Origin of the sequence: Spirosoma sp. KUDC1026 (assembly GCF_013375035.1) — a bacterium.
GTDB lineage: Bacteria > Bacteroidota > Bacteroidia > Cytophagales > Spirosomataceae > Spirosoma.
Genome location: NZ_CP056032.1, coordinates 3464386 through 3522056, shown reverse-complemented (window position 1 = coordinate 3522056; position 57671 = coordinate 3464386). Strand labels below are relative to the sequence as shown.

51 protein-coding genes and 1 tRNA gene (2 of these 52 only partly in view) are annotated in these 57671 nt (G+C 51.2%); 19 read left to right on the top strand and 33 right to left on the bottom strand.

The genetic code is table 11. The features are described 5' to 3' along the window. The 3 genes in view from HU175_RS14740 to HU175_RS14730 are tightly spaced (at most 33 nt apart) and all read left to right on the top strand, a layout consistent with a single transcriptional unit that may run on beyond the window. On the top strand, positions 1–790 hold the 3' portion of the coding sequence (locus HU175_RS14740) for a chemotaxis protein CheB (RefSeq protein ID WP_176567321.1). 320 nt of this gene lie to the left of the window's left edge; only the last 790 of its 1110 coding nucleotides appear in the window; its start codon lies beyond the left edge, outside the window; its stop codon occupies positions 788–790. Continuing rightward, positions 783–5234, top strand: coding sequence for a CheR family methyltransferase (locus HU175_RS14735; protein WP_176567320.1), 4452 nt, complete (start codon positions 783–785; stop codon positions 5232–5234). Before HU175_RS14740 ends, HU175_RS14735 begins: the two co-directional genes overlap by 8 nt. Before the next feature lie 33 nt (positions 5235–5267). Continuing rightward, positions 5268–5987, top strand: coding sequence for a hypothetical protein (locus HU175_RS14730; protein WP_176567319.1), 720 nt, complete (start codon positions 5268–5270; stop codon positions 5985–5987). An 18-nt stretch (positions 5988–6005) separates the two neighbouring features. Here HU175_RS14730 and HU175_RS14725 read toward each other — a convergent pair whose 3' ends face one another. The 7 genes from HU175_RS14725 to HU175_RS14695 form a co-directional block, all read right to left on the bottom strand. After that, positions 6006–6479 (bottom strand): response regulator, encoded by a 474-nt coding sequence (locus HU175_RS14725; RefSeq protein WP_176567318.1) that lies wholly within the window; start codon positions 6477–6479, stop codon positions 6006–6008. A gap of 78 nt (positions 6480–6557) precedes the next feature. After that, positions 6558–6896: a hypothetical protein gene (locus HU175_RS14720; RefSeq protein WP_176567317.1), complete on the bottom strand. Its 339-nt coding sequence runs from the start codon at positions 6894–6896 to the stop codon at positions 6558–6560. 65 nt (positions 6897–6961) lie between these two features. Beyond that, positions 6962–7105, bottom strand: a complete 144-nt coding sequence (locus HU175_RS14715) for a hypothetical protein (protein WP_176567316.1) — start codon at positions 7103–7105, stop codon at positions 6962–6964. Then, positions 7089–8105: a fatty acid desaturase gene (locus tag HU175_RS14710; protein ID WP_176567315.1), complete on the bottom strand. Its 1017-nt coding sequence runs from the start codon at positions 8103–8105 to the stop codon at positions 7089–7091. The genes HU175_RS14715 and HU175_RS14710 overlap by 17 nt, the downstream gene beginning before the upstream one ends. A gap of 159 nt (positions 8106–8264) precedes the next feature. Continuing rightward, a complete protein-coding gene (locus tag HU175_RS14705) occupies positions 8265–9326 on the bottom strand; it encodes a response regulator (RefSeq protein WP_176567314.1) in 1062 nt (353 codons plus the stop codon). Next, positions 9323–10225 carry a sensor histidine kinase gene (locus HU175_RS14700; RefSeq protein WP_176567313.1) on the bottom strand — a complete coding sequence of 301 codons (903 nt, stop codon included), beginning with the start codon at positions 10223–10225 and terminating at the stop codon, positions 9323–9325. The genes HU175_RS14705 and HU175_RS14700 overlap by 4 nt, the downstream gene beginning before the upstream one ends. 227 nt (positions 10226–10452) lie before the next feature. Continuing rightward, positions 10453–10974: a hypothetical protein gene (locus tag HU175_RS14695; RefSeq protein WP_176567312.1), complete on the bottom strand. Its 522-nt coding sequence runs from the start codon at positions 10972–10974 to the stop codon at positions 10453–10455. Between the two features lie 338 nt (positions 10975–11312). Here HU175_RS14695 and HU175_RS14690 point away from each other — a divergent pair, with 338 nt between their 5' ends. The 6 genes from HU175_RS14690 (at position 11313) to HU175_RS14665 (ending at position 18559) form a co-directional block, all read left to right on the top strand. After that, complete coding sequence (locus HU175_RS14690) at positions 11313–11558, top strand: hypothetical protein (RefSeq protein WP_176567311.1); 246 nt, start codon at positions 11313–11315, stop codon at positions 11556–11558. 417 nt (positions 11559–11975) lie between these two features. Then, positions 11976–12926, top strand: a complete 951-nt coding sequence (locus HU175_RS14685) for a YihY/virulence factor BrkB family protein (protein ID WP_176567310.1) — start codon at positions 11976–11978, stop codon at positions 12924–12926. Positions 12927–13025: 99 nt separating this feature from the next. Further along, complete coding sequence (locus HU175_RS14680) at positions 13026–13568, top strand: hypothetical protein (protein ID WP_176567309.1); 543 nt, start codon at positions 13026–13028, stop codon at positions 13566–13568. 315 nt (positions 13569–13883) lie between these two features. Continuing rightward, complete coding sequence (locus tag HU175_RS14675; protein ID WP_176567308.1) at positions 13884–16088, top strand: TonB-dependent receptor family protein; 2205 nt, start codon at positions 13884–13886, stop codon at positions 16086–16088. Positions 16089–16109: 21 nt separating this feature from the next. After that, positions 16110–16991, top strand: coding sequence for a hypothetical protein (locus tag HU175_RS14670; protein ID WP_176567307.1), 882 nt, complete (start codon positions 16110–16112; stop codon positions 16989–16991). A gap of 20 nt (positions 16992–17011) precedes the next feature. Next, complete coding sequence (locus HU175_RS14665; RefSeq protein WP_176567306.1) at positions 17012–18559, top strand: phosphatase PAP2 family protein; 1548 nt, start codon at positions 17012–17014, stop codon at positions 18557–18559. A 126-nt stretch (positions 18560–18685) separates the two neighbouring features. On the opposite strand, the gene HU175_RS14660 is transcribed toward HU175_RS14665, so the two are convergent. Continuing rightward, entirely contained in the window at positions 18686–19246 is a 561-nt protein-coding gene (locus HU175_RS14660; protein WP_176567305.1) for an RNA polymerase sigma factor, read from the bottom strand. Between the two features lie 417 nt (positions 19247–19663). After that, complete coding sequence (locus HU175_RS14655; protein ID WP_176567304.1) at positions 19664–23611, bottom strand: two-component regulator propeller domain-containing protein; 3948 nt, start codon at positions 23609–23611, stop codon at positions 19664–19666. 433 nt (positions 23612–24044) lie between these two features. Here HU175_RS14655 and HU175_RS14650 point away from each other — a divergent pair, with 433 nt between their 5' ends. Continuing rightward, complete coding sequence (locus tag HU175_RS14650; protein ID WP_176567303.1) at positions 24045–24470, top strand: secondary thiamine-phosphate synthase enzyme YjbQ; 426 nt, start codon at positions 24045–24047, stop codon at positions 24468–24470. Positions 24471–24566: 96 nt separating this feature from the next. Here HU175_RS14650 and HU175_RS14645 read toward each other — a convergent pair whose 3' ends face one another. Together HU175_RS14645 and HU175_RS14640 are read right to left on the bottom strand one after the other, a co-directional pair. Further along, positions 24567–26612, bottom strand: a complete 2046-nt coding sequence (locus HU175_RS14645; protein WP_176567302.1) for a thioredoxin domain-containing protein — start codon at positions 26610–26612, stop codon at positions 24567–24569. A 24-nt stretch (positions 26613–26636) separates the two neighbouring features. Beyond that, on the bottom strand, positions 26637–28283 hold the full coding sequence (locus HU175_RS14640; RefSeq protein WP_176567301.1) for a T9SS type A sorting domain-containing protein: 1647 nt from the start codon (positions 28281–28283) through the stop codon (positions 26637–26639). Between the two features lie 156 nt (positions 28284–28439). Between HU175_RS14640 and HU175_RS14635 the strand changes: the two genes are divergently transcribed. From HU175_RS14635 to HU175_RS14625, 3 genes are all read left to right on the top strand, one after another. Further along, positions 28440–28889: a DUF4822 domain-containing protein gene (locus HU175_RS14635; protein ID WP_176567300.1), complete on the top strand. Its 450-nt coding sequence runs from the start codon at positions 28440–28442 to the stop codon at positions 28887–28889. A gap of 18 nt (positions 28890–28907) precedes the next feature. After that, positions 28908–30221, top strand: a complete 1314-nt coding sequence (locus tag HU175_RS14630) for an MFS transporter (protein WP_176567299.1) — start codon at positions 28908–28910, stop codon at positions 30219–30221. Positions 30222–30263: 42 nt separating this feature from the next. Next, positions 30264–30338, top strand: a tRNA-Val gene (locus tag HU175_RS14625). Between the two features lie 150 nt (positions 30339–30488). Here the strand turns inward: HU175_RS14625 and HU175_RS14620 are convergent. The 6 genes from HU175_RS14620 to HU175_RS14595 form a co-directional block, all read right to left on the bottom strand. Further along, positions 30489–30803 carry a hypothetical protein gene (locus tag HU175_RS14620; RefSeq protein ID WP_176567298.1) on the bottom strand — a complete coding sequence of 105 codons (315 nt, stop codon included), beginning with the start codon at positions 30801–30803 and terminating at the stop codon, positions 30489–30491. Between the two features lie 139 nt (positions 30804–30942). Further along, a complete protein-coding gene (locus tag HU175_RS14615) occupies positions 30943–31260 on the bottom strand; it encodes a hypothetical protein (protein WP_176567297.1) in 318 nt (105 codons plus the stop codon). A gap of 25 nt (positions 31261–31285) precedes the next feature. After that, positions 31286–31897 carry a DUF6624 domain-containing protein gene (locus tag HU175_RS14610; protein WP_176567296.1) on the bottom strand — a complete coding sequence of 204 codons (612 nt, stop codon included), beginning with the start codon at positions 31895–31897 and terminating at the stop codon, positions 31286–31288. A gap of 111 nt (positions 31898–32008) precedes the next feature. After that, on the bottom strand, positions 32009–33940 hold the full coding sequence (dnaK, locus tag HU175_RS14605; protein WP_176567295.1) for a molecular chaperone DnaK: 1932 nt from the start codon (positions 33938–33940) through the stop codon (positions 32009–32011). Positions 33941–34131: 191 nt separating this feature from the next. Further along, a complete protein-coding gene (locus HU175_RS14600) occupies positions 34132–34698 on the bottom strand; it encodes a superoxide dismutase family protein (protein WP_176567294.1) in 567 nt (188 codons plus the stop codon). A 48-nt stretch (positions 34699–34746) separates the two neighbouring features. Beyond that, on the bottom strand, positions 34747–35304 hold the full coding sequence (locus HU175_RS14595; RefSeq protein ID WP_176567293.1) for a DUF937 domain-containing protein: 558 nt from the start codon (positions 35302–35304) through the stop codon (positions 34747–34749). Between the two features lie 112 nt (positions 35305–35416). Between HU175_RS14595 and HU175_RS14590 the strand changes: the two genes are divergently transcribed. Beyond that, a complete protein-coding gene (locus HU175_RS14590; protein ID WP_176567292.1) occupies positions 35417–35857 on the top strand; it encodes a nuclease A inhibitor family protein in 441 nt (146 codons plus the stop codon). A gap of 832 nt (positions 35858–36689) precedes the next feature. Continuing rightward, a complete protein-coding gene (gene ltrA / locus HU175_RS14585) occupies positions 36690–38417 on the top strand; it encodes a group II intron reverse transcriptase/maturase (RefSeq protein WP_176567291.1) in 1728 nt (575 codons plus the stop codon). A gap of 270 nt (positions 38418–38687) precedes the next feature. Here ltrA and HU175_RS14580 read toward each other — a convergent pair whose 3' ends face one another. Next, positions 38688–39524 (bottom strand): IS3 family transposase, encoded by an 837-nt coding sequence (locus HU175_RS14580; protein ID WP_176564784.1) that lies wholly within the window; start codon positions 39522–39524, stop codon positions 38688–38690. Between the two features lie 14 nt (positions 39525–39538). Then, positions 39539–39829, bottom strand: a complete 291-nt coding sequence (locus tag HU175_RS14575; protein WP_176564783.1) for a transposase — start codon at positions 39827–39829, stop codon at positions 39539–39541. 264 nt (positions 39830–40093) lie between these two features. On the opposite strand from HU175_RS14575, the gene HU175_RS14570 reads away from it, so the two are divergent. Next, on the top strand, positions 40094–40405 hold the full coding sequence (locus HU175_RS14570; protein WP_176566244.1) for a transposase: 312 nt from the start codon (positions 40094–40096) through the stop codon (positions 40403–40405). Positions 40406–40410: 5 nt separating this feature from the next. Continuing rightward, positions 40411–41298: an IS3 family transposase gene (locus HU175_RS14565; RefSeq protein ID WP_176566243.1), complete on the top strand. Its 888-nt coding sequence runs from the start codon at positions 40411–40413 to the stop codon at positions 41296–41298. Between the two features lie 295 nt (positions 41299–41593). Here the strand turns inward: HU175_RS14565 and HU175_RS14560 are convergent, their stop codons facing one another. The 11 genes from HU175_RS14560 to HU175_RS14510 form a co-directional block, all read right to left on the bottom strand. After that, on the bottom strand, positions 41594–42484 hold the full coding sequence (locus HU175_RS14560) for a helix-turn-helix domain-containing protein (RefSeq protein ID WP_176567290.1): 891 nt from the start codon (positions 42482–42484) through the stop codon (positions 41594–41596). 68 nt (positions 42485–42552) lie between these two features. Further along, a complete protein-coding gene (locus HU175_RS14555; RefSeq protein WP_176567289.1) occupies positions 42553–43371 on the bottom strand; it encodes an SDR family NAD(P)-dependent oxidoreductase in 819 nt (272 codons plus the stop codon). 332 nt (positions 43372–43703) lie between these two features. Then, positions 43704–44150 (bottom strand): type II toxin-antitoxin system VapC family toxin, encoded by a 447-nt coding sequence (locus HU175_RS14550; protein WP_176567288.1) that lies wholly within the window; start codon positions 44148–44150, stop codon positions 43704–43706. Then, positions 44147–44332 (bottom strand): hypothetical protein, encoded by a 186-nt coding sequence (locus HU175_RS14545; protein WP_176567287.1) that lies wholly within the window; start codon positions 44330–44332, stop codon positions 44147–44149. The genes HU175_RS14550 and HU175_RS14545 overlap by 4 nt, the downstream gene beginning before the upstream one ends. Before the next feature lie 471 nt (positions 44333–44803). Next, positions 44804–45154, bottom strand: coding sequence for an iron chaperone (locus tag HU175_RS14540; RefSeq protein ID WP_176567286.1), 351 nt, complete (start codon positions 45152–45154; stop codon positions 44804–44806). A gap of 270 nt (positions 45155–45424) precedes the next feature. Then, the gene (locus HU175_RS14535; RefSeq protein WP_176567285.1) at positions 45425–46345 is read right to left on the bottom strand and encodes a hypothetical protein; all 921 of its coding nucleotides are present in this window, start codon (positions 46343–46345) and stop codon (positions 45425–45427) included. A 1-nt stretch (position 46346) separates the two neighbouring features. Next, positions 46347–47099 carry a hypothetical protein gene (locus HU175_RS14530; RefSeq protein WP_176567284.1) on the bottom strand — a complete coding sequence of 251 codons (753 nt, stop codon included), beginning with the start codon at positions 47097–47099 and terminating at the stop codon, positions 46347–46349. 10 nt (positions 47100–47109) lie between these two features. Further along, the gene (locus HU175_RS14525) at positions 47110–48396 is read right to left on the bottom strand and encodes a type IV secretory system conjugative DNA transfer family protein (protein WP_176567283.1); all 1287 of its coding nucleotides are present in this window, start codon (positions 48394–48396) and stop codon (positions 47110–47112) included. Positions 48397–48403: 7 nt separating this feature from the next. Then, positions 48404–49123, bottom strand: a complete 720-nt coding sequence (locus HU175_RS14520; RefSeq protein WP_176567282.1) for a hypothetical protein — start codon at positions 49121–49123, stop codon at positions 48404–48406. A 5-nt stretch (positions 49124–49128) separates the two neighbouring features. Next, positions 49129–49746: a hypothetical protein gene (locus HU175_RS14515; protein ID WP_176567281.1), complete on the bottom strand. Its 618-nt coding sequence runs from the start codon at positions 49744–49746 to the stop codon at positions 49129–49131. Positions 49747–50243: 497 nt separating this feature from the next. Then, entirely contained in the window at positions 50244–50837 is a 594-nt protein-coding gene (locus HU175_RS14510; protein ID WP_176567280.1) for a hypothetical protein, read from the bottom strand. 423 nt (positions 50838–51260) lie between these two features. Between HU175_RS14510 and HU175_RS14505 the strand changes: the two genes are divergently transcribed. Then, positions 51261–51512, top strand: coding sequence for a hypothetical protein (locus tag HU175_RS14505; RefSeq protein ID WP_176567279.1), 252 nt, complete (start codon positions 51261–51263; stop codon positions 51510–51512). On the opposite strand, the gene HU175_RS14500 is transcribed toward HU175_RS14505, so the two are convergent. The 3 genes from HU175_RS14500 to HU175_RS14490 all read right to left on the bottom strand — a co-directional run bounded on the left by HU175_RS14500 (position 51487) and on the right by HU175_RS14490 (position 57222). After that, positions 51487–52539: a tyrosine-type recombinase/integrase gene (locus tag HU175_RS14500; RefSeq protein ID WP_228724169.1), complete on the bottom strand. Its 1053-nt coding sequence runs from the start codon at positions 52537–52539 to the stop codon at positions 51487–51489. The genes HU175_RS14505 and HU175_RS14500 overlap by 26 nt on opposite strands. Before the next feature lie 266 nt (positions 52540–52805). Then, positions 52806–54110: an amidohydrolase family protein gene (locus tag HU175_RS14495; RefSeq protein ID WP_176567278.1), complete on the bottom strand. Its 1305-nt coding sequence runs from the start codon at positions 54108–54110 to the stop codon at positions 52806–52808. Positions 54111–54117: 7 nt separating this feature from the next. Next, positions 54118–57222: an amidohydrolase family protein gene (locus HU175_RS14490; protein WP_176567277.1), complete on the bottom strand. Its 3105-nt coding sequence runs from the start codon at positions 57220–57222 to the stop codon at positions 54118–54120. 376 nt (positions 57223–57598) lie between these two features. On the opposite strand from HU175_RS14490, the gene HU175_RS25120 reads away from it, so the two are divergent. Beyond that, on the top strand, positions 57599–57671 hold the 5' portion of the coding sequence (locus HU175_RS25120) for a pentapeptide repeat-containing protein (protein ID WP_410528603.1). 200 nt of this gene lie beyond the right edge of the window; only the first 73 of its 273 coding nucleotides appear in the window; the start codon lies at positions 57599–57601; its stop codon lies off the right edge, out of view.

Genomic DNA, 57671 nt, shown 5'->3' with positions numbered 1-57671 from the left:
GCTGTTTCGGTCAGCCGCTTACGCGTATGGCAACCGGGTCATGGGGGTGCTCTTATCCGGGGCACTCGACGACGGAACGGCGGGCCTTTGGGCCATCAAACACCGGGGTGGGCTGGCGCTGGTACAGGACCCCCAGGAAGCCCTCGTTGCCGCCATGCCCGAGAATGCCATCCGCCAGGTAGCCGTCGATTATGTTCTTCCCGTAGCCCAATTAACTACGCAGCTAGTTCAGCTAACCGGCGAACACGTTTCAGAAACGCCACAGGTTTCTATGGAAGAGAATGAAAAAACAAAAACAGAAATTCGTATTGCCGCCGACGAGACGGCTTTGGGGTTGAACCTGTCCGAGTATGGTCAACCCAGCCGCTACGCGTGCCCGGAGTGCCACGGCGTACTGACGCAACTTAAAGAGGGCCCGTTGGCCCGCTTCCGCTGCCATACCGGCCATGCCTACTCGGCCGATACACTGCTGGCTGCCATCACGGAGCAAATCGAGGATAGCCTGTACGGAGCTATACGCGGGGTAGACGAAAGTGTGATTCTACTCAACCGGCTTGGCGACCAACTGGCCGACGCCAATCAGCCCAGGAAGGCCGGTATTTATTTCCAGAAAGCCCAGGAGGCTCTTCGGCGGGGAGAACTCATTCGGCAGGCCATCCGCGCGCAGGAACCATTGAGTCTTGAAAGTTTTCCTCAATCCGAAACCGATACAGCCGACAGAGAACGGCTTCAGGAACGACGTACTCCTAATACCCCACCCATAACCAGCCCAACCGAATCCAGTGAGTAAGAAAAAAACAGCGTCACAAAAAACCAACAAGACCGTTCCGGGTCAGTCTCTGATCGTCGGCATCGGCTGCTCAGCGGGCGGTGTGGAAGCGCTAACCCAGTTTTTCAAGCCCGTTACCGCCGACTCCGGCCTGGCCTACGTCGTTATTTTACACCTCTCCCCCGATTATGACAGCCAGCTTACCCAAATCCTGCAGAGCGTGGCCAGTATTCCCGTTATCAGGGTGGAGGAACGGGTAACGGTCGTCGCCAATCATGTGTACGTAGTCCCCCCCGATAAGCACCTGCAAATGGCCGATGGGGATATCCTCGTCTTACCCAATGCACGCATCGAAGACCGGCGGGCACCGGTGGATATCTTCTTTCGCACCCTAGCCGAATCCCACGGGGCCCAGGCCGTAGGGGTGATCCTGTCGGGAACGGGCGCCAACGGTTCCATGGGTCTCAAGCGGATCAAGGAAGAAGGTGGGGCGGCTTTTGTGCAGAGTCCCCGCGAGGCTGCCTTCAACGAAATGCCGCGCCACGCCATCGCCACCGGGCTGGTGGACGACATTCTGCCCGTAGCCCAGATTCCGGCCCGGCTGCTGGCCTACGCCCAGAATCGGGATACCGTCGTTATCAGCCTGGAACCCCGGCAAGATGTAGAAAACCAGCAGCAGGCCCTGCGCGACGTGTTTGCCCTACTACGCCAGCGCACCGGCCACGACTTTTCCAATTACAAGCGTCCCACGCTGCTGCGTCGGCTGGAGCGCCGGATCAACGTCCGTAACCTGCCGGGCCTGCCCGAGTACGTAGCCTTTCTGCGGGAGCACCCCGATGAAACCCAATCACTGCTCAACGATCTGCTGATTTCGGTTACTAACTTTTTTCGTGATAAACCCGTCTTTACCACCCTGGAGCGGCAGGTGATTCCGCTGCTGACCCACGAAAAAAGAGAGGATAATACCCTGCGCATCTGGGTGGCTGGCTGTGCCACGGGTGAAGAAGCCTACTCGCTGGCCATGCTCTGCGCCGAACGCACGATGGATGTGCTGGATGCACCCCGCGTGCAGATTTTCGCCACCGACATTGATCAGACTGCCATTGCCATCGCGCGCGAAGGGCTGTACACCATCAACGATGCCGCCGACGTATCGCCTGAGCGCCTGCGTCGCTTTTTTACCCTCGAAGGCGAGCAGTACCGCATCCGCCGGGAAATTCGGGAGATGGTCCTGTTTGCGTACCACAATGTGCTGAAAGACCCGCCTTTTTCCCGGCTGAACCTAGTGAGTTGCCGCAACCTGCTCATCTACCTGAATCAGACCGCGCAGCAGCGGGTGCTGGAAACCATTCATTTTGCCCTGAATCCCGGCGGTTACCTGTTGCTGGGTTTGTCTGAAACCACCGACGGCACCAGCGATCTGTTTGCGCCGGTGAATCGGGAACAGCACCTGTTCCAAAGCCGCTCCGTACCGACACGCTCTTTTCCCGTACCCGAGTCAAGTTCGTTGCAGGCCTCCCAGCGCGAAACCGCACCCGAACCAGCCCCCAGGGTGGACGAGCGCCCAAACGTACGGCTGAGTTACGGGGAGTTGCACCAGCGGTTACTGGAACAGTATGCCCCTCCGTCGATTATTGTGAATGACGAATATGATATTCTGCACGTATCGGAACGGGCGGGGCGCTACCTTCAGATTGGCGGGGGCGAACCGTCCAAAAATCTGCTGAAGCTCATCCGGCCCGAATTGCGGCTGGAACTGCGCACGGCGTTCTACCAGGCCAGTCAGCAGCAAATGAATGTCGCGGTACGCCAGCTCAAACTTCAGCTGGACAATCAAATCCAGACGCTGACTATCCACGTGCGTCCGGTCATTGGCGAGGGCGATTCCGCGCGCGGGTTTATGCTGGTCCTCTTTGAACCTACGCCCGAGGAGGATGTCGAACCAGACCGGGTGCTCACCTCGGTTGAACCCGTTGCCCATCACCTGGAGGAAGAATTGATTCGGGCCAAAGCGCAGTTACGGTCGGCCAATGAGCACCACGAACTACAGGCCGAAGAACTAAAAGCGACCAACGAAGAGCTACAGGCCATCAACGAGGAACTGCGTTCGTCGGCCGAAGAGCTGGAAACCAGTAAGGAGGAGCTTCAGTCGATCAATGAAGAGCTGACGACGGTTAATCAGGAGCTGAAAGTAAAAGTGGAAGAAATTTCACTGGTGGGCGACAACCTGCAAAACCTGATTAACTCGACTGATATGGCCACCCTGTTTCTGGACCGCAGTTTACGGGTGAATCTGTTTACGCCGGCCACGCGGGAAATCTTCAATCTGATCCCCACGGATTTCGGGCGGCCACTAACCGACATTACCAACCGATTAGTCAATACCCACCTGCTGGGGGATACGGAACAGGTGCTGGCGACACTTCAACCCGTGGAACGGGAAGTAAGAACTACCGACAGGCGCGTGTATCTGATGCGCGTGCTGCCTTATCGAACCACCGATGACCGCATCAATGGCCTTGTGCTGACCTTCGTCGATATTACCTCGCGCAAGGCCGCTGAGGAAGCCAACTATTTCTTGGCTTCCATCATCGAATCATCGCAGGATTCGATCATCACGCTCAATTTTGAGGGTGTTATCACCAGTTGGAACAAAGCGTCCGAAACTCTGTATGGCTATTCGGCCGCTGAAGCCATTGGGCAGTCGCTGGGGATGCTGACGCTGCCCCAGGACCTTAGTGAGTTATTAAATCTAGCTGAAAAAATCAAACAGTCGCAGCGCATTGAAACGCATGAAACCGTTCGAATCACGAAAGATGGTCAGAAACTGGCGCTGGAAGTCGTACTCTCACCGGTGAAAGATCTGCAGGGACAGGTTATCGGCGTGTCGAGTGTAGCCCGCGACATCACCCAGCGCAAGGCCGCCGAAGCAGCCCTGCGCGAGTCGGAGAAACGGTTCCGGCTCACCATCGAAGCCGCCCGGATGGGCACCTGGGATTGGAACTTGGCAACTGACGAGGTAATCTGGAACGAGCAGCACTTTCGGCTGTTTGGCATGGAACCCCAGCCTGATCCCGTTAGCCCGAGCGTTTATTTTGATCACGTACATCCCGATGACCGGGAACGGATTAGCCTACAGTTGCAGGAGGCCATTGCCAGTCAGGGTGTGTTTGATGCGGAGTTCTGCGCCTTGCTGGACGACGGCTCGCAGCGGTGGATGAGCGGTTACGGGCGGGTGGTGGAGGAAATCGACGGTAGCGCAGCCCACATGAGTGGCGTAATGTTCGACATTGACAAGCGCAAACGGGCCGAAGAAGCCCTGCGGGAATCGGACCAGCGGAAAGACGAGTTTCTGGCTATGCTCGCCCACGAACTGCGCAATCCGCTGGCTCCCGTCCGCAACACCCTGCAAACGCTGGGCCTGAGTGCCGGCCAGAACGAAACGATGAGCGCGGCCATCACCCTGATGAATCGACAGGTCGATCACCTGGTTCGGCTGGTCGATGATCTGCTGGATGTGAGCCGGATTAACCGGGGAAAGATTACCTTACGGCTGGAACCGCTCGATCTGAACCTCCTACTCCAGGAGACGGTGGTGGTCATGCAGTCCCTCTTTGAGCAGCGCCGGATTGAGTTATCGGTTTCCGCATCGAATGAGCTGATCTACCTGCAGGGTGATGCCACCCGACTGACGCAGGTTATCACCAATTTACTGACCAACGGCGCCCGCTATACCCCCGAAGGTGGTCACGTTTGGGTCCGGTTAGACCAGGTGAAGCAGGGGGCGGACGTAATGGCCCGCCTGCAGGTTAGCGACAACGGCATCGGCCTCGCGAGTGATCAGCTGGAGCGTATTTTTGAATTATTTGCGCAGGTTGACAATTCACTCGCCCGTACGCAGGGCGGGTTGGGACTGGGTCTGACGCTGGTTAAACGACTTGTTGAGCTGCACGGGGGGCGGGTGGAAGCCCGGAGCCCAGGCCTTGGGCAGGGTAGCGAGTTCCTGGTTTACTTGCCTGTCCTATCCAGCATCAACGAAGGTTCTGCTGCCCAGCCAAGCCCTATCGAGTCGGCCACAACGAAACGACGTATGCTGGTCGTGGACGATAATCAGGACGCGGCCGATTCGTTCGCCATGCTACTGGAATTAAGCGGCTATACCGCTACCGTAAGCTACAGCGGTGAGCAGGCAATAGCGGCTGCCGAGCACGAACAGCCGGAAGTGGTGCTGCTCGACATCGGAATGCCCGGCCTGAATGGCTACGAAACGGCCCGGCTGATCCGGCAACAGGCCTGGGGCCGCAGCCTGATCCTGATCGCCCTGACCGGCTACGGACAGAATGAGGATAAGCGGCTGAGTCAGGAGGCTGGTTTCGACGGACACCTGGTCAAACCGGTCGATCTGGAGACGCTAACCCAGTTGCTGGCTTCGATTGTTCTGCCGAAAGACCGTTCTGCAACCTGACCCTCATCCCCATTCACTTGGTTTGATTCAATTATGACTAACTCAACTAGTGATTTCAATCTACAGCGCAAACAATTGTCCGACTACCTTACTGCGCATCAGGGAACCATTCTAAATTTCTGGCGGGTGACATGCACCCCGGATGAAGCCCCTCAAGAGAGTGCCCGTTTGTCCGGTAAGGAGCTAGCCGATTCACTGCCTCTCTTGCTGACTTTTTTTACGAGAGACATTGCGGGGGAGAGTCAGGAACGTGATCTGGTGGACAGCGTCTGTCAACACCAGATTCACCGCTGGCAACGCGGTTATCCCCTGGGGCATTTGCTGACGGAGTTCGACAACTTTTACGCCGGTCTGGATACCGAAATCCAAGCTTTCCTGAAAGCGTATCCCCAAACGCGTCCTGGCATTATTGCACTGGCCTATAGCCAGCTACGTCAACTAGTGAAACTAGTCAATGCAGGTGTGGTTCTACCGGTCGATCAGTTGGAACAAACGAGGGCCGACGGACAGATGAAAACCCTTCAAGCCGCGCTTGACAAGCTCCAGCAGAAGAACAGCCAGCACTTGGATCGCCTGCGTCAGATCGCCCATGATCTGCACAATTACCTGGGCATTATTGCCACGGCAGCCAGTATATTACGGGAGGTGCTCACGGACGATGATGAGGTAAGATACCGGGATATGATCCGCCGGAATGTAAGCGCGGCCAGCCACCTGATTAATCAGCTGCTGACCGATGCTCAGACGGAGTAGATCCGTCCCGAACGTAGCTCAACCCGGCGGCAGGGTAACCGTATGCAACCAGTACTCCCGCAGGGATTTCATACAAAGCAGCCACTGGGCATGACTGGCCGGTTTGACAATGTAGGAATTGGCACCCAGCTCGTAGCCCCGCTGAACATCTGGTTGCCGGGCTGACTGGGATAGCAGGGCAATGGGAATTAAGCGATAAGGCGAATCCTTTCGTTTTATCCGTTCGATAATGCGTAAGCCATCGTCAGCGAGCGGCAGGTACAGATCCAGCAAAATCAACCGGGGCAATTTCTGTTTAGCCTCCAGACAGTGATGAAGTTGGCTAAAAGCAGCTTCCCCGGTTAACGCGATCAGTAAATCCACCTCCGGCATACAATCGTGCAGCACAGTCTGGATTATATCACACTGATCCAGATTATCATCGATGATGAGAATTTTAGTTCGCTGGACGTTACGCCGGGTCGTGGCCGGTGGCCGGTAGGGTTCATTCATGATCGGGCAGGTTTCGAACAGGCGTGATTATGATTGTAAAGCTTTCGTTTGATTGACCTGACGATTAAATTCCGCTGATTAACAGGGTGGTAACGTATTAGTCTCTCCAAAATTAGATTGCAGTTGCATTTGATAAGCCTCAAAACCCGCTCGTCTGTATTGACTCAGTAAGCGTTTAAATTGCGAACACGACAAAGCCGGTTCAGGCAAGTTGACCCGGGGGGGCGCAAGCGGCTCGGGCGGGGCTTGCTGAAGCTGTTTCCAGAATAGCCAGTCCTGGTCCGACAGGTGCTTTTTCAGGTAGGCGTCTTTAGCCCGTTCAGGAGGTGTCTGCACATCGGGGTATTGTTGGCGGAAGCGCTTAATCGCCTGTATGATACGCCCGATAGCGGCTAATTCATCGATAGCTGGGTCCATGTGTTAGCTCTGTTAACGTTATTCTTTTGAGGCTCGGCCAATTGGTATGATAAAATCAACTTTGTTCAGCCAACCGAATGGTAAGGAGCCGTTGCTTCATCTGCAACACCTCGTTGGAGCACCTGTTCGGCAGCCTGGCAGGCGATGGCTCCTACACCTACTTTCCGGTTTTGCAGGGCAGAATGAGCCCGTTTACTGAGGATGTACATATTTCTGGAGGAAATCTTTTTTGTTATCCCGGTAAGAGGCCACTGCTCCCAGCTTGTACAAACCCAGGATGTAGAGCCAGGCCAGGTCGAGCTGAAACCGTAGAAAGCCCGCCCGGGCACTGCTTGGGTACAGGTGATGGTTATTATGCCATTCGCCCGAAAAAAGTCCCGGCCTGAGTTGATTCAAGGATAGATTCCGCCGGTCAAAGTCAACGCCATCGACGTGTTTTTGCTGACCTTTCCCATGCCCGGTATAATTGAAAGCCCGTACCAGGACAAACCAGAAAAGTGCCCCCGTAAATAACGCACAGGCTAAGCCATGACCGCCGATAAGAAAAAAGACGGTGTACCAGAATGACCAGTTGAGTAACCACAAGCCGATGGTATGAACCGGCGAAGCAATTGAGCCCCAGGTCAAATAGGATTCGTAGGAGTTAATCCAGATACCTGTGTGGCGTAAAAAACTGGCTGCCTTCTTATAGTCAGTTTCCGTTAGGTCTTTGGCAATGGGTTGGTGATTCACGTCCGACAGCATACAATACAGCAATCCCCCCTGGGCATTATAAGGATCGCCCGGCTGGTCTGATTTGGCATGGTGAACGTGGTGAGAAACTACGTAGATTTCTTCGGGGAAGGTGCGTAAAACCAGATTTTGCGTGATGAACCGCCAGATCGGATGGCTGAACGTGTACGCTTTGTGCGTACTATATCGATGAAACCAGATGGTCGCCTGTGTGCTCATGATCGAGATGCTGTAAACAAACCCAATACCCAACAGGGGCCATGAGAAATATTTAAAGAACGCCAGAGCTGCGAAAGGCAGCAGGCAAAGCATCATTAGCCAGCTTATCGCCGGTATCCAGTTCTTCCTGGTTGCCAGGATGTTCAGGCGGGAAAATGCTTCGGTGAAGAGTTGCCGCTTGGTAGGAATAACTAAGGTTCCGGTCTTATCGCTCCAACCATAAGCAGGTTGTTGGAGCACTCTATCAATGAAAGCCATTCGTTGAGAGGATATAAAATTTTAGGTAAACTGAGTTAAGTATACCCAAATTTCACCCGTTCATCTGGCTTCCCCTATGATTGTAAACCGGATAAACAAAATGACTATCAGTCACCTTATTGACCAATGTCAGCGTATCACCTGATATTTATCGACATATCAGTTTTTGAGCCGGGTCAGCCGGTCAATGTCCAGTAAAGTAATCTGACTACCCGAAAGCTCCAGCATTCCTTCGGTCCGTAAATCACTCAGTACCCGGATGACGGTTTCCATCGACGCACCTACCAGTTGCGCACAGTTCTCCCGCAATAATGTCATAGATATGGCCTGATTGGCCGATTTAGTGTTCGGCTCATCCAAGGGTGAATAAAATTTCCGATAAACCAGTAGCAGGGCTTCTGCAACTCGTTTGCGAACAGGTAGATACGCTAGTTTGAGCAGGCGGTCATCGCGCTGGCTTAGATCATGCGCCAGTAGGCGCATGAAGTAGAGCGCTATATCGGAATGATTCGTTATGAGAGTCAGGAATTCGGTTTGCGGAATTAGACAGACTTCTGCGTCCAGCAGCACTTCCGCCGATTCGGTATAAGGAGTATTCTGCAATAAGCCTGGCAAGCCAACAAAATCACCTGTGCCAGACAAAGCCGTGATAAATACGTTGGCGGAGGCATCCGTTTTGAAGCGTTTGACCTGCCCACTTCGGATGTAATAAAGTTTAACGGGAGCATCGCCCTCCAGGTAGAGCGCTTGTTTTTTAACGTATCGAAGGGTCAAGTAGGGAAGTTCATCCGGTAGGTGAAAGGTGTTCAGAAAATCGGTCAGACCAGGTTGCGCAATGTGACGATTCATCTGCTCGGCTTTTTTGAGCCGACGTTCGATGGCTGCCAGCAGGTCAATGTCGTCGATGGGTTTGGTCAGATAATCATCTGCCCCCAGGTTCATCCCATTGCGAATATGTTCCGAGTCAATCTTTGCCGTCAGGAAAAGGAAAGGTATGCTGGCTGTGTCTGGATCTTTACTCAAGATGTGTAAGACACCGTAGCCATCTAATTCAGGCATCATGATATCACACAGGACTAAATCTGGCCTAGCCGATCGGGCAAGTGCAACACCCCGTCTGCCTTCTTCAGCTTGAACAACTGCGTATTGGGCCAGTCTGAGCATTTCCGCGATGTTTTCGCGAACCTCCTTTTTGTCTTCGATGATCAGAATCGTTTTCATGCTCGTTCGCTCATTAACGGTAGCTGAACCGTAAAGGACGTTCCTTTTCCTACCTCGCTCGTGAAGGTAATAGTTCCCCCCAACAGCTCAGCGTAGTGTTTAGCCAGATACAACCCCAGACCGGTACCTTGAACGTGAATAGCGTTACGGGAGCGGAAAAAATTGGTAAATACCTTGTCTTTATCCAAATCTGGAATCCCGATACCCTGATCAATTATAGTAAAAACAATATGCCTGTTTTGAATTGCACTAATTAACTGAATGGGCATGTCATCAGCCGAGTATTTACTAGCATTGGTTAACAAATTAAACAAAATACTTTTTAGGAGTTGTGAGTCCAGACACACCTCAAGTGATCCCGTTTGTGGTTGATAATTGAATCGCTGCCGGGGTTTGGCGGTGGCCTTCACAGAGGCAATCACGTCCTGACAAAATGCGGTAAGCTCCAGCGATTGGGACGTACTGCGCAAGGCATATTGATCGACTTGGCTGACCGCCAGAAACTCATTGAGCATGGCGGTCAGGTTAGTCACGGCAGCTTTAATACGTTGTACATGTCGCTCCCGATTATCGCTCTCTTCCGAACTATTGTAGCGGTTAATGAGCGAAGCAGAGGTCAAAATGGTCATCATCGGTGTACGAAATTCATGGGACGCCAGATTAATAAAGTTTGATTTCAGCTCACGTTCCTGCGCTAATAGCCTTCTTTGTTCTGCTTCGAACTGACCATGTTGTGTAACCAAAATCTGCGCTTCCTGTAAGGCAGATTGGAGCCGCTCAACTTCCTGCTGGTAGTCAGCAATCTGCTGAAGCAATTCCTGATTCGTCTGTTCGGGTTGAGTCAGAGGGCGCTTGGCTTTTCGGCCCGCCCTGTGGTGTTGAATAGGTAGGTCGTTCATCGTTTATGTCAATAAAAAGAACGATCAAAAGGAGCGTATCATGAAATAAACTGGAAGAAACAGTAGGTGTTTTGCTTCGAAAGCCCTATATGTATCTGTGCAACAATCAAAACACGCGTAAAAGTGTGTTGTAAGCTGAGATAAAGGTGATTGTCTATGAACGATTTTTATATGAAATGTATCAACTCCGGTTATGACGCCTGCCGGATGCTATCAGTCGGAAAGGTCTATTTCGTATGACCACCAATAAGTCTAAGTAGCCTTTCTCGTACTGAGTCGACGGATTCTGCCAGTTGAATAGCCTTTAATAAGTCAGCCTGCTGCTGGTGTTCAGAAGGCGATAAAGGCCAATACGTAACATCCTGCACTAACATGAGCACGCCATCCCCTGATTTTAGGTAAAGCTGGTCGTATAGAATACTATTGCCATCAAGTTGATATGTTTCTAATTGCAAACTCGGCTTACCTGAGTTAACGACGTCGATAAGCTGCGTTAACCTATCTATCCCAGCCATATTCGGGTTGAGTATCGTCAATGGCAGGCTCATCAGATCTTCTACGGGGTAATTGGTCAGTGCTTGCTGCATAGGGTTGACCAGCTGATACTGGAAGTCAGTGATCTGCCCCGTGACGTTGCGAACCGCCCGTAATAAAGCAACCCCCGCTGGAGCTGAATTAAGTAAGGTTCGGACGGACTCGGAAACTAACCAATCGGAAGAGAAAAACTCATCCTGAGAATCGTCCGGCATAGGCTGCTTAAGCTATAAATGTAAAATTACCGGGTTAGAAACCCTAAATGGAATAACTATTGTCTGTCTTTTATACTATATTATTAGCTTAACATTAACCTTTTTAGAAGAAGCCCGCTGGGGCTCTGGTATTTAGATTTGGGGCGCCAAACTTAGATACATATGCCTACGCTACTCAGCGAGTTTTTAACCGTAATACTACTCTATACCGGCCTATTTTGCAAAAGCGTTTTTGCTCATGCTCAGCTATTAGAGTTGTTGCAAGGGGTTAATTTTGTACCAAGAACATCTCCATTGCTGATTTACGAACTGATCGCCACTAGCGATCAGCCATCGGGTTGAATCAAAAACAATTCGCTAAACTGTTGGATTTACTGCCGCAGACCTATGAGCAAATCTACGGTCAATCCGTTGAGCAACGACAAGCTGAATGCCCGGAACAGCCTACGTTACGTAGCTACGAAGAGTTGATCTTATTCAATCTATTCTTCTTAAAATCAGCATTTTCATTCGACTTACTAGCCTTCACCACGGACATCGATGACTCAACGCCAAACCCAATCAAGATATTGGTTTACTGGTGATCAAAGCCGCTTTGAAGCATGTCTTAGCCCCCTATTCACTGGACAGATTTTCTGAGAGGGTTGTGTCGTAAACTACTTGTGTTACCAGACCCCGGCTCAGTGGTACGTCGAACGCATTGAAAAGGGAAAGAAAAGTACAATTCCTGGTTCTACTTCTACAAGTTTAACTTAACCAAAAATCTGTCCTATGTATTGAGAACACCATGGTTTCAACGACGAACGACTCGATCCGCTGTCCGTTGGAGATGGGATTCTGTAACAGAATCCGATCGACCCTAATAGTCTTCTTCTATCTCAGTTCCAAGGAATCGATCGTCTCCAACTTGCCCCCAAACGCGCGCTATATATAGGCTGACGATCAACGTACTCTAAACCCTTGCGCTACTCCTGTCGTTAGCTAACCAACTCCCCTTGTGCATGGTCGTCTCAGCACCCAAAAAAATCGTCCCTGTTCTTCGTCTGTTTCGGGAAGCTTTCACCAATCTGAAGGCCAACGACCCTGTGCGGATGGCCGGTGCTACGTCGTTCTTTACGTTTTTTGCCCTGCCGCCAATTGTCATTATGCTCAGCAATGTGCTCAGTCCGGTACTGAACGAGCAGCATCAATTGGTGAGCTACCGCCTGTTTGCCGAACTCAGTAAACTGCTTGGTCCCCGCAGTGCGAATCAATTGCAGGATATTTCGCAGCATCTTCAGAACCGGCCGCCTACGCTTCCGATGACGCTCGTAGGATTTTTTCTGCTGTTACTGGCCTCCACGACACTATTCAGCGTCGTCAAAAGCTCGCTGAATCAACTCTGGAACGTCCGGCCAAAAGCCAGCCGGGGTTTTGTGCATACGCTGAAAGACCGGGGCATTGCGCTGGTCATCATTCTGTTTTCGGGCCTGCTCTTTTCTATATCATTAACCATCGATCAGCGGCTGGCCGTTTTGCAGCAAGGTATGCTGACCAGTACGCCTACCCTGCGCGACTGGTTATCGAGCGGGGGAAATTACCTCCTGTCGGTCGTTATCATTACCTTTTGGTTTGCCAGTGTTTTCAACTACCTGCCCGACGTACGGGTGCCCCGGCGGGCCGTCTGGGTGGGCGCGCTGGTTACGAGTGTTCTTTTCAAGGTTGGTGAGCTGATTCTGAATCGTCTGCTGATCAACAGCCAGGTTGCGAACCTGTACGGTGCATCCGGTTCGGTAATTCTGTTGCTGCTCTTCGTCTTTTATTCGTCACTTATCTTCTACTACGGGGCTTCATTCACCCGGACGTTTGCGCGGACCAATCAGCCTGACCCGGAGCCGAATGCCACCGCTGTCAGCTACGAGATTACAGACCTGCTCCCTCCCAACGCGGCAGGAACGACAGACAAGTCCTGAAAGTATTGCCGGTAATTGCTTATTTTTATAGTAATCTTTCTGTATTTTAGCACTGCATGACTATTTTTTGGTAATTTTACCACATAGATTAGCCACTTTGTGAAAAAAGCAGTTACCATCGGTCTCTTTCTACTCCTGGTGTACCACACCCTGGCCCACGTGCTGGTGTGTGTCAGCGCCTGGTGGCAGGCAGAACACGACCTGACGGAGCGGCTGCACGTATTCCGATCGGTGGATAGTATCGTTGAGTTTCAGATTCCCCTGACGGGCACCTCAGACGCGACTAATCTGCTCAGTACCACAACCGACGGTTTCAGCTACCACGGCCACTACTATATGGTCGTGAGCATGGACCTCAAAGGCGATACGCTGCACATTGCCGGTCTGGAATCGCAAAACCGTTCGTTCTGGCAAAGTGATCTGCTGGCGTTTATGAACAAACACCTGGCTACGTCCAATGACTCGAACCAGCACACGAACAAGCTGCTCAAGTTTCTGCTGAAAGAGTATTCCCCCAGTCCTCCCCTATCGTTTGCCTTTCTATTGCCAGGTTGGCAATCCATTGTCCGGATTCCGGAACAGTTATTTGTTATAGCTACCCGCGCCCTATCCGTTTACGCTCCCCCGCCAGAAACACGCTGATTTTCTGGTCAGTTCTGTTGTTTTCCGTTTCCGGCTTTAGCGCTGTGGGACGGTAAACACCGCTTAGGCTTTTGTTTCGCCAAGAAATGAGATCAATTACGTTTGGCCGTCCTGGTCTGGATAGCTAAAACGCGCCCCTTTTTGAGAGCATACCAGCCTATACACAACTTCTGATCAGATTCTCTCCCCGTTGGGTTCGGCTCCGCGCTGCTGCGGCTGCCTACCCACGTTCTCTTACATTTCTGTAAGAGGTATTCCTCATTTTATTTCGGAGTAGTCGTCCAGGCTTCTGCTCCTGCTTATTACTGGCACTCAATGACAACACGTATATTCAGTGCGTGGCTGTCGGGAGTATTGCTGCTCCCGGCAGCTACCCTCACAGCACAGACGCCTGTTTCCAGAAAAAATACAGATTCGTTAACCGCCCGCACCCTGAAACAAGTCACGGTAAAAGGCGCCAAGCCAACCGTAGTTGACCCATTGCCCAACGTATATGGTACGTTCCTGATGGGGGGTAAACGTAGCGAAGCCATTCGCGTATCGGACATTGACGCCACGGTAGCGGAGAAAAATCCACGGCAGTTGTTCGCCCGGATTCCCGGTGTTTTCGTCTATGATATGGACGGCACCGGCAACCAGATCAATATCGCTACGCGCGGTCTCGATGCCCACCGTTCCTGGGAAAACAATATCCGCCAGAACGGTGTGATCACGAATTCAGATATGTATGGCTACCCCGCCAGCCACTATTCGCCACCGATGGAAAGCATCGATCGGATTGAGCTGGTTCGCGGCACGGGTTCGCTCCAGTACGGCGCCCAGTTTGGCGGTATGCTGAACTACGTTACGAAGCGCGCCGACACGACACGCCGGTTCGGCTTTGAAACGAACAGTTCAGTCGGTTCCTACGGATTACGCAGTACGTACAATGCCATTGGCGGACGCCTTGGGAAGTGGACCTACTACGCGTATTACTACCGCCGTCATTCGGATGGGTATCGCCAGAACAGCCGCTCGGAAGCCCAGGCGCAGTTTGCGTCCATTCATTATCAGGCGAACCGTCGGCTGGGCATCACCGCCGAACTGGGCCGGTCGAGCTACGTATACCAGATTCCAGGACCGCTGACGGATTCGCTGTTTAACCAGAACCCACGCCAGTCTACCCGGAGCCGCAACTATTTCAATCCGGACATTTACGTACCGTCGCTGCGCCTGAACTGGCAGTTGTCTGACCAGACGCAACTTTCGTGGACGACTTCAGCGGTACTGGGTGCCCGCAACAGTGTGCAGTTCGACGCTTTCGCCACAGTGTCCGACGGAGTCGATCCGACGACGGGCCGGCTCCGGAACCGGCAGGTGGACGTCGATCATTTCAACAGCTACACGTCTGAACTGCGGCTGCTTCACAAATACCGGCTGGGTAGCCTGACTGGTACGGCAGCGGGTGGTATTCAGGTAATGAGTACCGACCTGCACCGGCAGCAGCAGGGACAGGGCACGACGGGTGATGATTTCGACCTAACGCTGGTCAGCCCGTTCCGGCGCGACCTGCATTTCCGTACGAACAACATTGCCCTGTTCGCGGAAAACCAGTTTCAGCTAACACCCCGGCTGAATATTTCACCCGGTATCCGGATTGAGAACGGCCTGACCCGGATGCGGGGCACCATTACGTACTATACGCCGGATAATCTGCCGACCGACATCAACCACCATTTTGCGCTGCTGGGCATCAATGGGCAGTACCAGCTTACATCCGCCCTGAAGGTGTACGGTGGCTGGTCGCAGGCGTATCGACCTGTAATCTTCAAGGATATCATTCCAGCGTCGATGTACGAACAGATTGATAAAAACCTGAAAGACGCGCGGGGGTATACTGCCGAACTGGGCATCAGTGGTCAGTGGCAGGGACTGCACGTCAACGTAACGCTCTTCGATCTGCTGTACCGCAACCGCCTGGGTACGCTCCTGCAAACCAACGCCGACGGCAGCAATTACATCTTTCGGACCAACATCGGCGACAGCCGCAACCGGGGTGTCGAAGCGCTGATCGAGGGGCAGCTCGCTCAGATCGGTCGGGTTCAGCTTAGCGGCTTTACATCAACAGCCTACCTGGATGCCCGCTACACCAACGCCCGCGTCTCAACGGGGCGCGACAACCAGGCCATCAACGGCAACCGGGTTGAATCTACCCCGCAGTGGACCAGCCGCAACGGCCTCACGGCTCGTTACGCTACCGCCAGCCTGACGCTCCAGTACAGCTACGTAGCGGCAAGCTTCTCCGACGCATTGAACACGGCTACGCCCTCGGCTAACGGTGCCGTTGGACCGGTTCCGGCCTACAGCCTGCTGGATCTGAACAGCACCTGGCGCATCGGTAAGCAGTTAACCCTGCGCGGCAGCGTCAACAACCTGCTCAATCGACAGTACTTTACGAAACGTCCTACGTTTTACCCTGGTCCGGGGGTGTGGCCCTCGGACGGCCGCAGCGCCGTACTCTCTGTTAGTTTTCGTCTGTAATCCTCTCATTACTAGCTTCGAATGAAACCACTTCTAGCGTCTTTCCTCATTCTACTGCCGCTCATCAGTCAGGCGCAGATGCCCCACGACGCCATTTACATGAGCAAAGGATCAGTTTGCGTGGCAGGTATGTACACGCAAAATTCCTGGAATCAGTACTGGGAAAACTCACTCAAGCGTGAAAACCTGAACATTGGTACGCTTACCACCAAAAGTGCCATGGTCATGCCAGCCATCGGTATTACCAACCGGGTCAACCTTATTCTTAGTCTACCCTACGTCTGGACCGAAGCCAGCGCGGGTAACCTGATGGGACAGCGTGGTATTCAGGACCTGTCGGCCTGGATTAAGGTGAAGGCCGTGAAGATAGGCGGCTTTTCACTAAACGGTATCGTTGGTGCGTCAATTCCACTCGGTACCTACGTAGCTGACTTTATGCCCATGTCGATTGGTATGCAGTGCCGCACCGCCACCGGCCGCCTGCTGGCCAGCTACAAACAGCCCAAAACCGGTCTGTACGTGACGGCGCATGGTAGTTATGGCTGGCGCAGTAACATCCGGATCGACCGGGATGCTTACCAGGCCGACGACCGGGTGTATAATACCAACCAGGTTCACGTACCCAACGTGTATGACGCCGGACTACGAATGGGCGTACTGCGCCGGACCTGGCAAACGGAGGTGTGGGCGGAACGTACTGCCTGCCTCAACGGCGATTACATCCGGCGGAACGATATGCCGTTCCCGACCAACAATATGCAGGCTACATCGGTAGGCTGGTACGGTAAATTCCAGCCCCGTAACATCGGTGTCAACGCCCGTGTGGGGTACGTGGTCGATGGGCAGAACGTTGGGCAAAGCACCAGTTACACCGTGGGTCTCCTGTATTTATTCCGTCTTTGATCGTTCCTCTGCCAAACGCCATGAAAAATAAAGTTTCCTTATCGGTTCTGGGAAGTGCCTTGCTCAGCCTGACCGTTTTAATTATTTCCTGCAGCAAGAGCATCAATGAGCCCGAGCGCTCGGCGTATCAGCCTGCCAGTATCGACGCGCAGGCTGGCAGCTGGAAAACGTATATCCTGACCACGCCGACAGAAGTGACGCTGGCAGCACCAGCCAGCGTAAACTCGTCCGACTATCAGGCCGAACTGGCCAGCCTGAAACAACAGTCGGCTTCCTTTAGCGGAACGCAGAAAGATGCTGTTACTTACTGGAGTTCCGGCGCGGTTTACCGCTGGAACGAGATTGCCCGGGAACTGTGTGCGCGGTATAATGTGCCCCCTGCCTCAACTCCCGACGGAAAATATCCCGTTCCGGATGCCGCTAACCCGTTGGCCGATCCCCGGTTTCCGTTTGCGAACCCGCCTTACTCAGCCCGGGCGCTGGCCTACCTGAGCGTAGCGCAGTACGATGCGCTGGTGGCCACCTGGAACTACAAATTTACGTACAACCGGATGGCGCCCAGCCAGATCGATGCCAGTATCAAACCGGCGTTCCCCGTCAGCGGTCTGCCCAGCTACCCGTCGGAAGATGCCGTTGTCGCTGCCGCATCGGCAACTATTCTGAAAGCAATGTTCCCCGGTGAAGTAGCGTACCTGGATGCCAAACTGGCCGAACACCGTGATAGCAGGCTCTGGGCCGGCATGAACGTGCAGAGCGATCTGACTGCCGGGCTGGCACTGGGTAACGGCGTAGCGGCCAAAGTGATGGGCCGGGCCAGAACAGATGGTATGAGCGCGGCAAATAACCAGACCGTCACAGTCGACATGATCAAGAAAGCCCAGGAACGTGGTCTGAGCGAGGTATGGGTTAGTCAGGAAGCTCCTCTGCGGCCTCCCATGCTACCTAACTACGTGAACGTGCAGCCCTGGAACTTCGACAAAGCGACCATGATCAGCCTGCGGCCGGGTCCGCCACCAGCGCTCAACAGTGCCGAATTCACCCAGAGTCTGGACGAATTAAAACAGATCAACCGGAGTCAGACGCGGGAGCAGGCACGTATCGCCAATTATTGGTCGGATGGGGCGGGTAGCTACACCCCACCCGGGCACTGGCACCGCACGGCCGCCAACGCGGGTCACGATGCTCAGTTCAGTGAAGTACGCATGGCCCGGACCCTGGCGCTGGTCGGCACGGCACTCATGGACGCGGGTATTGCCTGCTGGGATGCGAAATACTATTATTATTACCCTCGCCCGCAGCAGTTTGGCGTTAAAACTTCCGTTGGCCTACCGAACTTTCCGTCGTATACGTCCGGACATTCGACATTTTCGGGAGCAGCTGCGGCTGTTTTAAGCTCTTTGTTCCCGGACCGGACGGCTGAATTTGCGGCCGGTGCCCAGGAAGCATCAGTGTCGCGGATTTATGGCCTGATTCATTACCGTTTCGACTGCACGGTCGGGTTGGAGCACGGCCAGAAAATTGGTGCGTATGCCATCGCCCGCAGCAAAGCTGACGGCGCTGGTAATTAAGCAATTATCAAAAATTTACTGGTAGCCGCTTACAAATAAAAAGCGCCCGAAACTACAGTAGTTTCGGGCGCTTTTTATTTGTAGACGAGTATTTGGCCTGCTGGTCACACCCTCTGACGCTATTTTTTATTCCTGATGGTAACTCGCATACCGGTCATACAGCTTATCGCGGGTGCGCTTAAGCCTCATTTTCACCGCGCTTTCGGTCAGGTGATAGCGCTCGGCGATCTCCCTGATCGAGACACCCTGTTCGTATTTTAACTGCAGCAGCTGAACTTCTTCGATCGGAATGCCTTCCATCAGCTTACCCATATCCCGCAATTTGGTTTCTACATCGTCCCCCCCGTCGGCATCCGAAATATGATCGACCAGATCATCGGCCAGGGTCTCGGTAGTCAGCCGTTTGCCAACCCGCAGCTGATCCAGACAATAGTGATGCGAAATAGAGTATAACCAAGTCGAAAATTTAGAGCGCTGCTGAAAGGTATTCATTTTACTGAACACCTTGATGAAAATATCCTGCGTAAAATCTTCAGCCGCTTCTGAATCTTTGGTCATCGATAAACACTTCTGATAAACTTTGCCTACGTAGCGGCTGTAAAGCATCTCAAAGTACTCGTCGTCGTTTGTCTCCTGATAGTTGGCAACCAATTGCTCGTCTGCCTGTTTCAGTTTTTCCTTTTTCATCGGTGTACCAAATGGAGATTGTATCCATTATGTTGACGCAAAGATAAACGAGAAACTTACAAGTAACTATTCGTTGCCTTATAAATTGTTTATACATTTAATGTAACAACATAATAATACGTTAAATACAATCTTATCTTACTTTAAGTTAATAAATAGTATGATATGAAGCTAATTTCTGTCTTATAAGCTGATTTTGAGACTACTTTGTCTACTGAATTGTTTACAAAGCACCCTAAATTCGTCACCTAAAGTGCTGTTTTGGTGCGTTATAAGCACACCGCTTAGTAAATTTGGCCTACTGCTGTTTACTGAAAGAGCTTCTAGGATGGACAATCGCTGACTATTATCCCTGCATTTCTTTCTAACTGAGCGCCAGTGTTTTCAGAAATAAGTTCCTGATCAGCGGGAAATTGACTACTCTGTGTCCAGAAACTGGGTCGGGGTTTTCTGGTAAAGTCCTTTAAAGAGCGTGGAAAAGTGTGATGTACTTTTAAAACCGGTCATATAGGTAACATCCGTTATGGAATGACCTTTTTTGAGTAACTCACCCGCCCGGCGAAGTTTATACTGCCGGATCACATCGGCTGACGAAAGTTGCACGAGGCTATCCAGTTTTCGATTCAGAGTTCTTGGGGTTGTGTCTAGCTGCTGAGCCAGCGACGTAACACTTATGGACGAATCCAGCGCTTTCTCCAGAATGGCATATACCCGTTTCAGGAAATCGTCTTCGGGTTCCTGCCGTTCTTCGGGGGAGTCGATCAGCGTCAACTGAGTTCGGAACTGCTCGCGAAGCCGCTGCTGCTGAGTCAGCATGTTCCGAAGGCGCACCTCAAGTTCCTCCAGATTGAAGGGCTTGGCCATATACTCGTTGGCGCCTTTCTGCAGGCCATCCATCACGCTGTCATGAGCCGTACGGGCTGTCAGTAGCAATACGGCGATATGGGCCGTCAGGGGCGTGGTTTTAATACGTTCCGTCAGTTCAATGCCACTCATCCGGGGCATCATTACATCCGAAATCACCACATCCGGCAGCTCTGCCTGAACCAGCTCCCAGCCGTCCAGGCCGTTATCAGCACTGATTACACGGTACTGATTGCTCAGTTCACTAACGATAAACTCCCGCAGGTCGGTGCTATCTTCTACCACGAGAATAAGCGGCCCCGTTTCCACAGCGGTCTGCCGGGAGATTTCGCCGTAGGGCACGTCGGGAATTTTAGTGGCCGGATCGAGCATTGTTGATACCGGTTCTTCCGCGCCGGTTGGCACCAGGATCGGTAACCGCAGCTTAAACGTAGTGCCTACTCCCAGTTCGCTGCTGACCTGAATGGTTCCGCCAATCAATTCGGTCAGTTCCTTCACGAGCGCCAGCCCGATCCCCGTTCCCCCGTACGCACGAGTCGCGGAATCATCGACCTGATAGAACCGATCAAAAATGTGCGGCAGATACGTCGGTGAAATACCAATACCGGTATCACTAATTGTGATATGCGCTTCGGCCGGTGTACCGGCCACCCCTTCAACCGCCAGTGTTACGGTAATCTTGCCTTCTTGTTCAGTAAACTTCAGAGCGTTCGCCAGCAGATTTGTCAGGATTTTCTCCCATTTGTCGGCGTCGAACAGCCATTCCCTTTCTCCAACCGATGCCCGGTAAGTAAGCGCAACTCCCTTCTGTTCCGTAGCCGACGAGAACGTGTCGACCAGTAACCCAACGTATTCCTGTACATCCCCCCGCTGCAGTGCCACTGTCATCAGGTTGGTTTCCAGCTTTGACAGGTCCAGCACCTGGTTGATGAGTCGAAGCAACTGCCGGGCATTACGCTGAATCAGCCCGAGCTTACGGTTGGCATCGGCATCCAGCTGGTTGTCGCCCAGCAGTTGCTGAACGGGTGAAATAATGAGCGACAAGGGTGTCCGAAACTCGTGGGTAATGTTCGTGAACAGCCGGGTTTTGATTTCGTCGAGTTTCTTGAGCTGCTCGGCCTTCTGCTGCTGCCGGATACGGCGGGTCTGGTCGCGCAGATAGGCATATACGGCAGCAACAATCACCAGCGCATACAGTAGATACGCCCACCAGGTTTGCCACCAGGGCGGCCTGATAACGATCTGGAACACGGCAGGTTTTGCGGCCCACACGCCATCACTGTTCGCGGCTTTCACCTGGAATGTGTATGTGCCAGGGTCCAGATTAGGGTAGTTGGCAAACCGGCGGTTCCCGCTCTGCACCCAGTCTTTATCGACTCCAACGAGTTGATACGCGTACCGGCATTGCTCGGGCAGCACATAAGTCAGCGCCACAAATTCAAAGGCCAGAAAGTTCTCGTTGTAACGCAGCTCTGTTACGCTTGTGGTTACGGGTCGGCTGTTATCCAGCACTTTAAAACCGGTGATGTACACCGGAAAGGGCCGCATGTCCGCCCGAATGCTGTCGGTGTTGAAATGAACCAGTCCGTTCTGGGTGCCAAAATACAGTCGATTCTGCTGACGGAGGACGGCATTTTCCAGGAAATCATTACTGGGCAGGCCGTTGCTCATGGTATAATTCTGCACCGTATGTTTACGCGGATCGTAACGGCAAAGGCCCCGGTTGGTGCTCAGCCACAACCGCCCTTCCTTGTCGCTCTGAATACCTACGATGCGATTGCTGGGCAGGCCATCCCGCGTTGTTACGTAGGAAAACCGGCCTGTTTGCGGATCGAAGCGATTGAGACCACCCTGATTTGTACCAACCCAAAGCACCCCTGATTGATCTTCGAAAAACGTCAGTACCTCTGAGTTATTGAGATGACCAGGAGTAGTACTGGCCAGATAATGCGTAAACCGGCCTGTTTTGGGATCAAGCCGACTAATGCCTTTGCCATTTACGGCTACCCATACGTGGCCCGATCGGCTGGCCAGCAGGGCGTACACAAACCGATCAGGTATTCCCACCGGATTAGCCGGATCGTATTTATAGTACGTGTATTGTTTCGTTACCGGATCAAAGGCGGCAATACCCCCATCGCCCCCGATCCAGATCGGGCCTGATCCGTGCCGCGACATCAGTTGCACCCAGATGTCGGACGGGTACAGCGTATAGTTATTCGTTGCGTTGTCAAACTGCAGGATTCCCTTCGTGCTCCCCAGCCAGATACCCTTCGTTCCATCAGGCAGGAAGTTAAGGACGTAGTTCAGGCTCTGCGGGCTTGACCGTAACCGATCGGGTGAAATCTGCCGGGCAGGCTGCGCTGCGTCCTTCCGGTAAACATCATAATGATTACTGATCCACAGTTGATTCCGGGCATCAAGCAGCAGGGCACTAACGCGGTTTGCCAGCAGACTCGTTTCGCCCAGGCCAGGTTTTACCTGATACGTAACAAAGGGCTTGGCCGAGGTTGTCTGCCGATTGATCCCGTTATTGGTGGCAACCCACAGTGTTCCCGCCCGGTCGTGGTAAATGGCCTGCGCACTGGCACTGCTCAGATCATTTTTCGACCCCGAGCCGGTGCTGTACGTGACGACCCGCTGCTGGACGGGGTCCACCTGATGCAGTCCTTCCGTTGTTCCTACCCAGACGTTGCCCTGGTCGTCGCAGTGCACCGCGTTCAGAAACACGTACGGGCTGATCCGGTTTCCGGGGTTAAACCGCCGGGGCCGGGGAGCCGGGTCGTTCAGATCAAGCTCCAGCAGCCCCTGCCCCATGGAACCCAGCCAGAGTCGATCGTTTTTATCCAGACAGAACGCATTGACAACGGGTTGCTGCGCGTCTTCGGTCCACGGTACCAACGTGTATTTTCCGGTTTCCCGACTCAACTGAAATAAGCCGTAGGACGTACCAACCCAAAGCCGGCTCTGCCTGTCTTCGAATACGGTTTTGACCTGCATGTCGACCTGCGGCACGGGGTAGAGGACAAAATGATGCCGATCCGGCTCGTAACGGGCCAGTCCGTTGAACGTACTAACCCACAGATACCCCGCCCGGTCTTCGTAAATGGCAACCTGATTATTCCAGCGGTGCGCATTCCGGGCCTGAATCGGGTGGGGTGTCACCTGACCTGTCTGCTTGTTGATTTCGTGCAGTCCTCCTCCCTGCGTTACGGCCCACAGACGGTTTTTCCGGTCTTCACGCAGGGCGAGGATCCGGTTGTTCTGCAAACTACGAGCAGGATTGTTCGGGTCAGGCTGAAACACTGTAAACGTGTAGCCATCGTACTTATTCAGTCCATCGTTGGTACCGAACCACATAAACCCTTCGCGGTCCTGCAGCATACAATGAACCGAATTGTTCGACAAGCCTTCCCGTACGGAGATTCGGTCGAACTGTTTAATTACGGGCGGAGCAGCCGCCTGACTCATCAACCAGAAAAGCCACAGGAGACCAGCCATCGGTACCCGACACCGGCCAAATTTGCTCTCCTGTACGGAAACCGGCCTAGTATACCAGCTCTGCTTACTCATGGCCCCAACACATCAGTGAAAAATCTGGCGAAATGAGTTCAACAGGCCGCGATAAGGGTGTTATCGGTGGTTGATCAGGAAAGCGTAGCGTAGTTGTGTTACCAAACATGATATGGGTTACGATGGAAAAATGCTACCCACTTACCAGTCAGAAAGATTTACTTATCTGCATCGGGCCGGACAGCAACGTTTTATTTTGATCCGAAAAATACACATTTACGAACGTAAATAAAACGCCATTGCCCCCTCACCGACCCTGTTACGGTGGGTACTTTTATGCTAAACCTGCTGGTCATGCGCGAGTTATTATACTTAACTGACTTAACTATTTTCCTGACAGGAGTATTACCAAACTTCAGCTATGCCTGTTTATCAGCACACTCTCCAGCTTCCTGCCTTTCCGCGCGGCTTCCATCTGATCACCAGAATTATTGAGCGTGAATTTTCGGACCTCCAGCAAATTAAGGCGGGGATACTGCACGTATTCATCCAGCACACCTCTGCCAGTCTGGCTATCAATGAAAATGCGGATTCAACGGTGCGGGGTGATTTTGAACGTTATTTCAACAAAGCTGTCCCCGAGAATGCACCCTATTATCAGCACAACTATGAAGGATCAGACGATATGCCAGCCCACCTGAAAGCCGCCATGCTGGGCCATTCGGTCACGATTCCCATTACCGACGGTCGTCTCAACCTCGGCACCTGGCAGGGTATCTACCTCGGCGAACACCGCGACCACGGCGGCCGCCGAACCCTGGTTGTAACGGCGTGGGGAGAAAAATAAAATCGGAGAAAGGATGAAATGGAGCAAGGAACAAGGACTTTGCAACATCCTTCTTATTCCTTACTTCATTTCATCCTTTCTCCTTGTTCCAATTTTTTATTTCATTCCCTTCCAAACCTCCTCCACGCTCGTAACGGGAAGCTGGCAGGCGCGGTTATAGCAGACGTAGACGGCGGTCTGGCCGTTGATGGGACCACGTTGTTGCAAAAGGGGCAGATCGCTACGTTCGGTGGTACCGCACAGGACTTTGTTGGGATAAAACTCGGCGTCCAGCTGGGCCCGGTAGGCGTCAGCGTCGGGGCCGGCGATGGCGATCTCGGCAGTAGGACGCAGCCGAAGGGCGTATTGGGCTGCCCAGTTTGTCAGGTAGTCAGCGTTTTGCTGAACCAGCGGCTGCATCTGTCCCAGCATCTGGTCGGCGCGGTCGGCATAGCCCTGGCGTTCCAGGAGCAGGCTCAGTACGTAGAGGTTTTCGGCCATCGTAGAATTGGAGGCCGGGATTACATTATCGAACAACTCTTTTCGCCGGGCAATCAGTTCTTCACCATTTTTGTCGGTGAAAAAGAACAGCGCGTCGGCCGAACCGTCGGTACGTTCGTCGGTGAAATTGGCCAGGACATACTGCATCAGTTGGTCCGCTTCAGTCAGCCAGCTTTCCGTGAATGTCGCCTGGTACAGAGCCAGCAGACCGTCGATCACGGCGGCATAGTCGTCGAGGAAGCCCGCCTGACGAGCCCGGCCGTTTTTATACGTATGCCAAAGCCGACCGTTTCGGCTATCGCGCATCTTTTTGAGCAGGAAAAACGCCTGGCGAAGCGCCAGCGTCAAAAATTCCGGTTCGTTAAAAACCCGGTAGGCTGTCGCCAGCCCTTTCAGCATCAGCCCATTCCAGGAACACAGGATTTTATCATCCAGCCCCGGTCGGATGCGCTCGTTCCGTACACGCAGTAAACGGGCGTGGGTCGCGTCGAGCCGCAGGTTGAGATCGGCCAGCGTCCAGCCCATTCGTTCAGCGAAAGCTTCGTCGCTTTCGGTCCGGTGCAGAATATTGGTATGTTCCCAGTTGCCCGCTTCGGTAACCGAATACAGTTGGGCAAACCAGTTGTACTCCTCACCCAGAATTTCCCGCAGTTCCGACGTCGTAAAGGTGTAAAACTTCCCTTCTACCCCTTCGCTGTCGGCATCAAGCGCCGAATAAAAGCCACCTTCGGAACTAAGCAGTTCGCGCTGGGCGAAGTGGATGGTCTGATAGACTACATGTTTATAGAGCGGACTCTTCGTCAGGCTGTACGCTTCGGCGTACAGCGTCAGCAGTTGGCCGTTATCGTACAGCATTTTCTCGAAGTGCGGAGCCAGCCAGTCGGCGTCGGTCGAGTAACGCGCGAACCCTCCGCCGAGCTGGTCATAAATTCCGCCCAGCGCCATCCGGTCCAGGGTTAGTTTTACCTGGTGCAAGGCATCGTTCGCTGGCGTTCCGGCCGATAAAGCCGCATCGTGATACCGCAGCAAAAACCGCCAGATGCTGGGCATCGGAAATTTAGGCGCCCGGCGCATACCGCCTTTCTCGTCATCGGCCTTCACCGCTATTTTCCGGTACATAGCGTCGAGCGTAGCGGCATCGACCAAAGGAGGTTGCTGCGTCAGGCCGTAGCGTTCGGCGTCGCTCAGGTTCAGTTCGCGGGCAAAGCCGTCTGCCGACTGTTCCAGGTCGGTCCGGTGCTCATCAAACGCCGACCGGATACTGGCGAGCAGGTTCACCCAGTTCTGGGTTGGCAGGTACGTAACGCCGTAGAATGGTTTGGCATCGGGCATCAAAAAGACGTTGAGCGGCCAGCCACCCTGCACGCCCATCGCCTGCACCGAGTCCATATAGATCGCATCCACGTCGGGCCGTTCTTCGCGATCGACTTTGATGCAGACGAAATTCTCATTCATCACGCGCGCTACGTTCTCTTTCTCGAACGACTCCCGCTCCATTACGTGACACCAGTGGCAGGCCGAATACCCAATACTGACCAGAATGGGCTTGTCTTCGTCGATGGCTTTGTTAAGTGCTTCTTCGCCCCACGGGTACCAATCGACGGGATTGTTAGCGTGCTGGAGTAAGTAAGGACTGGTTTCGTAGCTGAGTTGGTTCGGCATGATTGAGATGGATTCGGGCGGCACCTACCGGCTAATGATCACATGCTGGGTATGAACGCCGGTTTTGTGCCGCATGCGCAGGAAATACGTCCCGGCGGGCAGCTGCGCGATAGACAGTTCCTCACGGCTTCCGCTGATTGATTTTTTAACGACGACCTGACCGCTTATGTTTAACAGGGTCAACTCAGCAGGGTCGGCCAGCGGTTGAGGCATGGCAACGGTCAGAACGCTGCTGGCTGGATTTGGAAAGACCTGCACAAGGGGCGCCATTGGCTCATTGGCCGTAACGGTGTTCATATCGAACTTACAGAGGTAGACCTCCCGCCCTGTCAGCTCGATGTTTCGAACCCAGTCTTTGTAGCGGACTGTTACCGTCGTTATCTGCCCCTCGTTCGCGTAGGAGTTCTGAGCCGCAATCAGAATCTGATTGCCTTTTACAATGCCCCGCCAGATGGGCAATTGCTTCTCCATCAGGTCGCGGGCGGGGGTTTCGATCACGCGCTCGTAGTTCCCCTGGAACATATCAGCAAAGAGCGAGAGCCGGTATAGCCCGTGGGTAAAGTGTTCGTAAGCCGCGTACACGTCGGTACGGGTATTTTCCAGGTTGGGTTCCTCCCAGAGCCACAGGCCCGCTGCCCCCGAAAAAACTGGAAAGATGGCGGTGGCTTCGGCCATGAACGGCTGGACAAAGTTCGGGTAGAAATTACTGCTGTTGTGGTAGCGCAGCCAGACGAGCGGCACGACGGGTTTACTGCTCCAGGCCCGGTTTACCTCTACCTGAAACAGCAGATACGGCAAATAATCGGACGCGAAGGGATTCGGGTAATCGTAGAAATAGTAGGCCGATGGCGACAAAACATCCAGCTGCGTATAATACGGTCCGCCAACAGCCCGCCCGGTCGAATCTTTTACCAGGTAGTTGACCCGGTTCAGGTTAGTCGACCAGTCGGTCCAGGAGAAGCCCGTTACGTTAATGTACGTATTCAGGATGGGCGTATCGGCATAGCTGCTTACGGTTACGCCCGTCAGGTCGGCGCGCTGCCGAACGTAGCGCATCCCTTCGGCATAGAGGTTGCGGATGGCGTTCTTATAAGCGGCAATGAATTCGGCATCGCTGAGCTGTCGGTACTGCGCCGGCACGCTGCTGTCCTGTTTGAGGGCCAGAATCCGCGAGTCGGTTTCGCGAATCCGCTCCAGATCCAGCGTCAGCCGGCTGGCTGGAAATATATACTGCCTGGCCGCGTTCTTCTGTCCACCCGATACTTCCAGCAGCCACTGCTCCCACTTGGCCCGGTAGGCCGTCAGGTTATTATTCCAGGGGCTTTCCAGCGTTTCCCAGGGTTGATTCAGGCCCGTCGCGAAGCCGTAATAGATGATGCCCCACTGCCCTTTCTGGACCAGTGAGCCATACTCGTTATTTTTGACGTTGACCAGGTGACTGAATCCGTGTTTGAGCGGGCTGGCCTGCATGTCGGTGAAGCGGGGACCGCCGTAAACGACCGGAAACGGTGAACTGAAGGTCGGAAATTTATCCCACCCGATCTGATTGGGCTGCGTGACGGGGGTAAAATTGAGTCGTTCGGCGCACTGCACCTGCGCCTTCCCAACCGGTATCAGGCTGAACATAAAGGGCAGCAGGCACAGCAGGAAAACGTTGAGTCGAACGCGCATAGTCTTGTAATTTCGCCAAAACTACGCAATTTTGGGCGTCTGGGGCGCTTTACTCGATCCCGCTCCCTCGAAAGAGGAGAGCCCACCCGGCAGCTTAATACCACATCCGGTTACGTAGGCGTTACGTAATGGACTTACTAAAATCACAGCATTCTTATGAACCGCCTTCGTTTTCTGCTTTTATGTTTTGTAGCTATTGGCTCCCTGGTTGGCTGCAAAGACGATAACAACAACCCCACTGCGGGCTCCCAGACCGAACTGCTGGTAGGTAACAACTGGCAGGTTACTGATATTACCAATGCCAACGGACAGAGTATCAATCGGAACCAGCTCAGCACAACGAACCAGATTTTGTTCGGCCTCAAGTTCGAGTTCCGGAACAACAACACCGTTCGGGCCTATGACCCCAACAGTTCCAACTCAATTGTCAACCAGGGCACCTGGACACTGGCGTCCGATAACAAATCGATGGATGTGGACGTATCGGGGTTCAAAGGGAATTTCCCGATTATTGAACTGAACCGGTCGTCGCTGATTCTGCGGCAACAGGCTCCCGTTAACGGCACCACGACGGACATCAACCTTGTTTTTGCACCGTCGCTCTAAGCTGGCAGCCCCGCCCCTATGGCTCTGAATGATCCCCGAACCCTACGCGCCTGGACGTACTACGACTGGGCCAACTCGGTTCACTCGCTGGTGATTGTCTCCAGCATCTTTCCCGTTTATTTTTCGGCAACGGCCCTCAACGAAACGGGTGGTCCGGTCATAAATTTCCTGGGGCTGTCGGTCAAAAACTCGGTTCTGTTCTCGTACACGATATCGGCCGCTTTCCTGCTGACGGCCCTGCTGTCGCCCATCTGTACCGCCCTGGCCGATTATAGCGGACGGAAGAAAGCGTTCATGAAGTTGTTCTGTTATACGGGTGCCATCAGTTGCAGCCTGCTTTTTTTCTTCACCCGCGACACGACCACCTTCGCTGTCATCTGCTTCGGACTGAGTTTAGTGGGCTGGGGCGGCAGTATCGTCTTTTACAATTCCTACCTGCCCGATATTGCCACCGAAGACCAGTTCGACCGGGTAAGTGCGCGGGGTTTTTCGATGGGTTACATCGGGAGCGTCCTGCTCATGGTTCTCAACCTGCTGGTCATTCTGAAACGGGACTGGTTCGGCAACATTTCCGAGGGGCTGGCGTCGCGCCTGGCTTTCCTGACGGTTGGTCTGTGGTGGATCGGCTTCGCGCAGATTCCGTTTAACCGCCTTCCCGATGGCGTTCCGAAGCCAGCTTTAGCGGGTAGCTATTTGCTCAACGGCTTTCGGGAGCTACGTACCGTTTTCGAACGCGTGCGGCAACAGGCGCTGACCGGACGGTTTCTGTTGGCTTTTTTCGTGTACAACATGGGTGTGCAGACGGTTATGTACGTTGCCACGCTCTTCGGCAGCGACGAACTGAAGATGGATGGGCAGAACCTGATCATCCTGATCCTGCTCCTGCAACTCGTCGCCATTCCGGGGGCCTATGGATTCGCTCGTCTATCAGACCGGATCGGAAATACGTACACGCTCATGGTGATTATCTTCATCTGGGTCGGGGTCTGCGCCGGGGCCTATGCTGTGCAGACGCAGGGACAATTTTTCGGGCTGGCGGCCATTGTGGGGCTGGTTATGGGTGGGGTGCAGTCACTGTCGCGCTCGACCTACGCCAAGCTGATTCCGGCCACCACCGAGACAGCTTCCTATTTCAGCTTCTACGACGTAACGGAAAAGCTGTCTATCGTATTGGGCACCCTGCTGTACGGCCTGATCGAGCAGTTGACGGGCAGCATGCGCAATAGCGTACTGGTGTTATTAGGTCTATTTGTGGTCGGGTTTTTCCTGCTGTGGCGAATTCCGTCGCAAAAAATTTACCACACCCGTTTGGAAACCGACGAAGTTTTGTAAGTTTGCAACCCCGAACGGCACAAAGAGTCGATTGGATGTCACAGGATGTTAGCTCAGTTGGTTCAGAGCGCTGCCTTGACAGGGCAGAGGTCAGCGGTTCGAGCCCGCTACGTCCTACTCAGCAGAAGGGCTGGTTACATACGTAACCAGCCCTATTTTTTTATCGGGCTAATTACGCTGCACAAACTGTATTTTCAACTTTTAGGCCTTTTGGATCGCGCTGGCATATTCAATCTTCAAAAGTCCAGCCTATCTACCGAAAACTGCCTAACCGGCTTTGCCTGCGCGATAAACGCCAATCCTATTGAAATCCAGTACTACCGTGAAGTCTGAACTCCAGATTTTAAAATCTGCATCGTATAAGCCTTGCAAAAACAACTGACGGATTTCATGCTGACTCATAATGGCAGAATCTCGTCTTCCACGAATCAGAATTATATTCTTACTGCCAAAAATCGTCTTGAGCAGGTTGTCAATTCGCTCTTCGAGCCCAGTTTCTAAACCGATGTATTGCCAGTCCTCAACCCATTCGACCCGGCGGTACAGAAATTCGGCCTTGATAAAGAGTTGTTTGGGGTCCACCCGTAATAATTGTGTTGTATAACAGAATTAGGCTTCCTGCTATTTTTCTCTACTAGAAAGTCAACCCAATTCATAATAAACGTATAGAGTTCCTGTCAAGTAGCGGCAAACGAAAACTTTAAAACATTACGTTCAACTTTCAATCAAGGTCGATGTAGTCCTCGTGTAATGGTTTCATCACCTTTTCAACAAATGTTTCCCACGTCTTGAAAAAAGTAACTCGTGGAAAATCAGGGTTTGACTCTTTACGACCAGACCAGGTCAAATGTACCATGCAATATTCAACGTCGTTCTCAATCATTCGAAATAAATAATCATCGGCCTGTAAACTTCTCCCAATTACTTCAACCCGCTTTTCATACAACTGATGCTGTTTTCCAAGTTCAATCTGTAACTCACCTAAAACTGCTGCAGAGTTATCACTGGCAATCCAGGGTTCTAAAAACGTATAATTCATGGTATATTTTTCTTCAATGGCTTAACTACCTATCGATCCACCCCACTTTTCTGCGCCAGGCATCATACTCCTCCCGTTTGGCTTGCCTTTCGCCTGGTGCTGGAGCCTTTTTCTGCTCAACGTTTATCTGAGCCGTCAATTCAGCTAATCGTTCCTGAACGGTGTTGAGCCCTAATTCCTCGCGACGTTGGTTGACCTGTTCGATCGAGTCGGCCAGCGCATAAGGCATCAGTCGGCCCTGTTCATCATCGACAAACTGAGTGCCGTACGATTGGGGACGGTTCTCATACATGGCAATCCGGTCCGACAGAAAAGCCAGGTTAACTGGATCAATCGTTCGCGTCTCTTGCTGTTCGTTCATTAAGGCCAGCGCGCTTTTCATGAAGGCTGGTAAGCTGATTGCGTGCTGGACAATCAACCAGGCCGCCTGGCTGGCTTTCTCGCCGACCTGCTCTGGCGCTGGCCAGCCAATTCGGTCAATGATTTTCCAAAGCCGCTGGGCATTATCCAGGTGCACCGCTTCCATATCCGGGTTGTAGCCCTCAAATAGCTTGCCTTCTGTGATCAGTCGTTGCCGAACGATAAGGTCATGCTCCTGTCGTTCGATCAGCTCCTGGGCAATATCCGGATACAGCATCAGATTAATCGGATAACTTTTAACAGGTCAAGTTTACCGGATAAAGTTTATAACAAAAAAATCCCCGGCCGTTTCCAGCCGGGGATTTTCATCTAGCTAACGTACGTTAGCTTATTTCACTTCTTCGTACGGTACGTCCGATACGTTGTCGCCGGTTGGCTGACCCTGACCTGCGCCGGGGTTAGTGTTACCACCGTCGAAACCGGCACCAGCGCCATCCATTGGGTTAGCACCGCCCGTTGCGTTATACATTTCGGTCGACGCCGTTGCCCACGCACCGTTCAGTTTTTCCAGGGCAGCATCGATAGCGGCTGCATCCCGCGAACCGTGTGCCGTGCGGAGTTCACCCAGGGCCGATTCAATGGCCGACTTGTTCCCTTCGCTCAGTTTGTCGCCGTACTCTTTCAGTTGTTTTTCCGTCTGGAAAATCATCGAGTCCGCCTGGTTCACTTTCTCAATCGACTCACGCTCAGCTTTATCGGCCGCTTCGTTGGCTTTAGCTTCTTCGCGCATCCGGTTGATTTCCGCGTCGGTTAGACCGCTCGAAGCTTCGATTCGGATTTTCTGCTCTTTACCCGTGCCTTTATCTTTTGCCGTTACGTTCAGGATACCGTTGGCATCAACGTCGAACGTTACTTCGATCTGAGGAACACCACGGGGCGCTGGTGGAATGTCCGACAGGATAAACCGGCCTAACTGGCGGTTCTGAGCCGCCATTGGGCGCTCACCCTGCAGGATATTGATTTCAACGCTCGGCTGGTTGTCCGACGCCGTCGAGTACACTTCCACTTTCTTGCTCGGGATGGTCGTGTTGGCTTCCACCATTTTGGTAAATACGCCACCCATTGTTTCGATACCCAGCGAAAGCGGGATAACGTCTAGCAGGAGTACGTCTTTCACCTCACCCGTTAGTACCCCACCTTGTACAGCCGCACCGATGGCTACTGCTTCATCAGGGTTAACGGCTTTCGAAGGCTTCTTGCCGAACAGTTTTTCAACCTCGTCCTGTACTTTCGGGATCCGGGTTGAACCACCGACCAGAATAACTTCGTCAATCTGGCTGGCCGACAGACCCGCGTTTTTCAACGCCCGACGGCAAGGCTCTAAGCTGCGCTGGATCAGCGAATCAGCCAGTTGCTCAAATTTCGAGCGGGTTAGCGAACGTACCAGGTGTTTGGGGATACCATTCACCGGCATAATGTAAGGCAGGTTAATTTCCGTCGAGGTCGAACTCGACAATTCAACTTTCGCTTTTTCAGCGGCTTCTTTCAGACGTTGCAGGGCCATTGGATCCTGACGCAGATCAATGCCTTCGTCTTTCTTGAATTCGTCGGCCAGCCAGTCAATGATTACCTGGTCGAAGTCATCACCACCCAGGTGCGTATCACCATCGGTCGATTTTACCTCGAAAACGCCGTCGCCCAGTTCCAGAATCGAAATATCGAACGTACCACCACCTAAGTCAAAGACCGCGATTTTCTGATCTTTGTCGGTTTTGTCAAGCCCGTAAGCCAGCGCGGCTGCGGTTGGTTCGTTAATAATTCGTTTTACGTCCAGACCTGCGATCTGACCGGCTTCTTTCGTTGCCTGACGTTCAGCATCGTTAAAGTAGGCAGGTACCGTAATAACGGCTTCGGTTACGGTTTGGCCCAGGTAGTCTTCAGCCGTCTGCTTCATCTTCTGCAGAATCAGGGCCGAAATCTCCTGTGGCGTGTATTGACGGTCACCGATACGGACGCGGGGCGTAGCGTTCGGGCCGTTTTCTACGTCATACGCGACGTTTTTGGTTTCGTTGGTTACCTCGTTAAAGCGCTTACCCATGAAGCGTTTGATCGAGGAAATCGTATTTTTCGGGTTGGTGATGGCCTGACGTTTGGCCGGTGCGCCGACCTTACGTTCGCCGTTACCGTTGTCCATAAAGGCAACTACCGACGGCGTGGTCCGTGCTCCTTCTGAGTTTGGAATAACAACGGGTTCGTTACCTTCCATCACGGCTACACACGAGTTTGTGGTGCCTAAGTCAATACCAATAATCTTTCCCATAATATGGTTTAGTTGCTTGTTTTCTGTGTCAAATACTGTCAGACAGTCTTCATCTAACAATACAAATGCCAGCCAGAAAAATTGTTTGCAAAGCTGTCAGATTGACAGAAATAAGAGCAAAACGGGCCAGAATGTCGGAGCTATTCAGCTGCCCGCTCTTATCGTGGCAGACTTTTCGGGAAACAGAAGCCTTATTGTTTTACGACTACGCCCCCGGCAATCCGTCCTCCACTGTTACCTGAGGGGTCTGTTACCTGATCGTCTGTGTTAGCATGAATAATTAATGATGAGCCATTGGCGTCGAATAGTGTCGTGGCGCCTTCGGTCAGGGTTATCCGATCAGTTGTTGTTGTCAATCGGCCATTGCCTTGTGCGTCTACCTCAAGGTTAGCCAGATCCCCCGCGTGGGTTCCCTGCGGATTGCTGATTCCGTGTTTTTTGCTAGCTGGATTGTAATGTTCGCCGGAGGTAGAAAAGGCGGGCGATGCTTTCGGATCAGCCACTCCCACTTCGTGAAAGTGAATTCCGTGTGAGCCAGCGGGTAAGCCATTTACTTTAACATCCAGTGTAACGGTTCCGCTGGAATTTTCAGTCAGGTTAGCCGTGCCGATTGAGTTACCGCTGGTATTCACCAGGTTTACCGTTGCGGCTGCCCGTGTTACGCTATTGTGGTCAGCACAACTTGTCAGCAGACCAGTCATTCCCAGACCCATAATAAGCCAGCTGTTCGTTCGGATTCTTCTTCGTATTGTTTTCATAACAGATTGATTAAGGTGCGTAGGATGATTTTCGTGATACGTACTGATTTATTTAAACAGGCCGCCCAGCATGTCGCCCAGGCCACCGCCTGACTGCTGTTTGGGCTGTGTCTGCGTATTACTGCCACCCGAGTTACCCATGATCCGCATCAGGTCGCTCACATCGAGTTTCCCATCGGCCATAGCCGCCTGTGCCATACTCATCCAGTCTTTCCCACCGGTCAGTGATCCCACGACATCGTTGGTATGAACGGATTGATCATTGGGGTCCTGTGCTTTCTGACTGAGCTTACTCAGCACCACCGGTACAACAGCCGCGGCTATCGACATGGCTACCTGGGGCGAAATTCCCAGTTTCTGGAACAGGCTTTCCTGCACCGTTTTCTGAACGCCCTGATTCACTTCCTGCTGTGCCCCGCTATTGCCGGTCAGCATACCAATCAGGTTACCGATGCCACCGCCCTGCGCCTGCTGTTGCAGTCCGCTCAAAATACCACCCGAAACCGCCTGAACGGCATCGTCGTGTTTATCACCCGGAATAGCGGTGTTGTTTGTGATGGCAGAACCTGCCTGCTGCCGTACCAGATTCATTAGGGTCTCTAACATGATCGTTGCGATTTTGTTGATTAAGGGCAAATCTACTATAATTGTTTTCGACCCCCGGTTTCCAATCCGAACTATTCCGGTCCAGCCCGAGACCGGCACTTCTTCTGTTTTCATGACCAGCGATCAACCCGTAACCCCGAATCAACCCATCGATTCTGCTACGTTTACAGCGCAGATTCAGCCCCTGCTCACGGATTTGCTGTATCCCAGCGAATCAGACGAGCCCGTCGAACTGATTTCCTGTTATCTGACGCAGCCGGAACCACTTACAGTGAGTCAGATCAAGGACTGGCAGATGCTCCCCCCCTCGACATTTGTCGATGAGAGGCCGGAAGAGGATTTCTGGAAGCCCGTTCTTACGGAACAGGACTGGTATGGTGATGAAGAGAAAGCCCGCACGGCTAAATTCCAGTCCCTTAAACGAATAGTGGAAACCAGCCTGACCGAACGGCAGGTGTTTCGGGCTGGCGAATCGGAGATTGATGTTTTTCTACTGGGTCGCCTGCCCAGCGGGGAGCGTATGGGAATCAAAACAATGGTTGTCGAAACCTAAAGCCTGTGGGGCAAGCCCATTCTTTCTCTTTATTGACTCTTGTTCAGTAATCTAACGGCAATCCTCCCCCCTGCCATACGGACTGTTGACCAAACAGAAAATAGAAACGGGGTAAAGCATTTAACGACCCCTAGGATTATTGAATGCTTTACCCCACAAGATAGTCAAAACCCTGCACGATCGACGCCACGACCTTTCCCCCTGCCGGTTTTGCTGAATCGTCAGCCTTCGGGACGTGCCCCCTGTGTGCGATTCGTTCATCCGAAACCGCGAAAGCGGGGGATGGATGGCAAGGTAAAGAGAAATCTGAACCTTGACAACTTGATAACCGTGAGGGTGAAAGTCCCTCTCCCCGGTGCAGGGGTAACAGCATCACCCCTACGGTAGCGACTGGTCATCAATCCGTAAAGCGGGGTGAAAAGGCGGTAACGGCGAACCTAACGTCGAACCCCGTCGAGCACGAGTTTATGGATAGCGAAAGCGAAGATGTGGTTGAACCGCCCCGGCGGCCCGGTGTCGTCACACGTGAACAGCCAACGTAGGTTAATAGGCTGTAGCCAAAAGGCAAAGGATAGGGGGTTGGCTGCTACAGGACAGACCAACATGCACACCCACTAAACCCGGCAGAGAGCATCATCCTACCGACTCAACCAACGGTGGTCAGGAACGAAGTAAACGTCTGTGGTTCTCAACTCTCAGCAAGTTGAGCAGGTGCCAACCGCATACCACAGAACGACGAGATTGCCTAAAAAGCCAAGGCCGGGGGTAATGCCCCGGATATGCTGACGTAGGCACGATGGAATGGATTGAATAGGGACGAGTAGCAGTGTAAATGGCTAAAGCACGTATGAACCATACGATGATGGACTGGAAGGCGATACCCTGGCACAAGCTGGAGCGTACCGTCTTTAAGCTGCAAAAGCGCATATTCAAAGCCTCACAACGTGGTGACAGAAGGACGGTTAGGCAACTTCAAAAGACCCTGATGAGGTCTTGGTCAGCCAAATGTCTCGCGGTTCGTAGAGTTACGCAGGACAATCAGGGCAAGAAAACAGCCGGGGTAGATGGAGTGAAAGACCTCTCCCCGCCTGAACGCTTGACACTGGTATCTGAATTGAGCCCTGCCCAACCCGTTCAACCCACTCGTCGCGTGTGGATACCCAAGCCTGGTTCCCTGGAGAAGCGGCCATTAGGTATCCCAACGATGAAAAACAGGGCCCTCCAAGCCTTAGCAAAGCAGGCGTTAGAACCAGAATGGGAGGCTCACTTTGAACCCAATAGCTACGGCTTCAGACCCGGACGATCAACCCATGATGCGATAGAAGCGATCTATAAAGGCATTAACCGCCAGCCTAAATATGTGCTGGACGCCGATATAGCCCAATGTTTTGACCGCATCAACCATCAAGCCCTATTACAGAAGCTGAGTACATACCCCGTCATGAACCGCCTTGTAAAAAACTGGCTAAGAGCAGGCTACATGGATGGGGAGGCCTTATTTCCAACCCGTGAAGGCACCCCGCAGGGCGGGGTGATTTCCCCTTTATTGGCGAACGTGGCCCTACATGGCATAGAAAGGTATATCCGACAGGCTTACCCTAAACAGGGTATCTGGCAAAAAGGGCAACCGACTAAATATCGAAATGCAGTTCAGTTTATCCGCTATGCGGATGACTTTGTGATCCTGCATGAGGACTTAGCGGTGATCCAGGATTGCCAGCAACGAATAGGGGTATGGTTGACAAAAATGGGACTGGAATTGAAAACCAGTAAAACAAAGATTACACACACGCTTCATGCACATGAAGGCCATGTAGGCTTTGACTTTCTGGGGTTCACCGTTCGGCAATTCCCAGTAGGGAAACACCGAAGCGGTAGGAACTCAGTGGGTAAACTACTGGGGTTCAAAACCCTCATCACGCCCAGCGAAACGGGCATGCAACGACACCAGCGAATGTTAAAGCGGCTCATCAAAACACACAAGGCATCCACTCAGGAAGTGCTTATCTGTGAACTTAACCCTGTTATTCAGGGATGGTCGAATTACTATGCTACAGTCGTAAGCAAATACCATTTCGCTAAACTTGACCATTGGCTATTTATTGCCTTACGCAGTTGGGCTTTGCAACGCCATAGCAACAAACCTTCGAATTGGATAATGAACAAATACTGGCTCATTAACCAAGGTGGGGGTTGGCGTTTCGCATTGCACACGGATAAATCGGTCAGAAAAATGGGCCATCACGCCGACATACCGATCAAACGACACGTCAAAGTGAAGGCAGATCGGAGTCCGTATGATGGAGATTGGGTTTATTGGAGTAGCCGCATGGGGAAACATCCGCAAATCAGCCAACGAGTAGCCCAACTACTCAAACGACAGGAAGGCCAATGCCCCCATTGCAAACTGTTCTTTAAAGGTGAAGAAATTATGGAAGTAGACCACATCACCCCCCGCTCAAGGGGTGGTAAGGACGAGTACGAAAACCTCCAATTGCTTCACCGTCATTGCCATGACACGAAAACCGCACAGGATCAGAAAGCGGGGAGGTATGTATGACAGACACCATTTCATTGAGGAGCCGTGTGAGGGGAAACTGTCAAGCACGGTTTTGAAGACCGGCGGGGCCGGTGACGACCTCGCCGAGTTTAATCAGCAGAGCCCCCCCACAGGTATTGAGACAAGCCGCTTTTTTTAACTAAACCTCTTTTTCAAACAATATATAGACCATACCTGAATCAGTTGTCATCGAACTTACCCGGTAACCTTTCGAGGTATATTCTATAGTGTACCCCATTCTCTGTACCACCATTTGGCTAAACGAAATGATTAGTTGAGAGATATATGTTGTTTCTCCTTCCCCTCCATCAATACCGCTGCCGGTGTCCGATAGCCTAATGACTGGTGAGGTCGTTGGTGATTGTAATAGCGAAAGTACTTGGTTAAACCCGCTCGAAGTTCACTGCCAGTTTGGTAGTTGCGCAAATAAACATCTTCGTATTTTAGCGTTCGCCAGAAGCGTTCCACGTAGATATTATCCAAAGCTCGCCCTTTGCCATCCCAACTGATGGCGATCTCATGCCCTACTAATACAGCAATAAAGTCATCACTGGTAAACTGACTCCCCTGATCCGTATTGAAGATCTGTGGTTTGCCCCATTGTCGTAGACTCTGTCGCAAGGTATCGATGCACCAGCCTGCTTCCAGCGTATTGCTCAACTGCCAATGCAAGACATAGCGACTGTGTAAATCCAAGATGGCCATCACATAAAAAAAGCCTTTGGGCATAGGAATGTATGTAATATCCGTTGCCCACACTTGGTGAATGCGATCAATGACCAAACCACGTAGTAGATAGAAAAAGCGTTGTCGAGGCACACCCGGTTTGGATAGATTAGGTTTAGGGAACTGTGTTTCCAGACCCATTAAGGCCCGTAGACGACGCACGCGCTTAATATTTACCACCCAGCCCTCCTGATTCAAAAGAACCACCAGCCGACGATGGCCTAGATCAGGATGTTCGACATACCATTCGTCTAATCGGCGCATGATCTGTAAAGTTTGATCATCAACGGGAGTAGGTTGATAGGACAGACCGGCCCGACTGACACTTAACAGCCAGCACTGTCGGCGGAGACTCAATTCGGTATTGGAGCGCTCAATCATGGCTCTTCGCTGGCTTAGGGGTTGGTCGCTAATTTTTTTTTGAGCCAGGTTAGCTCCATCTGGAGCCGTCCAATCTGTTCGTATAAAGGCCCTGTTTCATCGACAACGGGCTTTTCAGCCCTCTTCTGTTGGTCGAATAGTTGTGGGACAGCGGCCATAAATGCCTGTTTCCAAGTCTGCACTAACTGTGGATGCAACTCGTGTTCGCTAGCGATCTGATTGAGCGTCTTGTCCTGACGGAGTACTTCTAAGACGACCTTCACCTTGAACTCGGAGGTGAACTGACGACGACTTTTTGCTTTCATGGTTGACTAAGTTAGCAACCATTCCGACAAGCTTAAGGAGTGGTACAAAAAAGCGGGATCACTATATTCATTCAGTTTTGCCTGAATCTCAGCTTTGGATTCGTTGACAAGCTGCGTAGCGTCAATTCCTTTTTGAATGAAACGTAGAACTTCGATTTTGTACTCCTTCATATTTTCTCAAGTTTATACCCTCACGGTGTCTTAACCCCCTGAATGACTGGACAAAATTGTAAAAACAGTTTAGTCCTTTTACATTCAGATACCATGAGCAAATTAAGGCGGAGTTTTACTCCCGATGACCGCTATTCTATCGTCCAGGAAGCCATTCGTGACGGCCATGCCGAGACTTGTCGAAAATACAATCTATCTCCTTCGCTGCTGCGCAAGTGGAAATTGAAGTATTTGAGTAAAGGCAAAGAAGGCCTCAAAGATTCTTACGCACGCGTCGATCCCCAGCTTCGAGTGCTCGAAGAAGAAAATGAACGCCTGAAGCGGATTGTAGCAAAACAAGCTTTGGAACTGGAGATCAAAAGTGAGCTACTAAAAAAAACTCCTATTCACTCCAGGAGAAGCTAGCACTCATGAAACAGTTTGAAAATCAAGTAAGTCGTACCCTGTTATGCCAGTGGCTTAGTGTACCTCGGAGCGTGTTTTACTACCAACCACAATCAGGTAGACCTGGAGCACGCCCCAGCCAGGTAACCATGAAACGGGATGGATCGTGGGTAGACAACCAACTGGTCGTGGTCAGTATTCGGCAACTGCTGGATGTTGAGTTCAATGCCCTTGGCTACGAATACATCACCCACGAGTTGAAAAAAGAATACTTAATCAATAAGAAAAAGGTGTATCGACTCATGCAAGAGCATAATTTACTTCTGGGCAAAGTGATCCGACCGATGGGCAAGCGGGAATTTGTTAAATTCAGACGAATCGAAGCGACCAAGCCCTTGGAATACCTGTGCTGGGATATCAAATACGTCTGGGTAGAAGGGGAACGGCGGAATTACTATCTGTTGAGCGTCATTGATGTGTATAGCCGCAAAATTCTGGATTGGCTATTCCAAGGCAGTATTCGTCAAATCGACTTAATCAATCTTTTTCGACGAATCAACCGGAATCATGAACTGAAGGGCGTCATTTTGCGCAATGATAATGGCAGTCAATTCATTGCTCACTCGGTACGTAACTTTTTGAAAAGCTCCGAAATCAAGCAGGAATTCACTCATGTGGCCACCCCTGAAGAGAACTCGTACATTGAAGCTTTTCACAGCATTCTAGAACATGATGTGATCGAGCGCAATGTATTTGACAGCTATTATGAGGCCAAAGAAATGTTAGGGCGTTATTTTTTCCATTACAACAATCACCGTCTTCATCGTTCGATTGGTTTTGTAACACCTCAGCAGAAATGGGAGGAAGCACAGGTAATTTACGACACAACCTTTTCAGAAAATTTGTCCAGCTAATAGGGGGCTAAGACAACGGCCTATTGTTTGGTTTACTAAGATAAGAGTTTAAACTGTTCCAACTGGGCGTTTGTCCTGACGGTGACTGATAAATAAGCCTCATTTGAAAAAAGGAAATTTACTAGTTTTTTGTGGGGTCTGTTCGCCAGTAAACACAGTGGTGGTTGGGCTGCTACGTTCCACCAGGGACGAGCCTCCTGTCGCCCGGCATGCCACTCATACGGAGCGGACAATACCGTATCTTCATGGATGAAACGAGTGATACTATGGTTGTCAAAGCCACTAACACGTACAGCTAAGTAGACAACTGCTTCTTGAAGAGGTTTGGGCTGAGTCCAACTTCTTTCTTAAATAGCCGTGAAAAATAAGAAGGGTTCTCAAACCCAAGCCTGTAAGCGATTTCGGAAATACTCTGTTCGTTTTGCTTTAACCGGTTTTTGGCTTCGTTGATGAGAAAAATATGAATCAGCTCGATGGCCGTTTTGCCAGTCTCCTGCTTGAGCAGATCACTCAGGTAGCGCGGGGATACGTGGAGTTGGCTGGCCAATTGGTGAACCGAAGGTAATCCGTTGATTGGCTCTGATCCATCCCTCAAACAGGCTGCTAGCGCTTCCCGGAACTTAGACACCGTTTTGCCCGAAAGCTCGGCGCGGTTGATGAGCTGACGCTTGTAAAAGCGCTGGCAATACGTCAGCAGAGAATCAATGTGGGTCAGTATAATCAGGCGGGTGTACTCGTCTGGATTACTGTAATACTCAGCTTCAATCTTGGCGTACAGATCCCATATGACCTGTTCTTCCCGCGGGGAGAGATGCAGCGCTTCGGTAACTTCGTAATCAAAATAAGTGTAGTGCTGAATCTGCTTGTGGAGGGGATGACCATTCAGATAATCTTCGTGCATGAATAACAAAAAACTGTCCTCTTCCACTTCCAGACTCCTGAACTCGATTCGTTGCCGGGGCTTAACAAAGGACAACGAGCCGTTGGTATGATCATAGGCGGTACGACCGTACAGCATAACGCCAGCCTTGACCTTTTTAAACATTATTCCATAGCAATCGGTAGTGAAGGCTTGCCCATCCAGCGGGCAGCTTCGCAGACCCCTCTCTATGGCTAGTTGAGGGTGCTCGGGTGGGCGTAAGCCCAGGTCACGGCGCATGGCGCTAAGGGTGCTGAAATGAAGCATACGTCAGTAGTAATGGGATAAATCTACAGCCAAAAACGGTATAGATTTATCCCGTCACCGCTCGTTGATTAACCCTCATGGGCGGCCATGGTGACCTCGGCCCAAGTGTCCCACTCAGCAAACCGGCTGTTGTATGCCTGTTTAACCAAGGGGTAAGCTAGTTTGCCAAGCAGGAGCCGTAGTGGAGGCTGTTCACTTTCGATTAATTGGAGCACCGCAGCGGCGGTGGCTTCAGGCTGGCCCATAGAGAGGGTGGCATAGTTGGCCTGCAGACTCGCCTTTAAGGGAGCGTAAGCGGATAGGGGTTGAGTAATTACAGCCGAGGAACCGGCGTAGTCGGTGGCATACGGGCCGGGTTCTACTAGGCTGACGTTGATACCAAACCCTTTTACTTCCGAGGCCAACGTTTCACTTAAGCCTTCAACGGCAAATTTGGAGGCATTGTACAGACCTACATTTGGCCAGGTGATCAGTCCGAGTACACTCGATACCTGAATGATGTGGCCACTGCTTTGCTTGCGCATAATCGGCAAGACAGCCTGGGTAAGCCAAAGCAAACCAAAGAAATTGGTTTCCATCAGGTCGCGGGCCTGTTGTTCTGATGTTTCTTCCACGCTGCCAAATAAGCCATAACCCGCGTTGTTGATCAGCACGTCAAGGCGATCAAACTCCTTATAGGCTTGTTGCACTGCCCAAATAGCCGCCCCCCGGTCGGTCACGTCCAATTGAATGGGCAGCAGTTGGTCACCATACTGAGCCTTCAACTCATCTAGACTGGTTAGGTTTCGGGCGGTGGCAGCTACCTTATACCCTTGTTGTAGAAAGGCTTTAGTCCACAGTTGGCCAAACCCTCGCGACGCTCCGGTAATAAAAATTGTTTTGCTCATTACTTTTCTGTTTAAAGTGATGAGGCAAAGTTGACCCAAGAGCACCGATCGAAACGTATACAAAAGTGGGGAAAGCTAGCACATTTTGACCTATTCTTGTGTCCAAGCGGTCGTATTCAGCTCCCATAACCTACGCCACCTGAACAGACGTACCATGCACCTTTACACCCCCTGTTTGGATGTACTGTTAAATTGCAACTGACTGATAATCAATTACCGTTCAAAAAGGCAATTTGACAGTTCTTCTGAGTTCGTTCACCCGCGAACACGGTGGCGGTTGGGCTGCCCCGCTTCCCTGCGGGACGGGCTCCTTGTCACCGGAAGCGTGCCTATCAATTGGTTTCCAAAAGGTCGGAGTTAGAAGGCTGATAAAGCCGGGCTCCCGGCACTCGGTCAAAGTGCTTCTGATTGAGCGTAAAAATAGGAATGTCAAAAAATAGACCGACTCCAATAGTAAAACAGTCGCCCAATCCCGTGTCCGGATAAAGTCGACAGGTTTCTACAGCGATCTCAATGCAGTCGCCGTGATTTAACTGCACGTATTTATCCAACTGTTTTCGGATAGCGTCAAACTCACTCTTCGTAATTGGGTCAGTGGCACGGCCCCGGATATTGACTAGCCACCGCATCAACTCGATGTAAATGCTGGCTGATATAACTGGTACAGCTGTAATCACCAGTTCATTATAGGCTTTGACAATTTGTGGCTTATTCAGGAAAAAACGACTCATCACGCCCGTATCCACCAGCACAAACGAATTTAGTAAGGAACTGGTCATTCAGGCAGCACAGGCGTGGGGGTGATGTCTTTATGTTTGGCTAATATTCTCTGAATAGCTAAGCCTGGGTCTTCTGTCGGCAACTCACCAGCTGGAATAGAGCCCTCAATGATTTTACCTGTCGCATTACGTCCACGTATCACCAAAGCAGGAGTGGATTTCTTAATTTTGTGAGTAGGCATTTCTTTGTCGTTGTTGCAATCCTAACAAAGTTAAGCGTTTTCTAGCTCATGCACTAACACGCTTTTTGCCGCGTCTTGTCAAGCCATCCTGTCGGGGCGGTTGAACTGTCAAGCGCTACGTCCCCAACTCGCTTGGACTTCCTTTTCGGGGCGGTTCTCGTGTCACAGACGACCCAAAAAGGTGTCCCAACTCCGGCGTTTACCATGTCACATGTAGCTAACTAACGAACCAAACAGCCTGACTATCGAGACGTGCTGACTGTCGACCGAAAGCCGCCGAATACGCTCTATCTGTTTGGCAGCACCCAATACCCACGGGGGTTGATAAATGAGGAAACTACCTAACTGAACGCACGTACTTTCAACCTTTACACCCTTTCCCTTGTTGGGCTGAACCTTTCCTTCGGGGGCGAGCAATCTGTCGCCGGAAACCAACCCACGCGGAGCGAGCTATCAAAAACGGAAACCGCTTTAGGCGTTTTCTGCCACTCTAAATTTTATAATTTTAACAATCAATTCCACTGGCAAAGGTTCGCTATGTGGAAACTGCACAGAACCTTTACCTTGTTTATAGACAGAGAGCTTATCTTTAAACTGCTCATGGCCGACTGGGGTGGCATGAAAACTTATATGGTTATTGAAGCCACCGAAATAGACCAACGGTTTTTTGTTGATCTTATAGGCAGCTATCCCATAGGCAATGCTCTCTTTAGCTTGCGGGGCGTTGTCTTTTATTAGCTGACGAATACGTTGAAGTCTCTCTCTGACTTCTTGCGAGAAACTGGCAATGTAATCGTCAACCGTTTTTGTTTCTTTATTCATACAGTTTACCGTTTTGTCCAATTGTCCTAACCGGGGCGATTATCTAGTCAGCTGAAAGCCCGAAATGCAAGCCCCAAGCTGCCCACGCGGGGCGTTTAAACTGTCGCCCGAAACGCCGAAATGGAAGCCCATTTTGGCCGATTCACCCAACACCTCCATGTGCTGATGGTGACGCAGGAGCCTTTACACACATGGAAGGTTGGGCTGAGAGGGTTGACTTTGCGGCCTGCAACCTGTCGCCGGAGAGCCATCCTGACAGTGACCTAACGTTTAGAGTACAGGTAATACTACCCAGTAAAATGTCACAATCCGACGACGCTGATCGTCACGAGAAACGTTGCTTGTCAGAAAAGGAGGTCTTTCTTCTCCTCTTCCCAACGTCTTGACCGTCATTTTAAGAAAATTATTATTATTTTTTCTGTCGCGAATAATCTCGTCGATAATTCCTTTGACAGCCTCGGCCCTAAGTTCAGAAAGCTTTCTGTTTAAATCTGCCTTTGAAGGATTTCTAATCCGATTATCGCGATTTATTCTTTGAACTAAATCATTGTAAAGCCGCGAACCTGATTCAATAGGTGTTGCATCAGAATAACCTGTTACAATAATTTCCCCTTCCATACTCTTGAAACCGCCTTTGTATTTGTTTGAAAAGAGAAATATTTTTTCGACAATAGGTGTGAAAAGTTGCTTGCCTTGATTAAACTGTTCTGTTGTAAGCTTGTAATCGCCCGTGCCAAATAGTGTGTTTAGCTCTGATTTACTGAACGTTTCACTATTAAGAAAACCAACAATAACCGCTGTCCTACGGTCAAATGCACGTAGTCGGCGATTCGATTCTGCCATAACAATATTTGCTTTAGCAGTTACTGCTTTAGCACCTTCTGGATTAGCCTTCTCATCAATGCTGCTTAACTCGTCATTGAGTTTGACTAATTCTAAACTGTCGAGCCTAATACTATCCTGTTGAGAGGTAATGTAGGTTTGGATAGATTTATTTGCGGACTCCGAAATTCGTCCACTTTTTACTGCTTCACGCGACCGTTGGGAGACCAAACCAGTCGAACGAACAGTTTTGCTTTGCGCTTTCTGTTGCCTGATAATCGCCTGTTGTGATTGTTGTTTTTGGGTCGTGCACCCAAACATTGAACAAACAAAAACTGTCAGGTAAATAGAGCGTAAAAGTGTGGTCATATCAATTTTTATTGAGTTCTGAATCAGTTACGAATGTGTTCTGTTTTGAAGAAGGCTTCTTCTTTGGTGGCTTTGCTATCGCATGATGGTCTCGCTTCGGTACTGCGTCTCTACTATGTTTCTCCTCAATAGGGGAAACGGTGCCAGCAACATTAGAGTTATTAACGGCTTGCTCTACTTTCTGATTGGGTACCGCTTCGATAGGTGTATCAATCACGGAACTATCCTCAGTATTTGAAAAGACTGGAGGTATTGAGGCGGGTTGATTTGGTTGCTCAGTACGAGAACTACCGTTAGAAAGGGGAGTGTTAGCAGATACTGATTCAGCGTTGGATTCATCCAAATCTTCTTCACCTTCTTCCAGTTGTTCACCATTTGAACTATTAAACTTGACTTGCCAAAAATCTTGTATCTTATCTTTTTGGTAGTAAGCTACCGTAATTAGCCCAACCCCAAATAACATAAACAATGGTATAAATCGGCGAAACGTCGAACTACTTTGGGACAACTTGATTGCAGGAAGAACTATCTTAGGTTTGGTACTAATTTTCTGTTTTGAAGAATTAGAAGCCAAATTACGTGTGTCAGGAAACCATTCAATTTTACCGTTCGCTTCAAAACGACCTAATACACGTTTTCCTGTCTGATTGTCTTTTGCAGACCAAACCTGGCGACCGGATTTTAAATCATGGGAAATACTTTCAATAAGCAAGTAACGTCCCTCGATTATAGTGTTAGCGTTGTACCGGCTCATAGCGTAAATGTCATTTTTCTTCTTTAAATCGAAAAAAGAAAGGCTCTTGGCTTGGAAGCCCTACAATAGCTGTCCCAATTGAAAGACCAGCAATATCCCAATCCTCAATGACTTTATGGGGAGCAACAACCTCATTAAGAACGCCTTTATTTGTATAAGCAATCTTCTTCAAGCAGTTACCGTACCTATCTTGGATAAAGTCTCTTGATTTGACATCATCCACTCGAAAGGAGAAAACTGTATTAAGGCCTGATAGAAGGCTTTGAGCCATAGACTCTCCATATTCATGATAAACCTGCGGAATGTTTTGAAGGCCGATAATAAACTTACATCCCTGACTTCGGCCAAAGTTAATGCCATTGTCAATATGTTTTAAATTTGGCACAAGCGGAAACTCATCAATGATGAACCACACATTGCCTTTACTTTTTTGTCGCCCTATGCCTTCTTTTATAGCTAAATCAATTAACAATCTGTAAATAGGCGTTAACAAGCCACCTGCTGCCGGGTCGTATTCAATAAATATAGTCTTTCCTCCTTTTTGTCTAACTAATTCTTTAATTGACAAATCCCCTTTCTTGCAAAACGCTCCGACAAAGATTTCATTTAAAAGCTGATATAAGTTAGATAACACCCCTCCGGTTTGAGGTGAAGCATCATTTGAAATGTAGCTAACAAGGCTCTTGAAATTATACTTCACAAGTAACTCGCGTAAGTCTTTAGCATCAGAATTTCGTACTATTTTGTTAAAGAACGTGAAATTATTAGAGTCATAATATAAAGTGAAGATTTGCAAAAGAGCCGCTAATATATCTTTAGCGGCATTAGGAAAGAAAGGTTGCTGACTGTTCTTAGTTTTATCTGCAAAAAGGGTAGAAGCTATTTCCAGCGCATTTTCAACCTTGCTTTCTTTTGATTCATCAATAGCTATTTCTTGAAAAATATTCCAATAGCGTTGTGATTTTGTGAATAACTCAGGTTTGTTACTGAACACGACATCATTTTCGCTGTAGAATTTACTAAAAAAGTCCCCTTTACTGTCAAAAACAATCATGACATCATCCGCTGTCATGTTATTTTTTATCTGACGGATAATTTGGGATATAGCGTTTGTTTTACCTGTACCGACATTACCAACGAAAAGTAAATGTTTACTAAACCATTCGTCGGTGATAGGTAGGAGAAAATCAGTCCCACTGAGATCACTACCTCTTAGATTACACCGGCTGCTGGCAGTAGAAAATGCTTGTTTGGTACGTAGAAGTTGTTGACCCTGAAAATGTGTTAGACTGTTCATTCAAAATTTAGTATGACGTTCCGTAATACTGTTTGTTCTCTTCTGATTCTTCGTTAGAAGTCGAATCAGCTTGGTACGTTGCTTTATTGCTCTCTTGCATTTGTGAATCTGCTCTTAGCGTTGGTTCTTCATTTTCATACTCGCCATTTTGATTTTGCGATTGTTCGTCAGAAAGAGAAGAATCTTGGGAGTTAGTGTCATTGCTAACTCGCATTTGAGAGTCTGCCTTCAATGTTGGCTCCTCATTTCCATATGCATTATTTTCCTCGTTCAAATCTGCTTTCAGTTCTGGTTCCTCGCTTTCATACATAGAGAGGTCTTCACTTTGATCCGCTCTGAGTGTTGGTTCTTCACTTACAACAGTACTCTCCTGCTGATTAGCTGACGATGCAGGCTCATTACCTTGAGATTCGCCCAAGTCTTCGGCAGGCTTATCGCCTATCTCTTGAACTTTATTTTTAGGGTCATTCTCGTATTGTTCTGAATTTTCTATCTCATTTTTTCTTTTCTCTGCCTCTTGATCTTTACTTGATTGATACGCATCGCCTACGTCGTTTCTTTCTCTTTGTTCTTCTTGTTGTATTTTTTGATGGTCAACGACTTGTGTTTCTTCAGTAGGTACAGGAGGGGGTTGCATATATCCTGTTTGAGTACTAGCCAATCCAGCAGCAATTGTTGCAGCTTCAAGGAAAGTTGCCATTCGCGGTTTTTTCGAGGAATTATCCATTCTGTTTAAGCGTTAGGGTTCCATTTTTGCACTGCGAAATCTCCGAGAGTTTGTACATCTAAAATGACAGCCCCAATCTCTCGGATCATTGTATCTGTATCGGTACTTGGTTTATTAGAAATAAGTGATTTAGAGGAAGCAATGCCGCCACTGTTAAAAGGCGAAACACCGGCCAAAGCAACTACCGCTTCACCTTGTCTTGTGCTGATTATGATTGAAAAAGCATCTTTTTTTGCCCAATTGTAAACAAGATAACCAAGATACCCCAAAGTAGCCAATCCTAAAAGCGTACCTACACCCTCGCTTGTCAGTGAAGCTATACCGGCTCTAATAATCGCGGCACCTATCAAAGCACCTATCAAGCCTATAAGAAACATAGGCAGACTAAAGGTAGAACCTTTGTAGATTTTGATGTCGGAGACTTCGGTTATCGCAACCTCATTATGAATACCAACCCAACCTTTTGAATTTTGGCCGGGCGTTTGGAACAATAGTCGCTTGTTCGTCACTTCAACATAGCCATATCCGCTAATACCGTAGAACTTAGATTCAAATTCTGTGCATTGATAAGATTTTACAGATTGTTCACCTTCGCAAAGACTGACGTGTACACCTAAAATCATAATGAATTAGTGGATTGAATTGAACGTTTGGAATAATTTGATTTTGAGTAATAGGGGCGTTTGCCCTGTCGGACGAAACCCACCTTACCTTTAAAAGCCTGAACTACGGGGCGTTTACCCTGTCGCCAGGACGCTGCCCTACAAACCCAACCTGCCAAACTGCGGCCTTTGGCTTGTCAGCCGTGACCCGCCGAACGAGCAAAAAGCCTAACCTCTGGGACGCGCTGCCTGTCAGCCGAGGCCCGAAAATGGAAGCCCAAACCTGCTTAACCGGGGCGTTCATATTGTCGCCCGAAAGCCCGAATTTGAAGCAATGCTTGGCCGGTTCACCCAACACCCACGGGGGTTGATGGTGGGCGAGGAGCTGTCTGAACAGGCGTACCTGAACCTTTACACCCCCGTTCAGTTGGGCTGAGAGGGTTGACTTAGCGGTCTGCCCCCTGTCGCCCGAGAGCCAACTTATATAGAGAGCGGATGATGCGTAACATTATCCTACATTATTCTTGGCTTATAGCTAGCTTAAGATCTGCGATATCTTGTTGTAGAATTTCGGCAAAATTCCTTCCGCTTCCAACAGTCTTTCCAAGTACAAAGTCACTGATAGTGTTATGAACTGTGTTTACTGCTGCGGCTCTTCCCGAAAAGTTTCCACACAAAGAACCAAAGATCATGACTAGCATATACCTATCTTTTGCCTCACCCTTCAATTTCTTCTTTTTTACTTCCTGCTTCAAACCATTATGATGTTTGTAGAGATTAGGTAATAGTGTTCTATCAAAAGTAAGTTTATGTGCAATATCGTTTCGCATTTTGTTGATGACATTAATTTGCTCTATTAATGCAGTATCTTTTTCTGTATAAAGTCCAAGTAATCTACATATTTGAAATTTTGAGTAAAAGGGAAATTTATCGTCTAATCTATAATCATCTTCGGTAGAGTAATTTTCTATGAAAGAAGTAAACACATATTCTATCAATATTTGACCACGAACAAGTAAAAGTTCAATGTTGAAAATTTTCTCAAGTTCTTCGACAACAAAGGTTCTGTTTGCTTTCGCGTCAACGACTTTCTTTGTTTTTAGATAATTCATTGTAAGGTTCGACTAAAATTTTAGTGGTTGTGTAACTTATTTTTGTCCTGTCAGTCCAAAAGCATCTAACTTACCTTGTATCATCACTCCGCTATTTGACTTGTCAGCTGCAACCTGCCGAACAAGCCAAAAACCTGACTTCTACGGCCTGCAACTTGTCGCCGGAGACGCCGAAATATAAACTTAAATTGCCCACGCGGGGCGGTCAAATTGTCGCCCAAAAGCCCGAATTTGAAGCAATGCTTTTACGCTCCACCCAACATACTATTATACGCAAAGTCGCGGAAATACAAAAGTCTCATTGTTAGCATTTTGTAGTTCCGCGAAAGGCCTACTGCTCAACTGGATTTGTAGGCTTGTCGTTGCCGTTCAAAGTAAACCCAATGGGTCATCGTTTCCAAACGAGAATCGTATTTTTACGTCATGAACAGAATGGTAGTTGACCCTGAATTGATTATCCGGTGTTGGGACATTGACGGCTATCCAAATTACTTCTTTGGAGCTGATAAACACCTGTATCAGATCGACTCACGGGGCCGCTACAACCGGCGTCGACTCGTGATGAAACGCTACACCAGGGGGTATACGCTTAAAAGCCGCTTCCTCAGCCTGTCGCAGCTTCGCCCGCTTCTCCGGCGGCATGACCCGACTATAGATCATCCAGTGGGCTTTTAAGTGTTCTGATTTTGTCGGCTGTTACGTGGGTGTACCGCATGGTCGTCAGGATATTTTCATGACCCAGCAACTGTTGAATGTACCTTATGTCAGTACCGGACTCGAGCAGGTGGGTAGCAAATGAGTGACGTAGCGTATGGATACCACCCCGTTTGGTAATGCCCGCAAACTGAACCACGTCGCTATATACCTGTTGTACCGTCCGATTGACCAGCGGTTCCTGGTTTTCGGCGTCCTCGAACAAATACTTCCGGGGCTTATACCGGGACAGATAGGTATCGATAGCGTTCTCCAGCTTATCAGTCAGCATGACGATACGGTCTTTACGACCTTTGCCACCCCTAACGGTGATCAGCCGCCGAACGCGATCCAGATCGGTCAGGCGCAGGCTGGTCACTTCGCTTAACCGCAGTCCCGTCGCATACACCAGTTGAAACAGCGTCCGGTATTTCAGACTCGTCGTCACCTTAAAAATTGCTTTAACCTCGTCTACGCTGTATACCGTCGGCAGCTTAACAGCCTGACGCGGGTAATCGACATCGTAGTATTCTTTGTCGCGCTGCAGGACTTTTTCCTGGTAGAATTTCCAGGCGTTGATATGTACATTGAGGGTTGCGCTACTGAATCGGCGTTTTTCAACCAGGTAAAGCAGGTATTGCTGGTACTGCGGTTTCGTCAGTTCCTCTATTAGCTTGTGGCCCAGGTAACGAATCAGCGTAATCAGCGCCTGCTGGTAATTTTTCAGGGTCTTGTAGCTGTACGCCTGTACCCGCAGGGCATTGGATACAGCCACGATAACCGGATGCCGATCATATTCATGACGGGGCGGTGCGCAGCGAAAGGGTAGTCGACGTGCTGTGACTCGCTGTTTGCTGACGGGAGGCCAGGGCGGGTTGGTCGCCTGCTCTACCTCGGCGGGGGTTGCTGCTGGTTTGTAGAGCCGCACAACGGCCTCATCGAAGCGGCAGTAGTCACGCCCAAAGTACTGCCCAATCTTTACTACGTTTTCCCGACTATTGGGCACCACCCAGCACCGGCGGCTGTAGCTTCAGCGTCGCCCGGGCACTTCCCGGATGAGGTCGTTGCCGATGGGATCTTCGGGAAAAGAAACGGTGAGCAGGCTGGCATCTCTATCATCGATGCGGATTGTAATCATAGCAGGAAAGTGATACGGCGGTGAGCACGAAAGCTCTAAAAAAAAAAAGGCAACCCACCGGCCGCCCTTTTTTTGACAGGATTACAGGATTTGAAGGATTTTATAAAATCCTTCAAATCCTGTAATCCTGTCAAATCTTACTTCTGTTCGAACTTGTCTTTGTACGTTTTGTACAGGCGTTTGTGTCGGTCGTCCAGGTTAACTTTGCGGCCCTGGATAAAGACCTGTTCTACGACGTTTGTGCGCATATCGAGGGCATCACCCGCCGAGACGAACAAGGTAGCGTGTTTGCCTTTTTCCAGCGTACCAACTGCGTTGTCAACGCCCAGGATTTTGGCGTTGTTCGACGTAACGAGCTTCAACGCTTCTTCGCGGTCGGTGATACCGAAGCCAGCGGCTGTGCCCGCCAGGAACGGCAGGTTACGGGTCCGCCACCACTCTTCGGCGTAGCTCAGGCCCACCAGTACCCCCGCTTTCTGCAGGATACCTGGCATACGATACGGCAGGTCCACGTCTTCGTCCTCACGATTCGGCAGGCGATGCAGAGCGCTCAGGATGACCGGCACGTTATTTTCTTTCAGGAACGTAACGACCCGGTTGGCTTCTTCCCCCCCTACGATTACCACTTTCTGTACACCCATCGATTTGGCGAAGTTGACGGCTTCGATGATGTCCTTGCCGTAGTCGGCGCGGACGTAGAGGTTCTGCGCGCCGGAGAACAGGCCACGCATGGCTTCCAGCTTAAGGTTCATCGGCGTCTGGTTTTTGACCGCCGAGTAGGCTTTGGCGTCGGCAAAGGTGGCCTTCAGGGCCGCAATCGCTTCGTTACGTTTCTCATCCCGCCGGAGCGTTACCGTAAAATCCTCAAAGTTGAAGCTGCGGGAGAAATACGTCGGCCAGTTCAGCCAGATACCGTCGTCTTTTTTCAGCGCGGCATCTTCCCAGTTCCAGCCGTCGGTCATCATCACGCTCGAACTGCCCGATACCGTACCACCCTGGGGCGTTGCCTGGGTGAGCAGGACGCCGTTGTTTCGGATCGTAGGGATGATCTCGGAATCGGTGTTGTAGGCGATCAGGGCCCGGATGTTGGGGTTCAGGATACCAATCTCGCGCATGTCGACCGTCGCGCGGACGGAGGCAAACTCCTGCAGGCCCACCGTCGATGCGGGTGAGATCAGGCCGGGGTAGACGTGTTTCCCCGCTACGTCGATGACCTCAACGTCGTTGCTCAGGTTCAGCTTGACCAGCGTACCGTCGACCACGTTCGTGATCACTCCTTTGTCAAACAGGACAATCCCGTTCTGGATAACCTGCCCGTTCCCAACGTGGACCGTTCCGCCCGTAAGCGCGATGGTCTTGGCCTGCGGTTTGGCGGGGGCAGGGTTCTGCGCATAGCCCGTAAGCGATGCCAGCGTCAGTATTGAAATAAATAGTTTCTTCATCGGTGGCTTATTTTCCTTCTTCTTCGCCTTCGGCCATCATACCTTCAATGTCTTCGCAGTGCCACATCCGGGCGCGCCGGAAGTTGGGGCGTTGGGTAGACGTACCACCCGACTTCGCCGACAGCATTTTCTGGATCAGCCGGGCGCGTTCGGTCTGCATCGCGTCGCGTTTAGCGTCCTCATCTTTCAGGCTGAAATACACCGTGCCGTCGATCATCGTGATTTCAGGACGGGCATAGATCGCCAGGGGGCTGGTATTCCAGAGCACCAGATCGGCGTCTTTGCCCGCTTTCACGCTACCCATGCGGCTGTCGAGGTGCAGGAGTTTGGCGGGGTTGAGCGTTACCATTTTCCAGGCGTCTTCTTCGCTCATGCCACCGTATTCCACGGTTTTAGCCGCTTCCTGGTTCAGGCGACGGGCCATTTCGGCGTCATCCGAATTGATCGACACCGTTACGCCCTGCCGGTGCATCAGCGCGGCATTGTACGGAATAGCGTCTTTCACCTCCATTTTGTAGGCCCACCAGTCGGCGAAGGACGAACCGCCCACGCCATGTTTCGCCATTTTGTCGGCCAGTTTGTAGCCTTCCAGAATGTGCGTAAACGTGTTGACTTTAAAGCCCAGCGAGTCGGCCAGTTTCATCAGCATGTTAATCTCCGACTGGACGTAGGAGTGGCAGGTGATGAAGCGTTTCTTGTTCAGGATTTCAGCCAGGGCGTCGAGTTCCAGATCCCGGCGGGGCGCCTGGGCGCTTGCTTTATCTTTTTTATTCAGACCGTTGTAATCGCTCCATTGCTTGCCGTACTCACGAGCGCGGGTGAAGTGATCCATATACACCTGCTCCACCCCCATCCGGCTCTGCGGGAAACGTGTCAGTACGTTCGGGTTGGGGTAGTTGGCCTGTTTTACGTTCTCGCCGAGAGCAAACTTGATGAAGCCATCGGCACCTTTGACCAGCATGGCGTCAGGCGCTTCACCCCATTTCAATTTGACCATTGCCGACTGCCCACCGATGGCGTTGGCCGAGCCGTGCAGCAGTTGCGAGGCCGTGACGCCACCCGCCAGTTGCCGGTAGATATTGATGTCTTCCGAGTTTACGACGTCGGCCATGCGTACCTCGGCCGTGCTCGACTGCGAGCCTTCGTTCACGGATAGCAGCGCAATGTGCGAGTGTTCGTCGATGATGCCGCTGGTCAGGTGTTTACCCGTAGCGTCAACGACTTTCGCACCCGATGGAGCCGACAGGTTCTTACCAACCTGGCTGATCTTGCCGTTTACGACGTACACATCGGCGTTGGTCAGGATACCGTCTTTCTCGTTGGTCCAGACGGTCGCGTTTTTAAACAGCGTATTTTCGGCTTTGGGCTTGGTCGCATTGCCCATCCCCACGAACGGATAGATCACCGCCGTAGCGCTGGCGGGTAAACTCGCCAGGCCCGTCGTAGAAGTTACCGACGTGGATACGGCCGACGTGGAAACAGCCGACGTGGACCGTGGACTGCCCGTCTCGGGAGCATCACCAGTGCGCGTAGCTGTCCAGCTTACTTTCTTACCGTCTGGCGTTTCGCCATCGCCTTTGAAGGTCGTTGGGCTGGTGCGGTACCCCGTCAGGCGGGTCGTACCGGGACGGCGCCGGTTCAGCTGCGCCTGAATCGACATGAAGTCGTTGTTCAGCACAACTTTCGGCGTAATTTTTACGGTATCAGCCTGAATCTGGTACTCCAGTTTCTCGGGCGATTTACCAGTGATGTTCAGCTTCAGTGCGGGCTGATCGGCGATAGCCAGCGTCCAGCTTCCCCGCAGGTCGGTGGCGTCTTTCTGACCGATGATGTACTGCTTACCCTGAATCCAGTTTTCGTAAATCACGTTATCGGGACTGAACAGGTTACCCGACGTAATGATGAAGTTCGCCACGCGGCCTTTTTGCAGCGTGCCGACCAGATTCTCGGCGCGAATCAGGCGAGCCGGCATGGTCGTCAGGGCTTCGAGAGCTTTTTCTTCCGACAGGCCGTTTTCGATGGCTTTGCGTAGGTTCGCCCAGAAATCGATCTTGTTCCGTAGTCCGGCCGTTGTCAGCGCGAATGGGATATTAACAGCCACCAGCCGACCAGCGTTCATGGGAGCCATTTCCCAGTGCTTCATTTCGGCCAGCGATACGTTGTCTGCATCCCAGGGATCTTCAACGTCGTAAGGCTGCGGAAAGTTAACGGGTACGATCAGCGACGCGCCCGTAGCTTTCACTTCGTCCAGCCGCTGGTATTCATCGCCCGTGCTCCGGATGATATACTGCGTGTTAAACTCATCCCCTATTTTGTCGGCCCGCAGGATACCCAGCTTGTCGTTGGCTTCGAAAATGGCGGGAAGCGCCATGCCCCGGTTCAGGGCGTCGAGCGAGAGGTTTGCCTGCTCTTTGCTACCCGCCCGTTTGTACCAGTCGGCGTCGTACAGTGCCTGCCGGATCACGGCAACCGTTCCCATCATGGAGTTGGGACTGGTCTGCGTCGAGCTGCCTTTGCTGAACGAGTAGTGCGTCGTTGCGGTAGGCATCAGCACCACCCTATTCTCCCGGTCGTCGGCCAGGGTCACCAGCGCGCCCGTGCCGCGGATAATCCCATCGTGGTTGTGGGTGAGCGTAGCGCCGAAGCCCAGTTTCCGCAGTTCGTCGGCTTTTTTCTCATCGGCTTTGAACAGCAGACTGGCTTCGTTTTCGGGCTGAACGGCCTGGTTCCAGTAATAGGGTCCCTTCTTGTTCGACTCCAGCTGGGGAGCCCCACCGCGGCCACCGCCACCGGGTGCACGCCGGATTTCAGGCATGCCGTAGTCTGAGTCGATCTCGACCAGGCCAGGGTAGATCCGCTTGCCTTTCAGGTCGGTAGCTACCACCCCGGCCGGCAGGGTTACGTTGGTACCAACGGCTTCGACGCGCCCGTTCCGGATGAGCAGCGTCGCGTTTTGCAGGGTTGTTTTTGGGTCGACGACGATGGTGGCATTGGTGAAGGCATATACCCCCGGTCGCTCGTCGTACACCCCATTGTTCGGGAACGTCGTTTGTGCCATTGCCCCGTAGGCCAGGCTGGCCACAAACAGTCCTGTCAGGAAATGTTTTATCATGTAATTTACCAGTTGATGATTGGGTTGGTAACTGGCAAAAATACACAATCCGCTTGGCGCTCCGTTCAACCCCAAAATATTATTTTGAACTTATGTGAAGCCACAACAAATAAAAGCGCCCGGCTTACACAGAGAAGCTGGGCGCTTTTCGCTCCTGATCGAGCTAGTTATCAGTCTATTCGGTGACGGGCGCGGGCGACTGATCGGCGGTCGGCTGGGTATTCCCCTCGCCTTCCCGCTTCGGTCCGCGACGACGTTTTTTCCGGCGTTTAGGTTTGGCTCCGGTTTCCCCGTCGGCCTTACCGGCAAACGCGCCCAATGCCTGACCAGAGGTACTGTCCGACGGGTGGGTCAGGGTTGGCGGTACCCCTTCCAGATGTCCGCTTTCTACGCCATCGCCCGTTGGGCCGGAACCAGGCTGTTCAGCGTTTATATGCCGGGGCTCAGTC

What these genes read in the sequence shown, in the direction of transcription:
- HU175_RS14700 (WP_176567313.1), bottom strand. Translation starts at nt 10,225, where the DNA reads ATGAACGACCTACCTATTCAACACCACAGGGCGGGCCGAAAAGCCAAG.
- HU175_RS14650 (WP_176567303.1), top strand. Translation starts at nt 24,045, where the DNA reads ATGCCTGTTTATCAGCACACTCTCCAGCTTCCTGCCTTTCCGCGCGGC.
- HU175_RS14520 (WP_176567282.1), bottom strand. Translation starts at nt 49,123, where the DNA reads ATGGATAATTCCTCGAAAAAACCGCGAATGGCAACTTTCCTTGAAGCT.
- HU175_RS14610 (WP_176567296.1), bottom strand. Translation starts at nt 31,897, where the DNA reads ATGCTGTATCCGGATATTGCCCAGGAGCTGATCGAACGACAGGAGCAT.
- HU175_RS14505 (WP_176567279.1), top strand. Translation starts at nt 51,261, where the DNA reads ATGAACAGAATGGTAGTTGACCCTGAATTGATTATCCGGTGTTGGGAC.
- HU175_RS14640 (WP_176567301.1), bottom strand. Translation starts at nt 28,283, where the DNA reads ATGCGCGTTCGACTCAACGTTTTCCTGCTGTGCCTGCTGCCCTTTATG.
- HU175_RS14730 (WP_176567319.1), top strand. Translation starts at nt 5,268, where the DNA reads ATGACTAACTCAACTAGTGATTTCAATCTACAGCGCAAACAATTGTCC.
- HU175_RS14540 (WP_176567286.1), bottom strand. Translation starts at nt 45,154, where the DNA reads ATGAATAAAGAAACAAAAACGGTTGACGATTACATTGCCAGTTTCTCG.
- HU175_RS14725 (WP_176567318.1), bottom strand. Translation starts at nt 6,479, where the DNA reads ATGAATGAACCCTACCGGCCACCGGCCACGACCCGGCGTAACGTCCAG.
- HU175_RS14560 (WP_176567290.1), bottom strand. Translation starts at nt 42,484, where the DNA reads ATGCTTCATTTCAGCACCCTTAGCGCCATGCGCCGTGACCTGGGCTTA.
- dnaK (WP_176567295.1), bottom strand. Translation starts at nt 33,940, where the DNA reads ATGGGAAAGATTATTGGTATTGACTTAGGCACCACAAACTCGTGTGTA.
- HU175_RS14615 (WP_176567297.1), bottom strand. Translation starts at nt 31,260, where the DNA reads ATGAATTATACGTTTTTAGAACCCTGGATTGCCAGTGATAACTCTGCA.
- HU175_RS14715 (WP_176567316.1), bottom strand. Translation starts at nt 7,105, where the DNA reads ATGTACATCCTCAGTAAACGGGCTCATTCTGCCCTGCAAAACCGGAAA.
- HU175_RS14545 (WP_176567287.1), bottom strand. Translation starts at nt 44,332, where the DNA reads ATGCCTACTCACAAAATTAAGAAATCCACTCCTGCTTTGGTGATACGT.
- HU175_RS14720 (WP_176567317.1), bottom strand. Translation starts at nt 6,896, where the DNA reads ATGGACCCAGCTATCGATGAATTAGCCGCTATCGGGCGTATCATACAG.
- HU175_RS14705 (WP_176567314.1), bottom strand. Translation starts at nt 9,326, where the DNA reads ATGAAAACGATTCTGATCATCGAAGACAAAAAGGAGGTTCGCGAAAAC.
- HU175_RS14645 (WP_176567302.1), bottom strand. Translation starts at nt 26,612, where the DNA reads ATGCCGAACCAACTCAGCTACGAAACCAGTCCTTACTTACTCCAGCAC.
- ltrA (WP_176567291.1), top strand. Translation starts at nt 36,690, where the DNA reads ATGGCTAAAGCACGTATGAACCATACGATGATGGACTGGAAGGCGATA.
- HU175_RS14590 (WP_176567292.1), top strand. Translation starts at nt 35,417, where the DNA reads ATGACCAGCGATCAACCCGTAACCCCGAATCAACCCATCGATTCTGCT.
- HU175_RS14655 (WP_176567304.1), bottom strand. Translation starts at nt 23,611, where the DNA reads ATGGCTGGTCTCCTGTGGCTTTTCTGGTTGATGAGTCAGGCGGCTGCT.
- HU175_RS14490 (WP_176567277.1), bottom strand. Translation starts at nt 57,222, where the DNA reads ATGATAAAACATTTCCTGACAGGACTGTTTGTGGCCAGCCTGGCCTAC.
- HU175_RS14600 (WP_176567294.1), bottom strand. Translation starts at nt 34,698, where the DNA reads ATGAAAACAATACGAAGAAGAATCCGAACGAACAGCTGGCTTATTATG.
- HU175_RS14685 (WP_176567310.1), top strand. Translation starts at nt 11,976, where the DNA reads ATGGTCGTCTCAGCACCCAAAAAAATCGTCCCTGTTCTTCGTCTGTTT.
- HU175_RS14595 (WP_176567293.1), bottom strand. Translation starts at nt 35,304, where the DNA reads ATGTTAGAGACCCTAATGAATCTGGTACGGCAGCAGGCAGGTTCTGCC.
- HU175_RS14660 (WP_176567305.1), bottom strand. Translation starts at nt 19,246, where the DNA reads ATGAAAAAGGAAAAACTGAAACAGGCAGACGAGCAATTGGTTGCCAAC.
- HU175_RS14570 (WP_176566244.1), top strand. Translation starts at nt 40,094, where the DNA reads ATGAGCAAATTAAGGCGGAGTTTTACTCCCGATGACCGCTATTCTATC.
- HU175_RS14575 (WP_176564783.1), bottom strand. Translation starts at nt 39,829, where the DNA reads ATGAAAGCAAAAAGTCGTCGTCAGTTCACCTCCGAGTTCAAGGTGAAG.
- HU175_RS14580 (WP_176564784.1), bottom strand. Translation starts at nt 39,524, where the DNA reads ATGATTGAGCGCTCCAATACCGAATTGAGTCTCCGCCGACAGTGCTGG.
- HU175_RS14530 (WP_176567284.1), bottom strand. Translation starts at nt 47,099, where the DNA reads ATGAGCCGGTACAACGCTAACACTATAATCGAGGGACGTTACTTGCTT.
- HU175_RS14665 (WP_176567306.1), top strand. Translation starts at nt 17,012, where the DNA reads ATGAAAAATAAAGTTTCCTTATCGGTTCTGGGAAGTGCCTTGCTCAGC.
- HU175_RS14555 (WP_176567289.1), bottom strand. Translation starts at nt 43,371, where the DNA reads ATGAGCAAAACAATTTTTATTACCGGAGCGTCGCGAGGGTTTGGCCAA.
- HU175_RS14565 (WP_176566243.1), top strand. Translation starts at nt 40,411, where the DNA reads ATGAAACAGTTTGAAAATCAAGTAAGTCGTACCCTGTTATGCCAGTGG.
- HU175_RS14670 (WP_176567307.1), top strand. Translation starts at nt 16,110, where the DNA reads ATGAAACCACTTCTAGCGTCTTTCCTCATTCTACTGCCGCTCATCAGT.
- HU175_RS14550 (WP_176567288.1), bottom strand. Translation starts at nt 44,150, where the DNA reads ATGACCAGTTCCTTACTAAATTCGTTTGTGCTGGTGGATACGGGCGTG.
- HU175_RS14515 (WP_176567281.1), bottom strand. Translation starts at nt 49,746, where the DNA reads ATGATTTTAGGTGTACACGTCAGTCTTTGCGAAGGTGAACAATCTGTA.
- HU175_RS14535 (WP_176567285.1), bottom strand. Translation starts at nt 46,345, where the DNA reads ATGACCACACTTTTACGCTCTATTTACCTGACAGTTTTTGTTTGTTCA.
- HU175_RS14510 (WP_176567280.1), bottom strand. Translation starts at nt 50,837, where the DNA reads ATGAATTATCTAAAAACAAAGAAAGTCGTTGACGCGAAAGCAAACAGA.
- HU175_RS14495 (WP_176567278.1), bottom strand. Translation starts at nt 54,110, where the DNA reads ATGAAGAAACTATTTATTTCAATACTGACGCTGGCATCGCTTACGGGC.
- HU175_RS14695 (WP_176567312.1), bottom strand. Translation starts at nt 10,974, where the DNA reads ATGCCGGACGATTCTCAGGATGAGTTTTTCTCTTCCGATTGGTTAGTT.
- HU175_RS14710 (WP_176567315.1), bottom strand. Translation starts at nt 8,105, where the DNA reads ATGGCTTTCATTGATAGAGTGCTCCAACAACCTGCTTATGGTTGGAGC.
- HU175_RS14675 (WP_176567308.1), top strand. Translation starts at nt 13,884, where the DNA reads ATGACAACACGTATATTCAGTGCGTGGCTGTCGGGAGTATTGCTGCTC.
- HU175_RS14630 (WP_176567299.1), top strand. Translation starts at nt 28,908, where the DNA reads ATGGCTCTGAATGATCCCCGAACCCTACGCGCCTGGACGTACTACGAC.
- HU175_RS14635 (WP_176567300.1), top strand. Translation starts at nt 28,440, where the DNA reads ATGAACCGCCTTCGTTTTCTGCTTTTATGTTTTGTAGCTATTGGCTCC.
- HU175_RS14525 (WP_176567283.1), bottom strand. Translation starts at nt 48,396, where the DNA reads ATGAACAGTCTAACACATTTTCAGGGTCAACAACTTCTACGTACCAAA.